The following is a 57,113-nucleotide window of genomic DNA, read 5'->3' as shown; positions in this document are numbered from 1 at the left end:
AGCTCCTCGATGGTCCAGTCGAAGGCCATCGTCGGCACACCGACCGAAGCCAGATGGCGTCCGACGTCGCCCGGATCGGCCGGTGCCGTACCCGTGAGCTCCGGCAGCGAGCCGGGCAGCGCACCCGGCCCGGACGCGGTCGCGGTGGCGTGCGTCAGCCACTTGCCCCCGGCGGTGCGCGATGCCAGGCACAGCCCGGTGCCGTCGCGCACCACCTGGAGTTCCCGCCGGTCGCCGACGATCAGCGGCAGGCGCAGAGACACCTCGGTGAGCGCGGGCAGCGCACCGTCCGGATCCGCGTGGAAGAAGGTGTTGAGCAACACCGCGGCCGGAACGATCTCGGTCCCGTCGATGGTGTGGCTGCCGGGGTAGGGGCGGCACGAATCGTCCAGCAGGGTCCGCCACAGCGTCATCGCGGGGCGTCCGGCGACGCCCGTCGCGGATCCCAGCAGGGCGTGCGATTCGATCTCGTGCTGGAGGCCCGCACCGCTGCCGCCGACCGCGGATTCGTGCCAGTGCGGCTGCCGCTGCCAAGGAACCGCGGGCAGTGCGGCCAGCGTGCCGGCGGGATGCAGGCGTGCCCAGTCGACGGCGATCCCGTTGCAGTGCGCGGTGCCGACAGCCGTGAGCAGCGACGTGGACTCGGGCTGGTTGCGGCGCAGCGTGGAACCGACGAAGGCGTCCGCGATCCCGTGCTCGGCCAGCGTTTCGCCGATCGAATGGGCCACCACGGGGTGCGCGGAGACCTCCAGGAAGGCGCGGTACCCGTCCTCGGCCGCGGCCTGCGTGGCCGCGGCCAGGCGCACCGGGTTGCGCAGGTTGGTCGCCCAGTACTGGCCGGAGCTGTCCGGCGTCGTGCGCGGGTCCGGCAATGCCGTGCTGTACCAGGGAATCAGCGCCGGACCGGGGGAGAGGTCGGCAGCGGCTGCGGCCAGGTCGGCCAGCAGCGGATCCATCTGGGGGCTGTGGAAGGCGACGTCGGAAGCGACCCGCCGCATCGGCACGTCCTCGGCGCCCCAGGACGCCACCAGCTCTTCGATCGGTTCGGGAGCACCGGAGATGACCGTGGAGCCGGGGGACGCCGAGATGGCCGCGGCGACGTCGGTGCGGCCGGCCAGGCGCGCCGTGACCTCGTCGAACGGCAATGCGGCCATTGCCATCGCGCCGGCCCCGGCGACCCGGCGCAGCAGCCGCGAGCGGCGGCAGCTCAGCCGGGCCCCGTTCTGCGGGGTCAGCACCCCGGCGGTCACGGCGGCGGCGATCTCGCCGACGGAGTGCCCGATCACCGCGTCCGGCCGCACCCCGTAGGAGCGCCACACCGCGGCCAGGCCGAGTTGCATCGCGAAGATCATCGTCTGGATGTGGTCGACGCTTTCCAGATCACCGTCGAGCAGCACCTTCCGCGGCGAGAACCCGATCTCCTCGGCGAAGACCGGTTCCAGCTCGTCGATGGCCGCGGCGAAGGCGGGTTCGTCGGCCAGCAGTTCCCGGCCCATCCCGATCCACTGCGAACCGTGCCCGGAGAACACCCACACCAGACCGGTTCCCGGTGCGGCGGCCGATCCGGTGCTGACCGCCGGGGCGGGCTCGCCGCTGGCGACCAGTCGCAGCCCGGCTTCGAGTTCGGCGTGGTCGGCGGCCACGACCGTCGCCCGGTGCTCCAGGTGCGATCGGCGCAACGCCAGCGTGTGCCCGATCGAGTCGAGCGGGGCGGTCTCGGCGGCCACCCGGTCGGCCAATCGTTCGGCGCCTTCGCGCAGCCCGGCCTCCGAAGCCGCCGAAATCGGGTACAGCCGCTGCTCCACGTCCTGCTGCGGCGGGTTCGCCGGGGTCGGTTCCGGGGCCTGCTCCAGCAGCAGGTGGCCGATCGTGCCGCCGTAGCCGAATCCGGATACCCCGGCCCGGCGCGGGCCGTTGCGCTGCGGCCACGGGGTTCGCTCGGTCACCACCCGCAGCCCGCTGCTGGACCAGTCCACCAGCGGGTTTCCGGTGCTGTAGTTCAGGCTCGGCGGGATTTCGGCGTGTGCGAGGGACAGGCTCGCCTTGATCAGCGAAGCGATCCCCGCGCCCGCCTCCAGATGGCCGATGTTGGGTTTGACTGATCCGATGAGGCACGGCTCGGCAGCCGGCCGCCCGCTGCCGTAGACCGCGCTGAGCGCCCCGGCTTCGAGCGGGTCGCCGAGCCTGGTCCCGGTGCCGTGCGCCTCGACGTAGTCGACCGTCTCCGGCGCGATGCCGGCACGCCGGCAGGTCTCGCGCAGCAGCTCCCGTTGGGCGTCGCCGTTGGGCGCCATGATGCCGTTGGTGCGGCCGTCCTGGTTGACCGCGCTGCCGCGGATGACCGCCAGCACCCGGTCGCCGTCGCGTTGTGCGGCGGAAAGCCGTTTGAGCACCACGATTCCGCCGCCCTCGCCCCGGCCGTAGCCGTTGGCCGCGGCGTCGAAGGGCTTGCAGCGGCCGTCCGGCGCGGTCGCGCCGGCGGATTCCAGGGTGAGCGTCAACCCGGGGGAGATGATGAGGTTGATCCCGCCGACCAGGGCGATCTCGCTTTCCCCGGCGCGCAGGCTCTGGCACGCGAGGTGTGCCGCGACCAGCGACGCCGAACAAGCGGTGTCCACCGCGATGCTGGGGCCGTGCAGGTCCAGCGCGTAGGAGATCCGGTTGGCCGCGGCGCACATCGCGCTGCCGATCCCGGTCCACGCCTCGATGCCCGGCAGGTCCTCCAGCATCCGCCGCCCGTAGTCGTCCGACCCGATGCCGACGAACACGCCGGCATCGGTGCCGGCCAGAGAGCGGGGCGGGATGCCGGCGTGCTCCAGCGCCTCCCAGGTCAGTTCCAGCAGGATGCGCTGCTGCGGGTCCATCAGCTCGGCTTCCCGTGGTGTCAGGCCGAAGAACGCCGAGTCGAAGCCCTCTATGTCGGCCAGGAAACCACCGGGAACTCCGGCCCGCCGCACCGCCGAGGCGTGGTCGGGTCCGAGCTCGCGGTAGACCTGCCACCGGTCCTGCGGCATCTCTCCGATGCCGTCGCGACCTTCGGTCAGCATCGCCCAGAACTCGTCGGGCGAATCGGCACCACCGGCGAACCGGCACCCGGCACCGATCACCGCGATCGGCTCGCCGATCTGCGGCTCCTCGTCGTTGACGACCTGGCCTCTACGCACGATCGAATCTCCTTCCGGCGCCGGTCAGCTGCGCCACGGGGTGGGACCGAGGATCTCCACCACCGCGGCGGAGAGGGTGACTCCGGGGCCGACGCCGAGCATGAGCAGGTGGTCGCCCGGGGCCAGCTCTCCGATGGCGAGCAGGTGGTCGAGCGAGACGATCTGGTCGCTGGCGCCCAGGTGACCGACGGTCCGGCCGAAGTCCCAAGTGGACTTCTCCAGGTCCAGGCCGAGCGGCGCCATGCAGCGCTGCTCGACGATCTCCCGGCTGTAGTTCATGTAGGCGACCCTGGTGACGTTGCCGAGCCCGATGCCGGCTTCTTCCAGGACCAGCTCGACGATCCGCAGGGTCTGCTGATGGATCCGCACCAGCGCGGCGGTGCCGGTGCCGTCGGCGATCAACCGGCGCTTGTAGTCGGCGTTGCGCGCGGTGAAGTCCAGCGGACGTCCGACCGTCGGCCCCGGCGGGAACAGCGGTTCGTCGCCCCGGTGCATCTGCTCGGCCTCGGAGACGGCGAGCGAGCGCACGGCGCGCAGCCGGGCGAAGGACGGGTCGGTGCTCAGAAGCACGGCGCTGGCGGCATCTCCGGCGATGTAGCCCGGTCCCATCCGCCAGCGGTCCATCATCGGCGTGCCGAAGTTGTCGGCGGCGACCAGCAGCGCGGTTCCCGCGCGGCCGCCGAGGTAACCGGCGGCGAGCTCCAGCGCGCCGAACATGCCGTTGCAGCCCTGCCGGACCTCGACGGCCAGCACGTCGTCGCCGACCAGGTGGCGTTGCAGGTAGTACTGCGGTTGCCAGCCGTCCGGGCCTTGGTGCCAGGAGTCGCAGTACAGCAGGAGGTCGACGTCCTCAGGCCGTTGGCCGCTGCGCTTGCACGCCTCCTGCGCCGCCCACAGCGCCATTTCGGGTGCCGGCGTGTCGCCGGCGACGGCGGCACCGGCGAGTTCGTGCAGCTCGACTTCCTCGGCCGGGTAGCTGCCCTGCGCGACGGCTTGCTCGACGCCGACCGCCTCGGGCAGGTGCACCCCGATGCCCTTGATGAAAATGCCTGGCGTGCGCACGGCCCGCCTCCGTTCTGGTCAGTTCCCGTCGGCGATGGCTCGCAGCGTCTGGACGAGGCGGTCGAGCAGGCGCTGCGCCTCGGCCCGCCGGAACAGGCCCGGGTGGTAGCCGAGTCGCAGGTGCAGCCGCTGCCCGGGGACGGCGGCCAGCCGCAGCGGGTAGTGCGTGTCGTCCTCGACGTCGAACGCGGCCAGCCGCAGGTCGCCGAGCGTGCTGGTCCACTCGGCGCTGTCGAAGGAGTAGTTGACGAACATGATCGCCGTGTCGAACAGCTCGCCCGCGTGGCCGGATTGCCGCTGGATGTCGGAAAGCCCCAGGTAGTGGTAGGGGATCAGCGCGGCCTGCGCGGCCTGCAACCGGGCCAGCATCGCCGGCAGCGGCTCGTCGGGCCGGCGTCGCACCCGCACCGGGATCGTGTTGGTGAGCAGTCCGACCAGTTTCTCGACACCGGGCAGCTCCGGCGGGCGGCCGGACACCGAAGTGCCGAAGGTGACGTCGTCGCGCCCGGTGAGCTGGGAGAGCAGCAGTGCCCAGGCGCCCTGCAAGAGCGTGTTCGTGGTCAGGCCGTCGGCGTGGCCACGTGCCGTGAGCGCTTCGGTCAGCTCGGCGCTGAGATCGCAGCGCACCTGCTCCTGCGGTCCTTCGGGAACGGCGCTGTCGGCGATCCGGGTGGGGCCGGGGAGGCCTGCCAGCTCTGCCGCCCACGCCTGGCGGGCCGCGTCGTGGTCCTGTTCGGCCAACCAGTCCAGATAGGACGGATACGGCGTGATGTCCGGCAGGCAGGCCTCGTCGCCGTCGTTCGCGTAGAGGGCGAACAGTTCCCGCATCAGGATGGAGGTCGACCAGCCGTCCCACAGGATGTGGTGCGCGGTGAGCACCAACCGGTAGCGGTCGTCCCGGATGCGCAGCAGCAGGAACCGCAGCAGCGGCGGTGTCGCCAGGTCGAATCCGCGGGCGCGTTCCCCGGACGCCAGCCGTTCCGCTTCCGCTTCGCGCTCGCCGCTCGGCAGTTCCCACAGGTCCTGTTGGCTCCACGGCAGGTCGACGGCCGAGCAGACGACCTGCACCGGCTCGGCGAGGGCGTCGTCGTAGTGGAAGGCGACCCGCAGGTTGGGATGGCGGCGCAGCAGCGCCTGGCCCGCGGTGCGCATCCGAGCCGGGTCGAGCGGACCCTCGAAGTCGAAGCGGAGCTGGGAGGCGTAGGCGTCGTGGGAGCTCTCGGCCAGGATGTTGTGGAACAGGAACCCTTCCTGCAAGGGCGACACCGGCAGGACCTCGGTGAGGGACGGATGGGCCGCGGTGAGCACCTCGTGCTGCTCCGGGGTGAGCTCGACCCGGGACCGGCCGATCGCCGCAACCGGTTCAGGCGGCGCCGATTCCCTCGCGACCGGGGCCAGTTTCGCCACGGTCGGGAACTGGAACACCTCGCGGGCGCTGAACTCCAGGCCGGATTCGGCGGCCCGGGAGACCAGCGGGAAGACCATGATGCTGTCGCCGCCGAGGTCGAAGAAGGAGTCGTGCAGCCCGACCTCGTCCACTCCGAGCGCCTCGGCGAACAGCTCGCACAGGACGGCCTCCCGCGTGCCCGGTCGGGGGCGGTCCGATGTGGACGTCGAGAAGTCCGGTGCGGTCAACGCGCGGCGGTCCACCTTGCCGTTGGGCGTGATCGGCAACTCGTCGAGGGGAACCACCGCCGCGGGCACCATGAAGTCGGGCAGGGACCGCGCCACGAACCGGCGCAGTTCGGCCGGTGTCGCGTTCGCGCCGGGCGCCAGCTGCACGTAGGCGATCAGCCGCTTGCGGCCGGGGCGGTCCTCGCGGGCCACGGCCGTCGCGGCGGTGATCGTCGGGTGCTCCGCCAGCGCTGCTTCGACCTCGCCCAGCTCGACGCGGAAGCCGCGGATCTTGACCTGCTCGTCGGCGCGGCCGTGGTACTCCAGGTTGCCGTCCGCCCGCCAGCGCACCAGGTCGCCGGTCCGGTACATCCGCGTTCCCGGCTCGCCGAACGGGCTCGGCAGGAACCGCTCCGCCGTCAGCTCCGGGCGCCGGAGGTAGCCGCGCGCCAGCCCGGCGCCGGCCAGGTACAGCTCGCCCACCGCGTCGGGCGGCACCGGCGAGAGGCTCGAGTCCAGCACGTAGACCTGGGTGTTGCTGATCGGCTTGCCGATCGAGACGGTCTCGGTGCCGCTCAGCGGCGGGCTCGTGGTGCTCGCGACGGCCACCTCGGTGACGCCGTAGACGTTGACCATCCGGGCCTGCGGCGACCAGCGCCGGATGATCTCGGGATCCGGCGTTTCCCCGCCGGTGATCAGCACCTGCAGGTCCGGCACGGCCGTCTCCGGGATCTGCGCCAGCAGCACCGGCGGGATCGCGGCGTGGGTGATGCGCTGGTCGGCGAGCAACTTCGCCAGCGTCTGCCCGGACGTGGTCTGCCCTTCCGGGGCGAGCACGAGCGCGCCACCGCTGGTGAGCACCGGCCAGATGTCGCCGACGGCGACGTCGAAGCTGGGGGAGACGAACTGCAGACCGCGGCTGGTCGGGCCGAGCTCGAACCGATCGGCGTGGTCGACGATGAAGTTGCGCATCGCCCGGTGGGTGACCACCACGCCCTTGGGCGCTCCGGTGGAGCCCGACGTGTAGATCACGTAGGCCGGGCTGTCCGGGTCGATCGGCCGCCGGTCGTATCCGTCCACTTCGGCGGGAATGTCGGAGGTGACCAGGACCTCGGTGTGCGTCTCGGGGAGGCTTCGCGCAGCGTCCGCGACCAGGCAGGCGGGGGCGAGGTCGTCGAGCATGTACTGGATGCGTTCCGGCGGGTAGCCCGGGTCGACTGGCACGTACGCGGCACCCACCCGGAGCACGGCGAGCATCGCTGCGATGAGCTCCGGTGAACGCGGCAGCGCCAGCGCCACGAAGTCCTCCGGGCCGACACCGCGGCCGCTCAGCGCGGTGGCGAGCCGATCCGCCCACGCGTCGAGCGAGCGGTAGGTCCACGTGCGGCCGTCCTCGGCGACGAGCGCGACGGCGTCCGGGGTGCTGGTCGCCTGGCGGTCGAACAGCTCCGGGACGGTTGCCGCCGGCACGTCCCGGGCCGTCGCGTTGCGTTCCACGAGCAACCCGTGCCGCTCCTGCGGGGACAGCAGGTCGATCCGGCCGATCGGCCGGTCCGGCGCGGCCACCACCTCGGCGAGGAACGACGTCAGCCGCGCCCGGTGCGCGAGGAATCCGGGCAGGTCGTGGTACTCGGGGTTGGCCTCGAACACGAGGGTCATGCCGGAGCCGCCGGTCTGCCCGCGGATGCCGAAGGAGAAGTCCACGATCGGTCCTGAGGCCAGGTTGTGCGTGGTGGCCGGGTGCCCGCCGAAGTCCAGCGAGGGGTCGTAGGGCATGAAGTTGACCATCGGCCCCAGGAAGGCGCGCTCGCTGCCCTCCAGTCCCAGGTCCCGGCGGAGGTCCTCGGACCGGTATCGCTCGTGCTTCAGCGCGTTACGGACCTCCTCGGCCACTCGCGGGATGAGCTGCTGGAGGCTCTCGTTGCTCGACACGTCCATGCGCAGCGCAACGGAATTGGTCGCCATGCCCGGAACTCGCCGCGACGCGAGGCTGCGGCGGCCGGCGACCGGCATGCCCAGGATCACGTCACGACGATCGGTGATGCGGTGGGTGTAGGCGGCGACCGCGGCGAGCACGAAGACCTGCCAGGTCGTTCCGGTCGAGGCGGCCGCCTCGTGCAGACGTTCGATGTCGGCCGGGTCGAAGGCGTCGAACCGGCAATGCCGCACCGCCGATCCCGCGGTGTCGACGACCTCACCGCCGAGGCGGATCGGCGACGGCTGGTCGGCGAAGCGCTTCATCCAGTACTCGCGGTCCAGGTCGAAGTCCGGCGACTCCCGATACGCGCGGTCCTCGTCGAACAGCGTGGCCAGCGGGGCGAAACCGGTGTCGCTGTCGCGGCCCGCGGCCAGCGCGGTGTAGATCTCGCCGAGTCGCCTGCCGATCAGCTGCACGCCGTAGCCGTCGATGACGACGTGGTGCATCCGGTAGTAGAAGAAGTAGCGGGATTCGGCGAGTTTGAGCAGTGCGAACGTCGAGATCGGACGGCGGTCGAGTTCGACCGGGCGGGCCAGTTCCGCCTGCATCCACTGCTGCGCCTGCCGTTCCGGTTCGGCCGCGGTGGTGAGGTCGGCGAACGACAGGTCCGCACTCGGCTCGACGAGTTGGCGCAGCTCACCTTCGTCGACCACGGCGGCGACCCGGACGGCATCGGCCTCCGCGCACAGGGCGGCCCACGCCGATTCGAACAGCCCGACGTCGACCGGGCCGCGGATGTCGAGGTACTCCGCGCAGTTGAACTGCAGCCTGGTCGGGTCCAACTGGTGGGCGAACCAAACACCGCGTTGGGCCTCGGACAGCGGAAGCCATGCCTCGCGCCCCTCAAACATTGCAGACTCCATTGTGCACCAACGTCTCCCGAAATCCGCGATTGCTCCCGCCGCTGATCAGAATGGGATCAGCGGCTATAACGCGCCTATAAACCAGCGATCAGGCATATCGGTCCAATTCGGAGAAGAAGTCCGGCACGGTGTGCAGCCGCTCCGATGCGGCCAGCGCGTCGTGGACGTGCTTGCCCACCGCGAGGTCGAGCACCCCGAGGCCGAAGGGGGAGAAGACGATCGGTCGGTCCACCGGGCAGTCGATCCGGCCGTCCAGCAGCGCGGGCATGTCGCCGGCGATGAAGTCCCGATTGCCGGTTCGCTGCTCGGTCAGGTGCAACGACGTGTTGGCCTTCAGGCAGTGCTCGACGTCATCGGTGACGTTGCACGCCGACAGCACCACCTCGGGTGACAGGTCCCGCAGCGAAACGTGCAGGACCAGCGGATTGTGCTGGAACCAGGCCGGATCGGTCACGTGCGGCACGCCCGCGGTGGTGGCGAACACGACCAGGTCGGCGGACCGGATCAGTTCCTCCGGCTTCTCGTGCACGGTGATCGCGCCCGACTCGGTCCGCGCGAGGTACCCCCGGAACGATTCCGCGTACTCCGGAGACCGGTCGTGCACGCCGAGCTCGTCGAACTCGAAACCGTTGGCGCGCAGGTAGGTGTGGATGTAGCGGGCGATCAACCCGGTGCCGAAGAACCCGACCCGGCTTGCCCGCGCCCCGCGCCGCGAGCTGATCGCCACCGCCGCCAGCGCCGCCGAAGCCGCTGTCCGCGCCGCGCTGATGATGGAGCTTTCCAAACAGGCGAAGGGAAAGCCGGTGTCCGGGTCGTTGAGGACCAGCACCGCGGAGGCGCGTGGCAGCCCGGCGGGAACGTTCGCCGGGAAGCTGGAAATCCACTTGATGCCGTGCACGCCGACGTCGCCGCTCGCCGAGGCGGGCAGGGCGATGATCCGCGAGGCCGCGTCCTCCGGGAACCGCAGGAAGTACGAGTCGGGGTTCACCGTCCGCCCTGCGCCGTGCAAGCGGTATGCCTGCTCGACCACGCGGGTCACCTGCCGCTCATCGCCGTGCAGCACCTGGCGCACCTGGCTGCCCGGAACCACGCTGAACGAAGGGGTCTTCGGGCTGTTCACGTCCACATCACCTCGGTCAACTCACGTTCTTTCCACGGCCGGTCGCACGTCGGAGTGCAAGGTGGCCTCGTACTCGGTGAGGCGCAACCGCTCCCCGGCGGTCATTTCGATGCGGGCCGACGCCATCCGCAGGATCGGCGGGCCCATCGCCGAGGTCACGATCGCGATGAGCACGATGATCGTGAACATCTCGGTGGTCAGAACCCCGAGCCGCAGGCCGACCATGGCCACTATCAGCTGGACCACCCCGCGGGCGTTCATGCCCGCACCGATCGCCAGCGCCTCCCACCGGTCGAGCCCGCTGGTCCAGGCGCCGAGGTAGGCACCGGCGAACTTGCCCGCGACAGCGATCAGCAGCAGGACCGCTGCGGTGCCCAGCACGGCCGGGTCCACCAGCGCGGTGAGGTCCATCCGAAGGCCCGCCGTCGCGAAGAACACCGGTGCCAGCACGGCCATGACGAAGGCGCGCAGCGGCGCCAGCCGGGTCAACACCTCCTTGCCCGCGGTGCGGATCAGCATTCCCGCGACCAGCGCCCCGAATACCGCCTCCAGCCCGAGAGCGTGCGTGACCGTGCTCACCAGCACCACCAGCACGACCGCCGCGCCGATGGTCGTGCTCGGTTCCGGGGTTCGGGTCGTCGCGCGCATCGCGGCGCGCACCAGGGGCCGGCCCAGCACCAGTGCGGCGAGCACGAACAGCACGAGGGCACCGATCGACCGGGCCAGTCCGCCCATCTGCAGCCCGGTGGTGGCCATCGCGGTGACCACCGAAAGCCCCAACCAGCCTACGACGTCGTCCACCGTGCCCGAGATGAGCACCAGCTGGCCCACGTTGCGGTGCAGCAGCTTCAGGTCCATCAGGGTCTTGGCGATGACCGGGATCGCGCTGACGCACATCGCGATGCCCAGGAACGTCGCGAACACCGCGCGCTGGGAACCGGGGACCAGCATCGCGTTCGGCAGCAGCAGGCCCGCACCGATGCCGAGGCCGAGCGGGATGATGAACCCGGCGAGGCTGATCCGGACCGCGGTGGCACCGCGTTTCCGGATCAGCCCGAGATCGAGCTGGAGCCCGGTGATCCCGACCAGCAGGATCACCCCCACCTGGCCGAACGCGTCGAGCAGGTGGAACTGCTCGGTCTCCTGCGGGAACAGCCACGCGAACCAGTCCGGGGCCACCGCCCCGAGCAGCGTGGGCCCGAGGACGATGCCGGTCAGCAGCTCGCCGACGATCGGCGGCAGCGACACGAGCGCGGCCAGCCTGCCGAGCAGCACGGCGACCAGCAGCAGCAGGCCTATCTGCAGCAGGAACAGCAGCAGCGAGTGACCGCCGACGGGCGTCACCGGAGCAACTGCGTGCATCGGTTCTCCTCCACACCACGTGATGGCGCGCCTCGGTCCGAGCGCGGTCAGCCGACGGATTTCAGAAAACCGCCGTCCAGGAAGATCAGCGGTGGTCGCAGCTCGTCGGCCACGGCGCAGTCGAGCACCGAGCCGATGATCAGGTCGTGGTCCCCGACCGGGTCGATCCGGTCGAGCCCGCAGCTGAAGTGAGCGACGCAACCGGCGACGACGGGCGCGCCGCCGGCCGCCGGGGTGAATTCCGGGGCGTCGCGGTCGCGGTGGCGGTCGGCGTAGCGGCGCGCGCAGTCGCCCTGCGCTTCGTTCAGCACGCTGATCCCGAAGACCCCGACCTCTTCGACGAGCTGGCGCATCCGGCCTTCGCGCTGCACCGAGATCCCGACCAACGCGGGGCGAAGGGACAGCGTCACGAACGAGTTGGCGGTCAACGCGTGCGTGCCGCTGGCGTGCGACACCGCGGCGATCGTGACACCGGTGGCGAACCGGCGGGCCGTGCGCCGAAGCGAATCCGCGAGTTCGTGCTCCTGGGTCTGAATGCTCATGGCTTCCCGCGCCTCCGAGCTAGGGGAGCACCGCCGATCGCGCTCAGTCCGACATCGCCACCAGGACCCGGCGCGGCCCGGTGAAGGGTCGCCTGCCGTGTCCCACCAGGACGTTGTCGATGAGCAGCAGATCGCCGGTGTACCAGTCGACATCCACTGCGGACTCCAGACCGCGGTCGCGGATCTGGGTGATGTGCTCGGCGGGGATCGGGCTGCCGTCGGCGAAGGTCACCGACTGCGGCAGGTCCTCCTCCGGCATGATCTGGTACAGCGCGGCGGCCGTCTCGTCCCCGAGCCCGGCGGCGTGCCACTGGTCGGCCTGGTTGAACCAGACCTCGGCGCCGGTGATCGGGTGCCGTGCGGTGGCGGGCCGGACCTGGCTGACCCGCAGCGAGTCCTGCGCGGTCCACTCCCAGCTCGCCCCGGTGCCGTCCAGGAAGGACTCGACCTCCGCGCGGCTGTCGGTTTCGAAGGTGTCCTGCCAGCTCTTGCCCAGGCCTCGGCCGCCGTGCAGGTTCTGCCGGTAGCACACGCCGCCGGCGAACGCCTCGCGGACTTCCGGATCCAGCGCGGCCAACCAGCGCACGCCGTCCACGACCGGGGTGGCGCCACCGGTTTCCGGCTGCTGGTCGCAGAAGAACGCCAGCCGGGCGGGCCATTGATGGGCGTAGGACATCTCGTTGTGCATCGAGATGGTGAATTCCGGGGGATATTCGGTCGAGGTGTAGACGTTCTTGCCGACCTTGGTCCGCGGCGAGTTGCCGTGCACGTAAGCCAACCTGTTGGGCAGGAGCAGGTCGAGCACCTCGTCGAGCTCTGCCGGCGTGACGTGGAAACCCCGGAAGACCACCGCCTTCTCGCGGGCGAGCAGCCCGGTGAGGTCGCCGATGCCGCGCAGGTGGTCGACCAGCCCGTGCGGGGTGGCCCCGGCACCGACGCTGCTCGGACTTACCTCCAGCGGCGCCCAGTTCTGCCGATCGGCCATCGGGATTCTCCTTCCGTGCGGACGTGGCACAGACCATCGCCGGGCGGCCTATATTTCTTCGGTACATGGCCTATCGCCGATGGCGGAAAGCCGTTTTATAGCCGAAATATCGGCGCCGTCGAAACACTCTGCTCGCGAAGCCCCGGTCCGCGCGCGATCGCGCACGGCTTCGCCGCACCAGCCGGTGACCGGACGAGAGTGGGTTCACACCGTGGCAGCTGTCATCTCCAGTCCGCTGGAATTCAACGTCGAGGACATCTACGTCGACCTGCAGCACGTCGTCGGCCGTCGGCTGCTCCTCAAGTGCGAGGGCTTCAACTTCGCAGGTTCGGTCAAGCTCAAGGCCGCGGTCGAGATGGTGGACGCGCTGGAGCGGGACGGTCGATTGCGCCCCGGCGGCGCGTTGATCGAGTCTTCGTCGGGCAACATGGGCGTGGCCCTGAGCATGGTGGCGGCGCACCGCGGCTACCGGTTCGTCTGCGTGACGGACGTGCGCTGCAACCGCGCGGCCCGGCGGTGGATGGAGGCGCTGGGCAGCGAGGTGCACGTGATCAGCGAGCCGGACCGGGAGGGTGGATTCCTGGCCGCACGCCTCGCCCACGTCCGCGAGCTGCTGCGGGCCAATCCCGGCTACGTCTGGCTGAACCAGTACGCAAACCCGGGGAACTGGCGGGGGCACTACCGCACCACGGGGCCCGAGATCGCCAAGGCATTCCCGGACCTCGACGTGCTGTTCGTCGGAGCCGGCACGACGGGAACGCTGATGGGTTGCGCCCGCTACTTCCGGGAGAACCAACCCGGGGTGACCGTGGTCGCGGTCGACAGCGTCGGTTCGGTGACCTTCGGCGCACCGGCCGGGCAGCGGCTCATCCCCGGCCTGGGCACGGGCGTCCGCCCGCAGATCCTGGAAGAGTCCTATGTGGACGATGTGGTCCACGTGTCGGAGTGCGATACGATCGCCATGTGCCGCAGGATGGTCCGCTGCGGATTCCTCTTCGGCGGCTCGACCGGCACGGTGGTCTGCGGCGCCCTCGAGTGGCTGCGCGCGAACCGAGCCGGTGACGAGCTCACAGCCCTGGCGATCGCCCCGGACATGGGGGTCAACTACCTGGACACCGTCTACGACGGGAAATGGGTGGAGCGCAGCTTCGGCACGGCCCCCACCGATCCGAGCGCAGACCACTAACCCCGGCGCCTGTGTTCTGGGAGGACCAGGGCGTATAGGCCTTGCAGGCGGATCGTGTCGATGCTCGGGAAGCCGCAGGCGATGAGACCGGTGGCTTGTGCGGGCAGGAACTCGCGCCAGGTCGGGCCGCTGCGGCGCAGGGTCGGATCGAAGCCCACTACCCGCGACAACTGAGTCGCGAACCATGAACATCACGAACTGCTGTCGGGGTACTAGGGTGTTGACCGCAGCGGTGTCCTAGATGTGCCATCTCATGACATTGGTTCCTCGCTGTCAGGCTTGGCGGGCGCGGGACGCGAGCCGATCGGCGAGCGCGATGACGAGGTCGCGTAGTTCATTGGGGCGCTCGATGACGAACGGCCGGTCGAGTGAGGCGAGTGCCGGAGGCAACCAGTCGAGCTGCTCCGCACGTAGCTCGACGCGCAGCCAGCGCTCGGTCGCCCGGTCCTCGCCTGCCTCGGGCTCGTGCTCCGCCAGGCTCGCGACGCTGGCGGGAAGGTGGGCGCGGATCTGCTCAACTGTCCCGTGGATCCGCAAGGTCACCTCATGCCGGTACTCCGCCGTGGCGAACCCTGACAACACGCGCTGTGCCGGACCGGGACCCACGGGCGCTTCGAATGAGCCGGGCAGGGTCCGCGCGTCTGCGATGCGATCGAGCCGGAAGGTTCGGTCCTCGCCGATCTCGGGGTCCTTGCCCGTGACGTACCACCGGCCCGAATGGGCGACGATCCCGTACGCGTGCAGCGTGCGTTCGCTGCGCCGTCCGCCGCGGTCGGTGTAGCGGATCGAGATCGGTCGGCGGTGGCGCACCGCATCGGCGATGGTGAGCAGGACCCCAGCGTCCGGGGTGTCGAACTCGCCGGGCTGATCCGTGAAGGCGAGAGCCCCCAGGAGTGTGTCGAGCCGGCGGGCGATGTGCTTGGGCAGCACCCGCCGGATCTTCGCCGATGCCGTCTCGCTTGCCGTGTGCTCCGTCGTCGTCAACCCTGCTCGGCGGCCGGCGACCAGGCCGAGCAGCACGGCCAGCGCCTCGTCGTCGCTGAACATGAGCGGAGGCAAGCGGTACCCAGGGGCGAGCCGGTACCCGCCGTAGCGGCCGCGCACCGATTCCACGGGCACGTCAAGGTCGATCAGCTGGTCCACATACCGCCGCACGGTGCGCCCTTCGACGCCGAGCCGGTCGGCGAGTTCGGCCACAGTCCGGGTGCCGCCGGACTGCAGCAACTCCAGGAGTGTCAGCACGCGGCCAGTGGGTCGAGGCATGTTCACAGCCTACGTGAATACAGGACCGATTCTGTCCACTATTTCTCCTAGCCTGCGAAGTGCACGAATCAAACACGCCCGAGGAGATCACCATGGACTTCGTCTCGATCCGCATCATCACCAGCGACGTAGCGCGCCTCGTCGAGTTCTACGAGCGAGCCACCGGGGTGCCGGCGATGTGGGCCACCGAGGACTTCGCCGAACTAAAGACCCCCAACGCCACCCTCGCGATCGCCAGCACCCGCACCGTCCCGCTGTTCGCCCCGGACTCTGCCCGCCCGGCGGACAACCACAGCGTGATCAGCGAGTTCCTCGTCGACGACGTGGACCGCGTTCACCAGAACCTGACCGGCTTCGTCACCGACTTCGTCACCGAGCCCACCACGATGCCCTGGGGCAACCGGTCGCTGCTGTTCCGCGACCCCGACGGCAACCTCGTCAACTTCTTCACCCCCGTCACCCCGGCGGCTATCGAAAAGTTCGCACGTTGACGCCACGCACAACCGCTCACGCGGGAGCCTTGAGATTCCAGGGCTCCCGCTGAACGCGGCCACCGAGTCCAGGAGCACCAACAGCAGGGGACACCGGAACGCACCGCTGACCCCCGAGGGACGTCTGCGGTTGTGTCTACGGACGAACTACTGCAACCACGAGCGGCCGCACACCGCCCTGGGGGGAAGCCGTCGATCAGCCGGACGTCCGGCGGCGACTACCGTGTCACCCTCGACCAGCCGCCGGAACCGCTCCGACGCGAACGGCGGGCACAGCTGGGGAGCGTAGATCAAGGCCGCGACGTCGGCCCGATGGTTCATCTGCATCCGCAGGGTTCCCGGTGTGGTGGCGGCGCATCATGCGGCGAAGCCGTCGAGGAAGATGGACATGCAGTCCCGGGCGAGGTCCTCGCTGGTGTAGGCGTCGTCCGGGTGCCGCCACTTGATCGACAGCCACACGGCGTCGCGGATGAAGCGGTGGAAGACCTTCGAAGGGATGTCGCCGCGGAACACCCCGGCCCGCTTGCCGTCGTCGATGGTTTCCAGCCAGATCTGCTGCACTTCGTCGGCCAGCTTCTTGGTGTGCTGGTACTCGGGTAGGTCGCGGAGGTTCGCCAGCTCGTTCTGGTAGACGATGGTGGCGTGCGGGCTTTCCTCGGCGGTGCGAAGCGATACCTCGACGATGGCGCGTAACCGGGCGCGTGCGTCGAGCCGGCGGGGTGCGGCCGAGTCGTAGCGGGTTTTCAGCTCCTCCAGATAGCTGGTGATCACCTCCCGCACGATCGCGTCTTTCGACGGGAAGTAGTGGTACAGCGCGCCGGACTGCACTCCGACCTGGGATGCGATCGCGCGCACGGTGGTCGCCGCGACGCCCTTGTCGGCGAACAGCTCGGCAGCGGCGCGCCACGTACCACCGCGACCCGCTGGGGCAGGTGTTCGAGCTGCTGGACAGCGCTCTCGCCGCGAACCTGGCCGACCAGCTGGACCGAAGTGGACATCTCGGATGAGCGTGTGTGATCGATCGAGAATCGCATGGCCGCAACGAATTTTCCATCCGGTCACCGAGCGGTGCCGAGTGCATCGCGGTGGCGAACGTGGTCCTGCCGACCGGGGTGGACACCGCACAAGGGCATTCCAGGGTCCTGCCCGGATTGCTGGAAGGGCGGCCGGACCTCGGGCCGGTGTTCATGAACAGCCTCCCGGTCGAGCGCATCGAATCCGCCGACGTCAGCAACGTCCTGCTGTTCCTCGCCTCGGACGACGCCCGCTACGTGACCGGGATCGCGATGCCCGTCGACGCCGGTTCCACCATCCGCTGAGTCAGATTTCCCCACGAGTAGAGGAGAAAAGCCCATGAGCCCACGTGTTGTCTACGCCCGCAGCGTGCACGACGACGCCGAGATCAACGCATGCATCGAGGTTCTGCGTGGCGGGCCGTTCGGCCTGAAGATCGGCAAGAACGTCGCCGAGATGGAACGGACCGTCGCCGACCTGTACGGCAAGCGGCTGGGCGTGATGTGCAACTCCGGCTCATCTGCGATCTACCTGGCGCTCGAACTGCTCGACCTGCCCAAAGGCGCGGAGGTGATCACCTCTCCGCTGACCTTCTCCACCGACGTCGCGCCCATCGTCCGCGGTGGCTGGGTCCCGGTGTTCGCCGACGTCGCGCCGGACACCTACAACGTGGACGCCACCAATATCGAGGCGCTGATCACCGAGAAGACCCGGGCCATCCTGATCCCCAACCTCGCGGGGAATGCACCGGACTGGGACGTGATCCGGGATGTCGCCGACCGCCACGGGCTGAAGGTGATCGAGGACTCCTGCGACTGCATCGGCACGACGCTGCGCGGCACCAAGACCGGCAGCCGCTCGGACATCACGGTCACCAGCTTCGCGATGGCGCACATCGTCACCTGCGCCGGCAACGGCGGCATGGTGTGCCTGGACGACGAAGCGTTGCGGGACAAGGCGTTGATGCTGCGGCGGTGGGGGCGGCGCTCGGAACCGCACCTGTTCGGCTCCGCCAAGACCGGGCGGGTGTTCCGCGAGGACCTCGACGGCGTGGCCTACGACAACGACTTCATCTTCGACGTGCTGCCCTGGAACTTCGAACCGTCCGAGCTCGGTGCCGCGTTCGGGCTGCAGCAGCTGAAGAAGCTCGGCGCGAACTTCGAACGCCGCGCGGAGATCTTCGACGCCTTCAACGCGGCCTTCGGCAGCTACCCGACGCTGTTCTCGCTGCCCCGCCAGCAGGAGGGCTTCCACACCGCGTGGCTGTGCTACCCGGTGCTGGTCCGGCCCGACGCCGGGTTCGCGCGCAGCGACCTGCAGGAGTCCCTCGAAGTGGCGGGCATCGACACGCGCACGGTGTGGAGCGGGAACATCACCCGGCACCCGATGATGCGGGGCGTCGAACACCGGCTCCCGGCCGACGGGCTGCCCAACGCCGACGCCGTGTTCGAGCGCGGCATGTCGCTGGGGATGAGCCACGGCACCACGACGGAGGAACTCGACCACGTGGTGGCCAGCATCCACGCCTTCGCGTCGCGCTTCGCGCCTGCGGCCGGCTCGTTGGGCTGACCCCGGAGGCGATGACGTTGCCGAGGAAACCCGTGAAGACCGCGCTCTACGCGCCGCCGATCGGGCGTGATGTGAACGCGTGGCGGGAGCAGCTGCGCCGCCTGGACGACAGCGGGCTGACCGCCGTGTCGGTGTCCGACCACTTCCTGGTGGGCCGCCAGGATCCCATCGCCGCGCTGGCCGCCATCGCGACGAGCACCCGGCGGCTGCGGGTCATGGCGCTGGTCCTGTGCAACGACTACCGGCACCCGGTGATCACCCACCACGCGGCGGCCACCATCGACGTGCTCTCCGGTGGGCGGCTGGACCTCGGCCTCGGGGCCGGTTACCTGGCCGCCGAGTACGCGGCGGCCGGGTTGCCCTACGACGAACCGGGACAGCGGGTCGACCGGCTCGCGGAGTCGGTCGAGGTCATCAAGGCGCTGTTCACCGACCAGCCGGTGCACCACGAAGCGAGGCCTACGCGGTGACCGGCCTGACCGGTTCCCCGGCACCGGTGCAAACCCCGCACCCGCCGCTGCTGATCGGCGGCGGCGGGAAGCGGATGCTCACCATGGCCGGCGAACGCGCGCAGATCGCCGGGATCCACTCGAACCTCCGGCACGGCTCCGCCTACAACGCGGCGGTCATCGAGGACATGCTGCCGGACCGGATGTCGCGGAAGATCGCGTGGGTCCGGGAGGCGGCGGAGCGCGCCGGACGCGACCCGGACCAACTGGACTACCTCTCGATCACGTGGACCTGCCGGGTGGTGGACAGCCCGCGGCAGACAGACGCGGCACTCGCCGAGGTGTGCCGGGCCTACGGGGTCGATCCGGCGGTCGGCCGGCGGTCGACGGGCCTGCTGGTCGGCACCGCGGAGCAGTGCGCCGAGCAACTCCAGCACCGCCGGGAGGAACTCGGGCTGAACTACGTCGACTTCGGGGCCGCCGACGCCGGCGAAGTCGCCCCGCTGGTCGCGGCGCTGGCCGCGCTGGACTGAAAGCCCCGCCATCCGAAAGACCCTTTGACAACGGAGTCAAGATGTCCGAAACAGTCGCGCCAAGACCCGATTCCGCGGTGCTGCGCAAGGTGGCCGTCGAGATTCGTTCCCGACGACCCCGCTTTCGTCTGCGACGTTCACGCCGCGGAAAGCCCTGGGACACCAGGAGGTTTCGCGCGATCGTTCGCGTTCTGCGGGTGGTCTGACTGCGGGTTGTGGGAGAATCGCGGGAATCGCCGCACTGGGGGCCAGATGTCAGCGGAACAGCCGAAACCCGGCTTCGAGATCAAACCCGACCACGTCATCGCGTTCGGGCGTGGCATCGTCACGCTGATCCTGCCGTGGCTGGCCGCGAGGTTCGTGTTCAAACCCAGGATCAGCACGCTGCCGAAGGACCGGCTGCTGGACCGGCTCGCGTTCTGGCGATCGGTGGCCGGGCTGCTGGTGGTGGTGACGGCGAGCATGGCGTGGCGGGAACCGTTCGACGTGGTCGGTGAAACCTTCAGCAAGGCGTTCATGACCGCGTGGTACGCGGCGCTGGCGCTGCCGCTGTCGTTCCTCGTAATGCTTGGCATGACCCGCTCGGGCTACCGCGCCGAGCTATTGCGCGGCGGCCTACGACTGTTAGGACGGGTCGTGCTCGGCGCGGGTGCCATCACGCTGCCCATCGCTCCGCTCGCCTTGCTCGACGGTGAGGAGGTTCCCATCAACACGGTCGGCAAGTTGTTGGTCTTCATCCTCGTGGTGCTGTTCATAGTCTGCTGGTACGCGCCGTTCTGGGTGTGCACGATCTACTGGGCCGCGCGCACCAGCTTCTGGACCAGCGAAATCCACCCGCTGCTCGCACCGGTCGCCTCGTCATTCCTGGTGCTGCTGATCACCGGTAGGGAGATCGTCAATCCCGACACCAAGAGCCTGCCCGTGCCGCTGTGGTTCGCGCTGAACATCTGCGGCGTGCTCTCGACGCTGACGCTGGCCGTCGTCGAGTACCGGCACGCAAGAGCCAACGGGTTCCGCTTCCGCTACGGCCCGCGCCCGGTGCCCGCACCGCAACCCCACCCCCAGGGGGCGACGCGGTAGCGCTCAGACCGTCTTCGCGGAGCCGGCCAGCTGTACGTGCCGAGAAATACTTCCGTACAGGTCAACAGCTTTCGGCATGTGACCGATCACTGTCCGACATGATCAGGTCTTGTACTGGTCCGCTTTGCCTACCTCACTGTTGCCCAACTGGCACCTGGCGGTTCTCCAAGGCGTAGCCAGTAGATGGCCTGAGTTGCTTCCGGAACGCGTCAGGCGCCACCCAGCGAGAAACAGCGGCCAAAGACGATCAGCGGCGAGGCCCAGGGGAATTGGGCGTCGGCAGTCGGCGCCCAATTCCCGCACAGGAGTCCGGCAGGGCTCGCCGGAGCTGGTGCGGATGGAGGCGTGCAAGCGGCCCCAGACGGCGCGCTCGGGGTGGTTCAGCCGATCAGGTCGGCCCAGGAGCGCTTGGCGAACGTGGTCTGGCTGCCGAAGGGGTCGACCCAGTCGTCGCCGTGCCGGACGGCGACCAGCCAGGCGCGGTCATTCTGGCGGTCGCGCATCCGGATCGAGCCGGTGGTCTCCGTGTTGGAAATCCACGCGTCATCGCGACTCACGATGTCCATACGCAGCGCGAACCGGAGCTGGTCGCCGTAGATCACGGCATTCTGGACAGTGCGCATGGGCATCGAGCCGGTACCCCTGGCGATGTAGAAGTTTTGGCCCTTGCGCTGCACCGGCCGACTCCACGACTCGCTGCCCAAACGGCACAGCAGCGGCGTGCCTAGCAAGGCGGGCACGTCGAGAAAGACCTTATCGGTGTCGAACTTGAACTGAAGGATCTCGGACTTGCCGACCGTGTTCTTGGGAGAGAAATCCGTGTTCTCCCACAGACCGACCGGGTAGAACCAGTCCTTGTCCTCCTTGCACCAGTAGAGCAGGAACGGCTGGCCGCCGCCCAGCGTCCCCGTCGCATTATTCTTGCCTCTGTATTTGAGAAGCGGGCCGCGAGTCCCGGCCTCGTCGTCCCCGGCCTCACGCCGGGCGGTGTCGTCGGTGGCCATAGACTTCTCCCCCCAGATCACTGTCGGACAACGGCAATCAGTGCCGGTCAGTGCTTCCCCCGAATGGGTACCCAAGTAACGGCGGCAGAATCACAGCTCCAACGCCCGCCCACTACGTCCTTTGCCCATGCCGGTCACGGATCCAGAGCAGACCGAGCCCCTCAGCATACGTCGACACGACCGGCTGGGTGGCATCCTCCACGAGTACCACCGCGCAGCATGACCTGCACGGATACGATTTTCGGCAAGTGCAGCGTTCAAGGAGTTCTTCGGCCTGAATGTGCCGTTCACGCGAGCGCGGTGGCGGGGTCGGTGTAGGTGAGGTTGTGTGCCTGCGCCACCGGCTCGTTCACCAAGGCGCCGCCCAGCGTGCTCAGGCCCTTGGCCAGCGCGTCGTCCTGACGGGCCGCAGCGCGGATGCCTTGGCTGGCGACATTGATCAGGTAGGGCAGGGTCGCCGACGTCAGGGCCAGGGTCGAGGTGCGGGCCACTGCGCCGGGGATGTTGGCCACGCAGTAGTGGATCACTCCGTCGACCACATAGGTCGGGTCGGAGTGGGTGGTCACGCGGCTGGTCTCGAAGCAGCCACCCTGATCGATGGCGATGTCCACGACGACACTGCCGGGACGCATCCTGGCGATCATTTCCCGGGTGACCACCTTGGGGGCCTTGGCCCCTGGTACCAGCACTGCGCCGATGACCACGTCGGACTCCGCGATGTACTCCGTCAGCCGGGCCCGGTTGGGTACCACCAGGTCGAGTCTGCCTCCGAAGATGTCGGCCAAGTAGGCCAGCCGGGAGGGATTGGTGTCCAGCACCCGCACCATGGCCCGCATCCCGGCGGCGATCTTGGCCGCCTCGGTGCCGGACACCCCGCCGCCGATGATCAGTACCTTCGCCGCCGGGGTCCCGGGCACACCGCCGAGCAACAGGCCGGCTCCACCGGATGGGCTCTCCAAGTGATGCGCTGCAGCCTGCACCGCCATTCGACCAGCGACCTCGCTCATCGGAGTCAGCAGCGGCAGCTTCTGGTCCGCGGTTTGCACCGTCTCGTAGGCGATGGAGTCGATCTTGCGCTCGATCAGGAACTCGGTGAGCGGCTTGTCTGCGGCCAAGTGCAGGTAGGTGAACAGCTGCTGGCCCTCGCGGAAGCGGTGGTACTCGGCAGGGATCGGCTCCTTGACCTTCACGATCAGGTCGGCGCCGGTGAACACCTCGTCTGCGTTGGGCAGGATCGTGGCTCCGGCCGCGGCGAACTCCGCGTCGGTGAATCGCGAACCGGCGCCAGCGTTCGTCTCTACCAGTACTTCGTGTCCATGGTGGACGAGTTCGGCGACCCCGTCGGGTTGAACTGACACCCGGTTCTCGTTGTCCTTGATTTCCTTCGGCACCCCAACGACAAGTTTCGACACCTGCATACCCCTTTCTGGGTTTGATCGTTCACGTCATCAACGTGGTGGTGAGGACGTCGAAGGACGTGATGGCATGGATATCGCCTCGGCCATCCCCTCCCGGGCTTCGCGTGCACTGTGCCGCGATGCGGGATGAGGCGGTCGGCGACAACCGGCGGGGCGGCCTCGTCAGGTCTGGTCCACCGTATAGCGGACGCCGGTGAACCGCCTCCGCCAGGCCGTGACCTCTGGTGCCACGCGCTCGGGCTCGACCGCCTGGTCCCGCCCTCGCGCAGGCATATCGGTGGGCGTCATTCCTCGTCGCATCAGCTCAGGTGTGCCGGTGCGCAGTGAGTTCATGTCTCCGTCGACCGTGGTGTCGGGCAGACCGATCCCGCAGGCCAGCAGGTTCGCCCGACGCGGCCGCTTCGCAGCGTGCTGGCCACCGCCCCAGCACTGGGCACCAGCGTGAACTGTTGCGAGCGGGTGAGCCTGGGGGCGCCGCAAAATAGCGGCGACCCAGCCCGTGCAGATCCTCGGCCAGCCGACCCGCCGTCTCGACCATGGCCGCGGCGTAGGCCCGGCCCGCGACCTTCCAGGACAGCATGGTCACGGAGAGCGCGGCGTTCTGGCGACGTCGAAGACGTGACCAAAATGGCCCAAGCCCTCCGGCATCACGCCTGGAACCCACTCTGACCCGTCACGCTACTACTCATCAGCTGAAACCCGATTTCGCCGGGACCGTGGCGAGTAGCGTCCTGAGTTGAGTGACTAGGGCATGCGGTTCGGGCGGGTATGCTGACTTGGATATCGAGAGAACCTCCATGTTTGCTGCTTGCGTAAAGGAAATTCGATCGCAGGAAGTTTCGAGTGTGAGGCAGTGTTGTGGATCGACGCCGAGTCGCGACGCGGCGAGCGCATACATGTCGAGGCAGGGCCTGGCGTCCGGTATCTCATCCGCATGTACCGTTGCTGTCAAGTATTGACCCCACTCGAACGCCGATACCGCGGCCTCGACGAATCGTCTTGGTGCGGAAGACACCAGTGCAACCGGTAATTGACCTGCGGCCAAGGACATGAGGTCGGTCGAACCGTTACGCAGGCACAGGCTTCCGCTGGTAAGTGCTTTGATCGCGTAGTCCGTGCACCATTCCTCTACCTCAGTGGGGTCCAGGCCTCTGGACAGTGCGGCGAGGCATTCCAGCCATTTCCTGGAGCCCTGGAATTCTACGGAATCGTCGGGTATTCGACGGTGTCCCCGCAGGGTGAGGAGGACATGCCAGATTTCTTTCCAGATGCTCCTGATGTTGATGAGCACATCATCATCGAGGTTGAAGATGATCCCAGTAATCGGGGGCGTTGAAATTTTCTGGACCTGCCGTATTTTCGGGGATTGTTTCATGGGCAATATCCTGCAACTGTCCGCGGCCTGTCTTTCTGGAGTCCGGGGCGTAGGAGGTCTTCCAGGCTGAAAGCGCCGCTGCTGGCCTGTGGACAGCAATGACAAAGTGGAACCACTTGCGTCGGATGTTAACGTCGAATTTTTTTCGGCCACGTGCGTGTTGCAGACCACCATGAGCCACCGGTGACGAGGTGTCATTGTTCCGCCGACACCGTTTGAGCGGAGCTGCTTGTGTCCGCGCCCCTCTTCCGCACAACGCGCCACACGCGATCTCAATCACCACAGCGTCAACCACCATCGGCTGGCTGCGCTGACCCGCCGGCAAGCTGATCAAGTGCCGGTTCCGTGCGACGGTGATCAGGTCTGCGACCAGGTCGGCATGCTCGCGGCGAGGTCGGTGATCGCACGGCACCAGCGCGCGCTGACGTCGGGCACGTCCTCGATCTCGTTGATGGCCGGAGCGGAATTCGATGAACACCGGGCTCACGTTATTGATCTTGAAAGTGGCCCGCCGTGCTCTTCTGGCCCTGGCCGTATTGCCTTTCGTCGAGGTCCGCACTGCGCCGTACGGCGGCTTGTCAGCGAGCCGAACCTGAGCCATCGTGTTCATTCTCGTTCGAATTGGGGTGATTCTGTGCACTACCGAACAACGATGCTGCTAGTGACCACCCTCCTGCTGACCATGAACGGCACCGCGGGGGCCGCGGACGATCCCGCACCCGCTCCGCCGATGGGCTGGAATTCCTGGAACAAGTTCGGCTGCGACATCAACGAGCAGTTGATCATTGAGACCGCCGACGCGATGGTCGCCTCCGGCATGAAGGACGCCGGGTACCAGTACGTCAACATCGACGACTGCTGGATGGCGCCGGAGCGCGGCGCGGACGGACGCCTGCAACCCGACCCCGTGCGCTTTCCAGCCGGCATCAAGGCGGTCGCCGACCACGTCCACGCCAAGGGCCTGAAGCTGGGCATCTACTCCTCTGCGGGAACCAAGACCTGCCAGGGCCTGCCCGCCAGCCTCGATCACGAGGAGGTTGACGCCCGGACCTTCGCCGACTGGGGCGTGGACTACCTCAAGTACGACAACTGCAACAACGAGGGCCGTCCGGCCGTCGAGCGCTACCAGAAGATGGGCGAGGCGCTGCGCGCGACCGGCCGCCCCATCGTCTACAGCATCTGCGAATGGGGCGAGAACGACCCGTGGGAGTGGGGTCGCGAGGTCGGCGGCCACCTGTGGCGCACGACCGGCGACATCAGTGACTCCTGGAACAGCATGACCGGATTGCTCGACCAGCAGGTCGGCATCGAGCAGCACTCCGGTCCGAATGGCTGGAATGACCCGGACATGCTCGAAGTCGGCAACGGCGGCATGACCGACGCCGAGTACCGCGCGCACTTCTCCCTCTGGGCGCTGCTGAACGCGCCGCTGCTCGCGGGCAACGACTTGCGCACCATGGATCAATCCACAAAGGACATCATGCTCAACCCCGAGCTGATCGCGATCAACCAGGACTGGGGCGGGAAACAGGGCTACCGGGTCCGCGACGACGGTGAAACCGAGGTGTGGGCCAAGCCCGTCTCGGACGGATCGGTGGCCGTCGTGCTGTTCAACCGCACTGGCGAAGACCAGGACATCCAGGCGAAGGCGGGCGAGGTCGGACTGCCCGATGCCGCCGGCTACCGGTCGCGGGACCTGTGGACGGGCGTTGAAACCAGCATCGGCGGCGAGATCCGGGCGTCGGTCCCGTCGCACGGCGCAGTGGCGTACCGGGTGTGGCCGAACCCGGGGGAGAAGTCGTGACCAGAACGCCCATCCTCGTTCTCACCCGCACTGCCGCCGCAGACGTCTGGTGCGGTCGTTCGGACGCGTCGTGACGTCCACCCGCCGCAGCCTTGCCCGCGGTCGAACCGCTGAGCTCGAACCAGAACCGGTCCGAACCCTGAACCGCCGGCTCGTACTCCTTGAGATTCAGCAGGCCTCGACGTGCTCGCCGGAGACTTCGACGTGTAGCGGCTCGGGGAACTCCTCGGCATAGGAGCACACCGCGAAGTGCGCTGCAGGCCGACCTTTGTTGGCCAGTGGCAACGCGATCACGCCATCGGCAACCGAGCCCGACGCCGCGGGCCGGTCCGGCAACGCCCGCGGTCCCCCTGCCGTGTTCCTGCAACGGAAGTCGCTGCTTCTCCGGTGGCTTCGGGTGCCAGCGGTCGACGGGCTCGGGAACCGGGCTCGGCTTCTCCGCGCGCGGCGGCTCGCCGGTGTTCTCGAAGTCGAACACCGGCACCAGGTCGCCGGCGGCTGTCCAGCGCACTCGGAGCCGCCGCAGCGATTGCTCATTCCTTCGCGCGGTGGGGCTCGTTGTCGAGTTCGTCGGGAGTGTCGTTCGATGTGGCGTGGCTGCGGCGGGTCGCGAGGAGCGCCCAGCCGAGCCCAGCCAGCAACAGCAGCACGACTCCGACCACCACCAGCTGGTCGGAGATGAGCGCCGATACGTGCTGTACCCAGGTTTGCGCGGCGAACTGCGCGTCGATGCCGACGATCCCACCGAGGGATCCGGTGCCGTCGGTGGCGAGGAACAGCGCGCCGAGTGTGATGAAGACCAGCCCGGAGAGCAGCGTGGTGCTGTGCACGCGGAGCGGGCCGAGCTTCAGCTCCCGGCCGCGCAGCCACCGGCGTCGCCCGAGGTCGAAGCGGTCCCACAGAGCGGCGATCAGGAACAACGGCACCGCCATGCCCAGTGCGTAGATGGCCAGCAGCAGCCCGCCGTAGGCGGGGTTGGCTCCAGTCATGGCGATCGTCAGCACGCTGCCGAGCAGAGGACCGGCGCAGAATCCGGCCAGTCCGTACACAGTGCCCAGCAGGTACACCGACAGCGCCGAGGAGATCTTGATCCGCCCGCTGAGCCGTTGCGCCGCCGTGGAGCCGAAGCCGAGCCCGAAGATCTGCCCAGCGCCGAGCACGATCATGATCGATCCGCCGATCAGCACGACGAGGTCGCGGTGCTCGTTGAGCACCGCACCGATCGAGCCCGCGGCCGCGCCCATCGGCACCAGGGTGGTGGTCAGGCCCAGGTAGAAGATGCCGGTGCGCAGCAGCAGTCGCACCCGGTCGGCGAATGCGTAGGCGAAGAACGCCGGCACGAGAAGTGCGGAGCACGGGCTGAGCAGTGACAGCACGCCGCCGAGGAACGCGCCGAAGTAGCCGATGGTCACGGCTTGGTCCGTTCCGCTTCGATCACCGTGACGAACTGCTCCAGTGGCTGGGCGCCGAGCACCGCCTGCTCGTTGATGAGGAAGGACGGGGTGCTGGACGCCCCGAGCGCCTGTCCTTCGGCCAGGTCGGTCTGGATCGCCTGCATGATCGCCGGGTCGTTGCGGTCGGCGTTGAACTTCGCGAGGTCCGGCACGCCCGCTTCGCGGGCCACCTGCTGGATGACTTCTTCCGGGAACGACGGCTTGTGACCGTTGTTGCCCCGCGCGTAGGCGGCGTTGTGGAACTCCCAGAACCGGCCCTGGCGGGCGGCGGCCCGGGCTGCCTTGGCGACCTCCACGGACTCCGTGCCGAAGATCGGGAAGTCGCGCCATTCGATGCGCAGCACCCCCGGGGTGACGTACCGCTTGATCAGCTCCGGCTCGACGTCGGCGGTGAACTTCGAGCAGAACGGGCAGCGGAAGTCCTCGTACTTGATCAGCACCACCGGTGCGTCGGTGCGCCCCATCGCGAACGGGTCACCGGGCTGGCGCCGCTGCAGGGTTTTCAACACCGCGGCGATGTCGTCCTCCTGGGTCGCGGCGGGTTGTTGCGCCGACTCCGGGGACGGCCTGCCGCCGAACGCGCCCCATGCCAGCGCCGCCACGGCGACCACGACCAACGCGGCGAACCCCCACCGGAACGCCGGTGAGCCCTTCGAAGCCACCACAACCACCTCTCTTCTACCAAACTTAGTAGCATTTCTATTGTGCATAGTAGAATCACGGCGTCGGCGCCTTCTCGGTGCCCCGGGCAAGACGATCGAGGTCTTGGTGCGCGGTTGGACAGCCCGGCACTTATCCCACGTACTACAACCTGGTTCTGCTCGCCCTGGGCCGGGCTGCGCTCGGCGCGGGGCTGCCGGCTGCCTGCGGCAGGGCGCCTATGACCTACCCTGCCGACCGGAAGGGGGAGTTCCGATGCGCAGCCTGGGGCCACTCGAGTCGGCCGTGATGAACCTGCTGTGGGAAGCGGCGGATCCGATGAGCGTGCGGGAGGTGCTGGACGGACTCCGCGACCGCGGCCTCGCCTACACGACGGTGGCCACCGTGCTGGAGAACCTCCACCGCAAGCAGTGGGTCGACCGCGACCGGCTCGGCCGGGTCTGGTTCTACCGCCCCCGCCTGCAGGCCAGCGAGCATGCCGCGCTGCTGATGCGGGAAGCGCTCGCGGCCAGCAACAGCCCGCGCGCGACGTTCCTCAGGTTCGTCGACGAGATCAGCGACGAGGAAGCCGCGATGCTGCGGGAACTGCTCGCCGAGACGCCGGAGGACCGATGACACCGCTGCTCATCGGGCTGTTCGCCTACACCGCAGCGCTGGCCGCATGGGGACCCCGCCTGATGCGAGCCTGTCGACGCTGGCAATCCGCGGCGCCCAGACTCGGGCTCGTCCTCTGGGCCACGCTGGCCACCTCGTGGGTCGTATCGATGATCAGCGCGGGTCTCGCCGCGATGGCACAACTCTCCGGCGGCCTCGGTCTCGCCGGTTTGCTGCACGCCTGCCTGCGCGCGCTGCTGGCGATCATCGGGGTGCGCGACCTTGCCGACGCGCCCGCTGCCATCGCACTGCTCGGTTCCGTCCTGGTGATAGTGCGGCTGTTCGCCGTTGCCGCACACCATGCCCGGCAGACCCGGCGGCACCGCAAGCTGCACCGGCATGCCCTGCTCTCGTCCTCGGGCACGATTGTCCGCAATGGAATTCGGGTTGCCGTCGTGGAAACCGAGCAGCTTGCTGCGTACTGCGTTCCCGGGCGAGGCTCTACCGTCGTACTCACCACAGGCGCACTGCGCCGGCTCGTGCCGGCCGAACGAGATGCTGTTCTCGCGCACGAGATCGCTCACCTGCGCGGGAAGCACCACCTCGTGCTGGGCTGGGCGGCGATCCTCGCGCGCGCCTTTCCCTTCGTGCCGCTGCTGAAGGCGGCTTCGCAGGAGATCGCCCGTCTCGCCGAGTGGATCGCTGACGATCAGGCGGGCCGCCGACACGGGAATCGAGCGGTGGCCCGCGCGCTGACCGTGATGGCCACGAGCAACCGGAAATCCACCATCCGCGTGCCGAAAACAGCTCTCGCGGCGGTGGGTTCCGGCGTTCCGGAACGGGTCAGGCGCCTAGTCCAGCCCCGGGCGGCAGTGCGCTCGGCATGCTGGCGGATCGTCGCTGCGCTCACCTTGCCGTTGCTTGCGCTCGTTGTGGCGGCGGCTGTGCTCGTCCCATGTGCCACCGCCGACCCGACACCCATCTGCGCCGGACGCGCGAGCGTCACGGACTCCGCGTACTGACGACGCCTTGGTGGGACAGGCGGGTTTGCCTTGTGATCTGCGGACGTAGGAACAGGTGGTGCTGATGGCGCCCCGGCCAGCCGGTCGAGGTTTCCGCGTGAACCAGGAGGAGCGCTGTGTCACACCAGCTCGAACCAGGCTGGTGCGACACAGCGCGACTGTGACGCCTGGGGGTACCGCTTGTTCAGGCGGCGTCGTTGCTGGGCATGCTGGCGTATTCCTCGATGCGGGTGATGAGGTCGTCTTCGAAGCGGAAGTACACGGCGGCGTCGACCCGGAAGAGCGCTCCGTCCTTCATGACCACGTTCACGACGTGCTGCTGGAGGACTTCGTCGGGCTGGGAGAACTGCCGGGTGATGTCGTAGCGCATCGACTGGATGGGCCCGATCTGGGCTTCCATGCCTGAGATGTTCTCCTGGATCGTCGAGTCGCCCTTTCCGTCGTTGTGCCAGACGGTGGCCTTTTCGGAGCACATCGCTTGCGCATCGGCCCATTCCCGGTTCTCCAGGTGGCGGAGGTAGGTGATTGCCTTGTCTTTGAGGTCCTGGCTCATGGCGTTGCTTCCTTCGGTGCGTGGTGTGACCTGTCGGGAATCGGGGGCGCTCAGTTCTTGGCGTAGACGAGAGCGCGTTCTCCTGCCTCGACTCGCATGGGCAGGTGGTTGCCGGGAGGCGAGAGAGGACAGGTGAACACGGCCGGGGCCAGGTGGTGGTGCGAGAGCGTTGCCTGGTTGAAGTCGACCGTCAGGGTGCTGCCGGGGGCCAGGAGGGGCAGGACCAGCCAGCGGCCGATTTCGGGTGTCTCCGTTCCGTTGGTCTCGTCGGTGAAGACCACGAGTCGCTGGCCCGGCATGTCTTCGAGTACGGACAGCACGTATTCAGTGCCGTTGATGGAGACGGCGAGGTCGACGGGCGCGAAGATGGCTTCCGTGCTGCGGGGAGTCGTCAGGCGGCCCACGTCGATCCGGCGACCCTCCGGAGCTGCTCGGTATTCGCCTTCGAAGACCCAGGCCGGGTCGTAGGGGTAGGTGTCGATCCCGCTGAGGCCAGACCGGGCGAGAGCCTCGTGGTCCATGACGACCACGCCATAGAACCCGCCCGCGCCTCCCGCAAAGCCCACGCGTCCCCCGGAGAATTCAAGAGCGCTGCCGGAAGGCACTTCGGCCGTTCCGTTCACCGCCTCGCCGTTGACCGTCACGCTGTCGGCGGCAGCGGCCGACATCGTCAAGGCGCCCGCCTCGGTGATGCGCCACTGCCCGGGAACGCCCGGGATGACGTGGGCATCCCAGCCGGTCACCCTGCCGTTGGCGACAACCTTCGCCTTGCCGTTCGGGCCGGCGATCTCGTCCCACCTGGCCTTGCGCCACGCCTCGTAGTCGGCGGGCACGCTGCTCGCTGTCTGCTGGTGCGAGGGAACGTGATCCGGATCCATGAGATGTCCTTTCTTTCTTCCTGCCGTGGCGTGAACGCTGTCCGCCTGAGATCAACCTACGTCTGCCATGCGTCTTAAGCACAATTCCTTGCTTATGGAGCAAAGAGTTGGGCTTGGGGCTGCCCGTCGGGCAATCACGACGCTGTCTTGGCGCGGCTGTGGGGTGGAATTCAGACGCGGCGTGCGGCCCACGCGGTGCGTTCGGTGCGCACTGCGAGGTCGTTGCGGCGCAGGATGCTGTGCGGGCTGCCCGTGTCTAGCAGCTGATCCAGCGCAGTGAGGTCCTCGGCCGTGAGCACACCGGCTACGGCGTCGCGCATGCGTCGCAGGCCGCTGAGCGCGTATCGGCCGACCGCCATGGAGCGGGAGTGTTCGATGTCGACGGTGATCGTCCGTTCGCCTTCGAGAGTGAATCCGGCGGCGGTCAGCTTGGCGCCCCAGTCGGCCCCCCGGTGGGGTACGTGCTCGGCGTGGCGACGGTCGCTCGCGGCGTGGCAGCGCTTCTCCAGGCCAGGGTGGTCCTCGGGGGCGTCATCGGGCAGGAACCGGGGAAAGCTGGCGAGTTCGACGACGGCGAACAGTCCGCCAGGGGCGAGCGTGTCGCGCACCTGGCGCAGGGTGCGGTCGGGATCGGCCATGTGGTGCAGGGATGCCGAAGCCCACACCAGGTCGGGCTCGCCGAGTTTCGGCCACGTCGAGTCGAGGTCGGCCTGGACCGTGCGCACGCGGTCGGCCACCCCGTGCCCGTGGGCCTTTTCCCGCAGGCGACGCAGATGGTCGGCCGACGAGTCGACGGCGGTGACATGCGCCTCGGGGAAACGGGCGAGCAGCGCGAATGTCCCAACGCCGGTTCCGCACCCCAGGTCCACGATCTGGCGGGGGCTCGCCGCGAGGGGCAGCCACGCGGTGATGGACGCGGTGTGCTCGGCGAGGACCTCCGCGTCGAGCTCCAGGATTTCCGCCTGGTCGTCCACGTCGTTCCGGTGTCCGTGTCCGTGTTCGTGATGGTGGCCCGGGGGGCCGTCATGGTCCTGCGCAGTGGGCGTCATGACGGCGACAGTAGGCCGCTCATGCGCTAGATGCACGGAGTCTTGCCCGTGAGGCAAGACGATGGCTGCTCGAGTTGCTGACCACGCAAGTGACCACAGAGACCCGGGGCGTCAGCCGGTCGTCATGATCGGTCCGCGTCCGGCCGGGCCTTCTTGTCGGTGTGGTGCCCGCGGCGGGCCTCGCGGTCGAAGATGCCCAGGATCTCGCACGGCCCGCCTGCGGTGCCGATCGCGTGAGGGAGCATGGTCGGGAACTCGGCGGCCTGGTTGGTCTCCACGCGGAAGCGGCGGTGGCCCAGCATCAGGACGGCTGTGCCGGAGAGGACGACGAGCCACTCTCGGCCCGGGTGTGCGCGCATGCTGGCTGGGTTGTCCGGTGGCGGGCTCGTCATGCGCTGGCGCATGACGGTCATCCCGGGCTCCGCTTTGATCGGCCACCGCATCAAGCCGTGGGTGCCATCGATCATCGGATTGGCGATCACGTCGTCGGTGTCCGTCTCGACCAGCTGGTCAAGAGAGGTGTCCAGGGCCCGGGCCAGGGTGACGAGCTGGTCCAGGGCGAGGCGGCGCTGGCCGTTCTCGATCCGGCTGAGCGACGACGGACTCAGCCGGGCACGGGTGGCCAACTCCTCCAGCGACCAGCCCTGCGCCACCCGCAGAGCGCGGATGCGTTTGCGTACCAGGCCGTCCAACTCGCCATCGTCTTGCGTCATGGGCACGATCTTATGCCGAAGCCGCAACCCGTGCTTACCGTCGAGGTGCAGCCCCACGCACGTGAAGAAGGAGCCACCGCCATGCCTGAGACCAGGACGGACCCACTACCGGCGGAAACCGTCGACGCCGTGGTGATCGGCGGTGGCGCCGCGGGCTTGAACGGCGCGCTGATGCTGGCCCGCTCACGCCGCTCGGTCGTCGTGATCGACAGCGGGACGCCCCGAAACGCCCCGGCCGAGGGGGTGCACAGCCTGCTCGGCCTGGACGGCACACCGCCCGCAGAGCTGCTGCGCCGAGGCAGGGAGGAGGTGCGCCGCTACGGCGGGCAGCTTGTGGCCGGAGAGGTGGTCTCCGCCGCGCCGGCCGTGCCTTCGGCCGACGGAGATCCGCGCTTCGCCATCACCCTGGCCGACGGCAGCCTCGTGCAGGCGCGCCGGGTGCTGGTCGCCACCGGACTGCGCGACGTGCTCCCCGACATCCCCGGCCTGGCCCCGCACTGGGGCCGCGGCGTGGTCCACTGCCCGTATTGCCACGGATGGGAGGTCCGCGACGAACCGATCGGTGTGCTGGCCGTGGGCCCGGGCTCGGTTCACCACGCGCTGTTGTTCCGTCAGCTGACCGAGGACCTGGTGTACTTCACCCGCGGCATCGATCTGGATGAGGACACCCGCGCGCGGTTCGCCGCCCGTGGCATTCGCGTCATCGACACCCCGGTCGCCGAGGTCCAGTCCGACGGGAACGGCATCACCGGCGTGCTGCTGACCGACGGGCACGTCGTGTCGCGCCGTGTCCTCGCCGTCGTCACCACGACGCTAGCTCGCGCGGACGGGCTCGACGGCCTGCGGTTGCCGATGGAGGACCTGCCAGGCGGCATGGGCCGCCGCTTCGTCACCGGCATGGCGGGGACCACCGAAGTGCCGGGGGTGTGGGTGGCGGGCAACGCCACCGACCTGACCGCACAGGTCGGTGCCTCCGCCGCGACCGGAGCCCTCGCCGGCGCCCACCTGAACGCCCACCTCGCCGCCGCGGACACCAACGCGGCTCTCGCTGCCGCGTCCAGCGTCACTCACGCCTGAAGCGCCGCGCCGCACGGCGACTCCATACGCCCAAGAACCCGGCACCCACCTCTGCACACGACACTGGGACCTCCGAGACCGTCGCCTCATGACACCTCGCCACAAAGCCAGCACCCACCCGCCGCAGACACAGCGATTCACCACCGGAGGTGCCACGAACGCGTCGGGCGAGACGGTGCCCGATGTCTCCTGTCGCGAGGCGTTCGAGTGCAACCTGCGCTACTCGACCACGCGGGTCGCAGGCGGCGGCGATGTCGGCCTGAAGCCCTCCGGACAGATGATCGGTGGTCAAGCCTCGCCACCGAACTAGACCGGGAAGTTCGATTGGGGCGCAAGAAAAAGCCGGGTGCCGAGTGTCCAGTCGTGACACCCGGCACCCGGCTTGCTCCCCTGGTTGCGGACGAGGTTCTCAGTCCGCGATCTTGGACGGGTGCATCGCCAGCGGCGTGACCTCGATGTTCATGTACGGGAACAGCGGTAGCCCTGACAGCAGTGCATGCAGTTCGTCGTGGTCGGCGACGTCGAGGATCGAGAAGTTGGCGTATTCGCCGGCGATGCGCCACAGGTGTGGCCATCTTCCTTCTCGTTGCAGCTTCTGGCTGTACTCCTTCTCGCGCGCGATGATGTCACCGCGCTCCGCCGGGGCCAGGTCCGGTGGCAGGTGTACGTCCATGCGGACGTGGTAGAGCATCAGTCACTCCAAAATGGACAGTCGTCAGGCCTGCTCCGGATCGAGGATGAAGCCGTACTCGACAGTTCCCCCGCTCCCGTCGGACGCGGGCTGCGGCGACAGCATGAGCTCCGGCTTGACCGCCGAGGCGATGTCGTCGTCGTTGTGCTCGTCGCCGGGGAAGTACAGCTGGGCGGTCAGCAGTTCGTGACCGGGGGCGGACACCTTGACGTGCAGGTGAGCCGGGCGCCAGGCGTGCCAGCCGGCGGCGGCGATCAGCTTGCCGCAGGCGCCGTCGGTGGGGATCTGGTACGGCGCTGGGCGGACCGTGCGGATCTCGAACTTGCCGTCGGCGTCGGTGGTGAAGGTCGCGCGCAGGTTCCACTCCGGGAGGCCGGGCGCGAACTGGGAGTAGAAGCCGTCGGCGTCGGCGTGCCACAGTTCGACCTTGGCGCCCGCCAGGGCTGAGCCGTCGGTGGAGGTCACCTGCCCGGTCCAGGTGAGCGGCGTGCCGGGCTCGTTCTCCCGCATCGGCACGGATCCACGGGCGCCCTGCTCAGGGGCGTCCGGGACGTAGTACGGGCCTTCGATGGTGCCCTTGTTGCCCTGCCGGTGTTCGGTGGCGACCTCCTCGATCACGTGCTCGACCCAGACGTCCAGGAACAGCGGCCACTCACCGCCCTCGCCGACGCTGATCAGCCACGCCTTGAGCGCGTTGTACTCGTCGTAGGTGACCTTGTGGCGGCGGATCGTGCCGTACACGGCTTCCAGCACCTCGCGGGCCAGCAGGCTGACGCGCTCCTTGGGCGTCCCGGCCACGCCGGCGAGCTTGTCGCTCTTGAACCGTTCGGTCGCGTTCGCGCCAGAGGCAGCGGCGGTAGCCGTCTCGTGGGTGGCGGTCATGAATCCTCCTTGATTCGCGGTGGGGTCAGCGGTCCAGGCGATAGCGCTGGAGCTTCTCGGGATCGATCTCGGCGCCGAGGCCGGCGCCGGGGCGGACGGTCAGCTCGCCGTCGGCGATGCACAGCGGCTCGGTGAGCAGGTCGTCGCTCATGTCGAGGAAGTTCGACAGCTCGCCCGGCCTGCGCGACGTCAGCTCGTAGGCCGCGCCGAAGGCGACCGTGCACAGGGAGCCGAGCTGACCGTCGATCTGGTTGCCCATCACCACTTCCAGGCCGAGCCCCTCGGCGAGGTGGTGGGTGCGCTGCGACCGGGTGAAGCCGGTTCGCGCGGTCTTGATGCTCACCGCGGTGGCGGAGCCGCCGAGGATCTCGCGGGTGACGTCGGCGGGCGTGACGGCGGACTCGTCGGCGATGAAAGGCACATCCAACTGTGAGACGAGCCAACGGCGGCCGAGCACATCGTCGGCAGGGCAGAGCTCCTCGGCGAACAGCAGCCCGAGGTCGGCCATCTCCTTCATGGCGTGGGCGGATTCGGCGGCGGTCCATCCGCGGTTGCCGTCCACGTACAGGTCGATGCCTTCGCCCAAGCCCTCGCGCAGGGCGCGCACGACGGCGGTGTCCAGCGACACCGGGCGGCGGCCTACCTTGACCTTGAACGTGGTGATGCCGTGGGTGTCGCGCATCCGTTCGGCTTCGGCGACCATCGCGGCCGGTTCGTCGAAACCGAGCATGTGCGACACGCGCATGCGGTCGGTGTACCCGCCGAGCAGTTCGGTGACCGAGACGTCGAGGGTGCGCCCGAGCGCATCCCAGATCGCCATGTCGATCGCTGACTTGGCGGTCGGGTTGCCGACGGTCCGGGCGAGTCGGGTGTGGACGGTTTCTCGGTCGAGCAGGCTCAGGCCGACGACCTGCGCGGCGAAGATCGTGTCGATTGCAGCGACGATCCCGGCCTGGGTCTCGCCGTAGGTGAACGGCCGGGGCGGGGCCTCGGCGACGCCGACGATCCCGTCGTCGGTGTGCACCCGCACGAGGACGTGCTCGGCGACGTGCACCTCGCCGGAGGCGAACCGCAGCGGCTTGCGGTAGGGGATGGCGAACGGGATCGCCTCGACCTGCGTGATCTTCATCGGTTGACCTCTGCCGTTGGTCTGGTGGGCGGGAAGACGTCCTCGAGTGCTGCGAGGGCTCCTGCGACGAGCGGGGACTGGGTCTCGCGGTGCCAGGCCAGGGCGAGCTCGACCGTTGCCGCGCCGGCGAGGTCGCGGAACACGACGCCGGCCAGTGGAAGAGACCGGGCCGAGGCGGGTACCACGCCGACGCCCAGGCCACCGGCGACCAACGCGAGCAGTGCCGCGGTACCGGGAGCTTCGTGCTGCTGCTGTGGGGTGAACCCGGCCTCTCGGCAGCTGCGCGCGACCGCCTCGTGCACGACGGAGTTGCGTCCGGTGTAGGTCACGAGCGGCTCGGCTCGCAGGTCCGTCATCGCCACGACAGGCTCGACGGCCAGCCGGTGGTCGGCCGGGACCGCGAGGATCAGCGGCTCGACCTCGATCACCCGGAAGTCGATGTCGTCACCGGTCACTGGCGGGCGCAGCACCCCGATGCCGAGAGTTCCGCTGCGCAAGTGCTCGCACTGATCGGCGGTGAGCAGGTCGGCGCGGACCTCCAGCTCCACGTGCGGCACCCGCTGGGCGAGCGCCCGGGCCAGGTGCGGCAGGTGGGAGAACGCGGCCGTGCCGGTGAATCCGACCCGGAGCAGGCCGAGCTTGCCCTCGCCGATGCGCTGGACCCCGCGCACCCCGTCCTTCAGGGTCGCCAGCACTCGCTGGGCCTCGGCCAGGAAGAACTCGCCGGCCGGCGTCACCCGGACCTGTCGCGTCGTCCGGGCCAGCAGGGTGACGCCCAGCTCCTTCTCCAGCTGCCGGATGGCGTGCGACAGCGCCGGCTGGGCGACGTGCAGCTGCTCGGCCGCCCGGGCGAAGTGGCACGTCTCGGCGACAGTGACGAAGTAGCGCAGGTGCCGAAGCTCCATGAGATGCCTCCTCCCGTGTCCCTGTCACCGATCTCCTCACGGTAGGAAGCGAACTCATCGAGGACAAAGACCTGATTTCGAATGATTAATAAACAGCGACTATCAATCGCACCCTAGGTCAGGTCTAGGCACTTGTCCGGTGTGACCGGCGACACGAGATGCCATCGTTCTTGGTCATGCCACGGCGGCACGGACCGCCGGAGGCCGGTCAAAGCCGATCCGCGCCGCTGGAGGACCCATGAGCGAGATGCTGGAGCACGTATCCGCGGTCGTCGCCGACGCCGTCGTCGAGGACCCCGAGACGGGCGTGTACCGCGCCAACCGGCGGATCTTCACCGACGAGGAGATCTTCGAGCTCGAGATGAAGCACATCTTCGAGGGGAACTGGATCTATCTCGCTCACGAAAGCCAGCTCCCGAACCCGGGGGACTACTTCACCACCTACATCGGCCGCCAGCCGGTGGTGATCACCCGCGGAAAGGACGGCGAGCTGCACTGCCTGATCAACGCCTGCGCGCACCGCGGCGCGATGATCTGCCGCCGCAAGACCGACAACCGGATCACGCTGACCTGCCCGTTCCACGGATGGACGTTCCGCAACGACGGCAAGCTGCTCAAGGTCAAGGACCCCGACGGGGCCGGCTACCCGGACTCCTTCGACACCGGTGGTTCCCACGACATGACGAAGGTCGCGCGCTTCGACTCCTACCGCGGCTTCCTGTTCGGCAGCCTCAACCCCGACGTCCTCCCGCTGGCCGAGCACCTCGGTGACACCACGAAGATCATCGACATGCTCGTCGACCAGTCTCCAGACGGCCTGGAAGTGCTGCACGGCGCGTCGACCTACACCTACGACGGCAACTGGAAGGTGCAGGCGGAGAACGGCGCCGACGGCTACCACGTCACCGCCACGCACTGGAACTACGCGGCCACCACGGCGCGCAGGAACACCGGGGAGTCCAAGAACAGCACCAAGACTCTCGACGCCGGCAGCTGGGGCAAGTCCGGCGGTGGGTACTGGTCGTTCCCGCACGGGCATCTGTGCCTGTGGACTTGGGCCGGCAATCCCCAGGACCGCCCGCTGTGGCCGCGCATGGACGAGCTGAAGGAGAAGTTCGGCGACGCCAAGGGCGAGTTCATGGTTCGCGGTTCCCGCAACCTCTGCCTCTACCCCAACGTGTACCTGATGGACCAGTTCTCCACCCAGATCCGGCACTTCCGGCCGATCGCGCCGGACAAGACCGAAGTCACCATCTACTGCATCGCGCCCAAGGGTGAAAGCGCCGATGCCCGGGCGTGGCGGATTCGCCAGTACGAGGACTTCTTCAACGCATCCGGCATGGCTACCCCGGACGACCTGGAGGAGTTCCGCTCCTGCCAGCTCACCTTCCGTGCGACGGCCGCGCCGTGGAACGACATGAGCCGCGGCGCGCAGCACTGGCTCACCGGCCCCGATGAGGTCGCCGAAGCCCTCGACATGAAGGGCGTCATCTCCGCGGGCAGGAAGAACGAGGACGAGGGCCTCTACCCCGTCCAGCACGGCTACTGGCGGGAAGCCATGCAGGCCGCCATCGATGCCGAACGAGACAAGACGGCGGGAAGCGACGCCAAGTCCATGTCGACCGCCACCGCGTGAGGAGAATCCGGATGACTGTCACCGCCGACACCACCGAGACGAGTGCCTCCGGCGCTGGAACCGGCAAGACGATCACGCAGCAGGACATCGAGCAGTTCCTCTACCGCGAGGCTCGCTACCTCGACGACCGCGAGTTCGAGAAGTGGCTGGAGTGCTACGCCGCCGACGTCGTCTACTGGATGCCCTCCTGGGGAGACGACGATCTGCTCTCCTCGGACCCGCAGACATCGATCTCGTTGATCTACTACCCGAACAAGGGCGGACTGGAGGACCGCGTCTTCCGCATCCGCACCGAGCGCTCCAGCGCGACCTCGATCCCGGAACCGCGCACCAGCCACAACATCAGCAATGTCGAACTGATCGAGCGCCGTGGCGACCTGGTGGACGTGCGGTTCAACTGGCACACCATGTACTTCCGGTACAAGACCGTGGACCCGTACTACGGGACGTCCTTCTACACCATCGACTTCTCCGGGCCCGCGCCGCTGATCCGCCGCAAGACCGTGGTGCTGAAGAACGACTACATCCACCACGTCGTCGACATCTACCACATCTGAGCGGAGAACGGCCATGACCCACAAGGTCGCGCTGTCCTTCGAGGACGGTGTTACGAGGTTCATCAGCTGCGCGGAGGACCAGACCGTCGCCGACGCGTCCTACCGGCAGCGCATCAACATCCCGCTCGATTGCCGCGACGGCGCCTGCGGCACCTGCAAGGCGTTCTGCGAATCCGGCGACTACGACGGCGGCGCCTACATCGACGACGCGCTCACCCAGGATGAAGCCGCCTGCGGCTACGTGCTGCCGTGCAGCATGAAGCCGAAGTCCGATCTGGTGCTGCGAATCGCGAGCACGTCGGCGGTCGCGAAGACGCAGGCGGCGACCTACCCGGCCACACTGACCGCGCTCGAACGGCTTTCTCCCACCACTGTGGCCGTCACCCTGGAAACACCGGAGCGCGACAAGCTCGCGTTCTTGCCCGGGCAGTACGTCAACATCGCCGTGCCCGGCACCGACGAATCGCGGTCCTACTCGTTCAGCAACGGCCCCGACGACAAGCACTTGACCTTCCTGGTCAAGCTCACGCCCGGGGGCGTGATGTCGGACTACCTGACCGAACGGGCGAAGCAGGGCGACGCGCTTACCTTCACCGGGCCACACGGCAGTTTCTTCCTCCGCGAGACCGAACGGCCCGTACTGCTGCTCGCCGGCGGCACCGGGCTAGCACCGATCCTGTCGATCCTGCGGACCATGCGAGCCACGGGATCGAACCGGCCGGCGCACCTGATCTACGGTGTCACGACCGACGACGACCTCGTCGAAACCGAGACCTTGCGTGATCTTGCCCGGCAGCTCGACAACTTCACCTGGGACTACTGCGCCGCCGACCCGGACAGCAAGGCGCCCAACAAGGGGTACGTCACCACGCTCATCCGCGACCAGCACTTGCACGACGGCGATGTCGCGGTCTACCTCTGCGGTCCGCCGCCGATGGTCGAAGCCGTGCGCAAGCACTTCACCGAAGACGGGTTCGAGCCGACCGGGTTCTACTACGAGAAGTTCGCCCTCGCGGCCAGCACCAGCGTGCCGCCCCGGGCCGAAGGGGTGGCAGCGCCCGAGCTGGACGCCACACCGGGGGACACCGAATCCGAACCGGTTCCGGACGTCGAACCAGGACCTGCGATCGCCCTGGCCACGCTCGGGTCGGATGGCCGCACCGGGGCGAGCCGCACCGTCGCCGGGCAGACCCTCTTCCCGATGGCTACCATCCCACCGCTCAACGCAGGCTCGGCACATCCGGCCGAGCAGGAGAGCGCCACCGCGCGAGCGATCGCCGGCCAGCCGATCTGGCCCGGCACCGGTAGCGGCACCCGGGAACTCGACCCCGGTGAACCGCTGATCGCGGATGCCGCGGCCCGATCGATCGCGGGCCAGGAAGTCCTCCCCGCCCGAGACGACATCGCACCGCTGACCGAACCTGCACCCACGCCTTCTCCAGGCCGCTACGAGATCGGCGAAGAGCACCCGTCGGTGCACGAGTCGGACGCCGTTTTCGAGGCCCGTCAGGCCCTGGAACTCGGCGCACTGGAGATCACCCTGGGCCGGCTCAGCTCCCAGCAGCTCGCCGGCTACCGGCTGCTGGCGGAATCGACCGTGCCCTACGTCGACGGGGACCGGTTTCTCGATGCCGCCGCCTACACCGAAACCAACGCCGCGTTCCACGAGTACCTGTTCACCCTCACCGGCAACGAGCATCTCCTGCAGGCCTACCGCGCGCTCGGCATCAAGGGCCACATGGAGACGACCCTGCGCAACGCAACCTGGTGCCATCCGCGCTGCACCCAGGACCACCTCGACATCGTCACCGCCTTCGAGGCCGGCGACCGCACCACGGCCCGGCGGCTGATCGCCGAGCACGCCGACCGGTCGAAGGTCACGACACGACGGGCGATGGCCGAGGCGGATGCCGCGAAACGACCCCGCTTCGTCACTCCGGGACGGTTCGAGGGCAAGGTCGTCATCGTCACCGGCGCCGCCCAGGGCATCGGCGAGCACGCCGCCCGCAGGATCGCGGCCGAAGGCGGTTCGCTCGTGCTGGCCGATCGCTCGGACCTCGTCGAAGATCTGGCCGGGGAACTGGCGGGCGAGGCGCTGCCAGTGCTCGCTGATCTGGAGACCTGGGAGGGCGCGCAGACCGTGGCCGAGGCGGCGCTCGCGCGGTTCGGGCGGATCGACGTGCTGATCAACAACGTCGGCGGGGCGATCTGGTTCAAGCCGTTCACCGAGTTCTCCCCCGACGAGATCGAGGCCGAGATCCGGCGCTCGCTGATGACGACCCTGTTCTCGTGCCGCGCCGCGCTGCCGTCGATGACGGCCCAGGGCCACGGCGTGATCGTCAATGTGTCGTCAGCGGCGACGCGCGGCATCCACCGCATCCCGTACTCGGCGGCCAAGGGCGGCATCAACGCCATCACCGCCTCGCTCGCGTTCGAGTGCGCCGATGCGGGGATCCGGGTAGTCGCAGCCGCACCCGGCGGCACCGACGCGCCGCCGCGGCGCATCTCCCGCGGTGGCTCGGCGCTGGAGACCGAGCAGGAACGGGCCTGGTTCCAGGCCCACATCGACCAGACCGTGAGCACGTCGCTGATGAAGCGCTACGGCACGCTCGACGAACAGGCCGCGGCGATCGCCTTCCTCGCCTCCGGGGAGGCGTCCTACATCACCGGCACCGTCCTGCCGGTCGCGGGCGGCGACCTCGGTTGACGCCGGCCTGGCCGGGGTCGATGACGCGCCCCGTCCTGCGCCGCAGTTGTGCGGCTTCGCGCCGCCGGGCTGCCCTGGCCGGGGCCGCCCCTCCTGTCCCCACCCAACACTGCCGGGAGTCCCTCATGTCCGAAACCGACGCAATGACGCGCCGGCGCCAGCGCACCGTGTCCTGGGTGGTCGCACTGTCGACCATCGTGCTCGTATTCGACGGATACGACCTCGTCGTGTACGGCACCGTGTTGCCCACCCTGCTCGCCGACCCGGCCCAGCTCGGGCCGATCACGCCCGGCCAGGCGGGCGCACTCGGCAGCTACGCACTCATCGGGGTCCTCGTGGGGGCACTGGCCGCGGGCAGTCTCGGTGACTGGATCGGCCGCCGCAGGATCATGCTGATCAACCTCGCCTGGTTCTCGATCGGGATGGGTGCGACCGCGCTGACCCAGAATGTCACCGCCTTCGGCATTGGCCGGTTCTTCACCGGCATCGGGGTCGGCGCGCTGGTGGCGACAGTCGGGGCGCTGGTGGCGGAGTTCGCCCCGCCGGGACGGCGGAACAGGCTCAACGCCATCGTCTACAGCGGAGTACCCGCCGGTGGCGTGCTGGCCGCCCTGCTCGCCCTCGTGCTGGCCGACGCGGTCGGCTGGCGCGGGCTGTTCTGGATCGGGGCGCTGCCGATCGTGCTCGTGCTTCCGCTGGCCGTGGTGAAGCTGCCGGAATCACCGAAGTGGCTCGCCTCCCGCGGTCGGGTCGAGCAGGCGAAGGTGCTCGCCGAGCGCACCGGAATCGCGCTGCCCGCCGAGCCGGTGAAGCCGGCCGGGACCACCCGCGTGGGGTTCCCGGCGCTGACTACGAGGGAGTTGGCGTGGCCGACGGCGCTGCTGGGCTTGATGAGCTTCGCAGGGCTGCTGCTGACCTACGGGCTCAACACATGGCTACCGCAGATCATGGCCAATAACGGCTACGACAAGAGCTACTCGCTGATGTTCCTGTTCGTGCTCAACCTCGGCGCCATCGTGGGCGGCATGTTCGCGTCGTTGTGGGCCGACCGGGCCGGGGCCAAGCGCGTGGTCGCCACGACGTTCGTCCTCGCTGCGTGCACTCTCGCGCTGCTGCCGCTGCGCCTCCCACTGGGCGCGCTGCTACTAGCGGTCGCAGTGGCCGGCATCGGCACGATCGGCACGCAGGTGCTCGTCTACGGTCTGGCGTCGAACTATTACCCCACCAGGGCGCGCGCAGCCGGTGTCGCGTGGTGTGCGGGCTTCGGCAGGATCGGCGGCATCGTTGGCCCGGTGGTCGGCGGTCTGCTCGTCGGCGCGGGCCTCGGTGGCACCACGACGTTCTACCTGTTCGCCGCTATCGCGGCCGCCGCGGCGGTGGTGACGGTGCTGGTGCCCCGTTCACGCCACGGCGAGGAGGACCTGCCCGTGGCTGCACCAGCGGCTGGCAGTCCTCATCCCGCTTAGGCTGGTCATATGGTCCACACCCGTCCGCCGCTGATCGCCCGCGATACTGCGCTCGCCGACGCACTGGCGCGGGACGGCTCAGCTTTGACCTTCGAGCAGGCGAGGGCCCGGTTCCAGGCCCGCATCGATTAGCCATTTGAGTCGTCGCTGGTCGAGCGATGCGGCTCGCTAGACGAGCAGGCGGGGGCCATCACGTTCCTCGCCTCCGACGAGGCGTCGTATGTGACCGGGACTGTCTTGCCCGTGGCCGGGGCGATCTCAGTTGGCCAGGAACCAACGACGAGGTGGACGTGACGAGAGCAGCAGAGTCGCTGATCGGGCTAGCAGAGCTCGTGGCAGGTCTGGAGCAGCGCCTCCGGGCCGGCCACAACCGCTTCGTCCTGCTCGCCGGCCCGCCCGGGATCGGCAAGTCGGCGGTCGCCGAACATCTCCTGCGGCGTCACGAGGGGCCGCGCCGTCAGGTCACGGCGGCTGCGTGGGAGTCCCACTGTTCGTATGCCCTGCTGTCTCAAGCGTTCCCCGGCTTGGCGACGTCCACCCCGCTCGACACGGCGGAGAAGCTCGTCGAACAACTCGTCCCGGCCACGCTGCTCGTTGTCGACGACGCGCACTTCGCCGACGTGGAATCGCTGCAGACCCTGGCGTCGACCTTGCGCCATCACCCCGAGGCGCGGCTCCAGGTCCTGGCCACCGCCACTACCGGTGACCGCCGCACCGACGCCGAAGTGCTCGACTTGCTGCCGCGGATCGCGACCGACAAGCCCCGGATTCCGCCGCTGGACGCCAGGCAGATCAGCGAGCTGGCCGCGTCTTACGGTGTCGCGCTGCACCCGTGGATGGCCGAGCGGCTGCTGCGCCACACTTCCGGCCGCCCGAAACCGGTCGTCGAGCTGCTCGCGGAGCTACCTCGGGCCACCTGGTCCCAGTTCGACCCGACCCTGCCCGCCCCGGCCGCCGTCGACGCCCGCGTCCGGCAAGCACTCGCGGAGTGTTCGTCGCCGGTTCGGCGATTCGCCGAGGCGACCGCCGTCCTGGGCACCGACACGCCGGTGCGAGACGTGATGGCCTTGGCAGAGCTCGATGTCGACCCGTTGCTCCTGTTGGACGAGGCATCCGAAGCCGGCCTCGTCCAGCTCGCCCGGCGTGGACTCACCCAGGTCAGCCCACCGGACCCCATGGTGCGGGCCGCCGTGCTGACCAGCCTCGGACCAGCGCGGTGCGCCGGCCTGCAGCGTCGCGCCGCGGAGTTGGTCGACGACCCCGTCCGGTCGCTGCGACTGCTGGTCGCCGCCAGTCCGGTCCCCGATGCGGAGGTCGCCGGGCGGTTGGACGACCTCGCCCGCGAACGAGCCGCCGAAGGAGCTTGGGGTACCGCTGCCACTTTGCTCAGCGACGCCGGCCGGCTCACGGATGACCCGCAGCAGCAGCAATCCCGGATCACCTGGGCCGTCGACGCCCTGATCGGCGCGGGCGACGTCTTCCGAGCGGCGGCGTTGGTCCCGGAAGTCGAGAGCCTCCGCGAGACCCCGCTGCGGGACGCTGTCCTCGGCTACCTCGCCGTGGTCCGCGGCCGCGCCGCAGAGGCCGGGACCCGGCTCCGCCGTGCCTGGGACATCGTCAGCACCGATCGCGAACCGGAGACCGCGGCGCTCGTCTGCCAGCGCTACGTCCTCGACGCGCTCGCCCGCTACGACGGCAGCGACCTCGTGCGGTGGGCCGACCGCGCGATCGAACTGGCTGGTGCGGACACGCCCCCCGCTGTTGAAGCCGCGGCCATCCGCGGTCTCGGACTCGCCGGCACCGGACGCGCGAAGCTAGCTCGCCGCGACTACGAGCACCTGACCGGGCGTCTGCGGCACGGCGCCCAGGCCCAGCGCGCGATGCTGGCCCGTGGCTGGCTGAACCTGATCACCGACCGGGTCGACGACGCCCGCATCGACCTCGAAAGCTCGGTCCCCACCACCTATCTCGGCGGGTCCGCGCGGATCTCCCTGTGGGCGCGTGCGTGGCTGGCGCGGACGCAGTTTCTCACCGGAGAGTGCGACGCAGCGCTCACGACTGTCCGCGAGGCCCTGGAACTGCAGGAGAGCACCGGAATTCTGCTGACCGGCCCGCTGCTGCTGTGGACGGCAGCGGCGGTGCATGCGCTGCGCGGTGACTGGGACGCTGCCGAGAGCGTGCTCCTGCAGTGCGCCACCGGCGCGAGCGACTACCAGATCATGCGGATCCCGAGCCAGCTCGCGCGAGCCCACGTCGCCGAGGCCCGCGCCGACTCCGCCGGCGTGCTGCGGGCGCTGTACCCGCTCACCCGTCCCGCTCCGTCCTCCAGCGCCGACGAGCCCGGCCACTGGCCCTGGCACGACATGTACGCCCATGCCCTGGTCCTGCTCGGCCGGTTCGACGAAGCCGACGACTTCCTCGCGCCCCACGAAAAGCTGGCCGCCAAACGCGGACACACCTCCGCCCGCGCCCGCCTCGCCGCCGCCCGCGGTCGTCTCCACGGCGCGCGGAGCGACGTCATCGCCGCAACAGCCTCGTTCGACGAAGCCCTCGAGCTGATCGGCACGCTGCCCCTGCGCTACGACCAAGCCCGCATCAACTTCAGCTACGGCCAGACGTTGCGCCGCCTCGGCCGCCGCGCGCGAGCCGACGTCGCGCTCACCACGGCCCGCGACGGCTTCGCCGCGATGGGGGCGACGACCTACGTCGAACGCTGCGACCGGGAGCTGAAAGCAGGGGGCGTCCACCTCATGCGCTCGGACTCGAAGTTGACTCCCCAGGAGGACGCGGTCACGCGGCTCGTCGCACGAGGAATGTCCAACAAGGAGGTTGCGGCTGAGCTGTTCCTGTCCAGCAAAACAGTTCAGTACCACCTGACGCGCATCTACGCGAAGCTCGGCATCCGCTCCCGAACCGAGCTCGCCGCCCGGCACCACTCCGTTCCCGAAGGGCCCCACCCGGAGGGCTGACATGAGCGTCATCGACAACGCCGTCGACCACCAACGCCCGCTGTGGCCGGAGGTCGCCCTTGTCGCGATGTCCAAACAGGACACGCTTGTGCTGCGGCTCCCGGTGGGGGTAGCAAGCACCGCCGATGTGGCTGGTTCCGAAGCCCCTGATTTCACGGCCGTTCGAGAGGAAGCTGAGCGCATGCGCATCGACCGGCTCGACCCCTCGTGCTCACAACGGCCGACCTGGAAGCCGCGATCGACTTCTACGCCCGCGTGCTGGGCGTGGCGGTGACGACCTTCCGCGAGGTGCGGAAACCACTGGCTCTCGGTGCCAGCAAGATCAACCTGGACCGCGTCGGCCACGGGTCAGCCGTGGTGGCAACGCGCTTCATCAAGGGTTCGCTGCCGTCTGGGCCGCCTCGATGATGTCGTGCAGTAGTGCGTTTGTCCGCTGAAGGTCCTCGACTGTCATGCCGAACTTGTTGAGCATCGCCGCGGGCACCTGGAGCGCTTTGCGTTTGAGGGACCGACCGGCCGGGGTCAGGGTTATTTGCAAAGTGCGTTGATCGTGAGAGGGGCGGACGCGTTCGAGCAAGCCGAGGTGTTCTAGCCGCTTGACCAAGGGGGACAGGGTTCCCGGGTCAAGGTGCAGCAGTTCGCTGAGGTCTTTGATGCCGACCTCGCCGTGTTGCCAGAGCGCAAGCATCACCAGGTACTGCGGGTGGGTCAGCCCAAGGGGCTCCAGCACTGGCTTGTAGGCGGCGACCACGCTGCGCGAAGCGACCGCGAGCGCAAAGCAGACCTGTTCTTCAAGTGCAAGCGGATCGCGCGTGGGGGAAGGCACGTCCGCAGTATACCCAACGATTGGTGCACCAAGCATCCATGGCGACTGCTCGCGAGGCAGTCGTCTCGCATTGCGGAACGACGCCGTGTCCGCGGAGGGGAGCGGCTACGATCGACTTTGCTTGGTGCACCAACTGTTGGTGTGCATTCAATTGTCGCGGGAGCGAGCATGAGCAGAGACAACGTTCTGGTCGACGCGGACTGGGCCCAGAAGAACCTCGATACCGAGGGGGTCGTGTTCCTCGAGGTCGACGAGGACGCCGATGCCTACCACGTCGATCACCTTCGCGGAGCGGTAGGGCTGGACTGGCGCAAGGATCTGCAGGCGCCAGTGGGACGCGACTTTATCGACAAGGCTGGTTTCGAGAGGCTGCTGTCTGCCAAGGGAATCGCCAACGACGACACGGTCGTGCTCTACGGGGGCAACAACAACTGGTTCGCGGCCTACGCGTACTGGTACTTCAAGGTCTACGGCCATCGCGATGTCCGTCTGCTCGACGGTGGCCGCAAGAAGTGGGAGCTCGATGGTCGTGAGCTGAGCACTGAGCCGGTCTTCCGCCCACGCACTCGGTATGTGGCGCAAGACGCCGACAATTCGCTGCGCGCGTTCCGCGACGAGGTGGTGGCCTCGATCGGAGTCAAGACGATCGTGGACGTGCGTTCGGCGCCGGAATTCGCCGGCGAGCTCCTCGCGCCTCCGGCCTTTCCCCAGGAGCAGTCGCAGGTGCCCGGGCATGTCCCGACGGCCAAGAACATCCCGTGGGCGAAGACCGCGGCTGAGGACGGCACGTTCCTGCCTGATGCGGAACTGCGCAAGCTCTACGACGACGCTGGCGTACGCCTGGATGACACGCCAACGATCGTGTACTGCCGCATCGGCGAGCGCAGCGCGCACAGCTGGTTCGTCCTGCACGAGTTGCTCGACCAGAAGGATGTGAAGAACTACGACGGCTCGTGGGTCGAGTACGGCTCGCTCGTCGGTGTGCCCGTAGAACTCTGAGCAGCCTCGGCCCGGACCCGGTGGGCGCATCCGGGCCGGGCCGAACTGGACACCGTGCAGAAGAGCGTCGTTGTTCGAAGCTTTCGCCGAAGCCGGGTTCGTGGCACGGAGGCGGTCGCAACCGGGATCCAGGTGATCTACGACGGGCGACGGCAGGTTCGAAGCTGACCCGCAGCACCGCGCCGATTGCGCTGCGGAACGAGCTGGCCGCGCAGTTCATCGTGCAGTGCCGCCCGATGCTTCGCGCTTCGTGGTCTTGCGCACTATGCCTTGCCTTGCTGCTGGTTTGACCCCAATGATTAGTGTGCTAAACATTGGTGCACACTTCGTGGTCGCGGTGTGAGAGGGCGTGATCTCGAATGCGGAGCCGGGGTCACGTTCTTGGCCGCCTGGCCGCTTCGGCCCGCACCAACCGCCAGATGTTCGGAGACGGATGTGACTGACATAGCCCAACGACCGACCGCGGCGCGTCCTCTGCCGAGGCGCGCGCAAGCGAAGGGGACGGCCGTGGCGCGGATGTTCCGCACCACGGACCACAAGCAGATCGGCATCCTCTACCTGGTCACGTCGATGGCGTTCTTCCTGGTCGGCGGCCTGATGGCGATGCTGATCCGTGGCGAGTTGGCCGTTCCGGGGATGCAGTTCCTGTCGCAGGAGCAGTACAACCAGCTGTTCACCATGCACGGCACGGTCATGCTGCTGCTGTACGCGACGCCGGTGGTGTTCGGCTTCGCGAACTACATCCTGCCGCTGCAGATCGGTTCCCCGGACGTGGCGTTCCCGCGGTTGAACGCTCTCGGATATTGGTTGTTCACCTTCGGCAGCTTGGTCGTGTTGTCGGGGTTCTTCATGCCTGGCGGGGCAGCGGACTTCGGGTGGTTCGCCTACACCCCGTTGTCGGACGCGATCCATTCGCCGGGCCACGGCGCAGACGTGTGGATCGCCGGTCTGGTGGTATCCGGTCTTGGCACGATCCTCGGTGCGGTCAACATGATCACGACGGTGGTCTGCCTGCGCGCGCCCGGCATGACGATGTTCCGGATGCCGATCTTCTCCTGGAACATCCTGGTCACCAGCGTGCTGATCCTGATGGCGTTCCCGATCCTGACCGCCGCGCTGCTCGGTCTGCTGGCCGACCGGCAACTGGGTGCGCACGTGTTCGACCCGGCCAACGGCGGCGTGATCCTCTGGCAGCACCTGTTCTGGTTCTTCGGCCACCCCGAGGTCTACATCGTCGCGCTGCCGTTCTTCGGCATCGTCTCGGAGATCTTCCCGGTGTTCAGCCGCAAGCCGCTGTTCGGCTACACCGGTCTGGTGCTGGCCACGCTGGGCATCGCGACCTTGTCCGCGGTCGTGTGGGCGCACCACATGTACGCCACCGGCGCGGTGCTGCTGCCGTTCTTCGCGTTCACCACCTTCCTGATCGCGGTCCCGACCGGCATCAAGTTCTTCAACTGGATCGGCACCATGTGGAAGGGGCAGCTGACCTTCGAGACGCCGATGATCTTCAGCGTCGGCTTCCTCGTCACCTTCCTCTTCGGCGGCCTGACCGGTGTCCTGCTGGCCGCCCCGCCGGTGAACTTCCACGTCTCGGACACCTACTTCGTGGTGGCCCACTTCCACTACGTGCTCTACGGCACGATCGTGTTCGCCACCTTCGCCGGCATCTACTTCTGGTTCCCCAAGATCACGGGCCGGATGATGGACGAGCGACTGGGCAAGCTGCACTTCTGGCTGACCTTCATCGGTTTCCACGGCACGTTCCTGGTGCAGCACTGGCTGGGCAACGAGGGCATGCCGCGTCGATACGCCGACTACCTGGAATCTGATGGGTTCACCGCGCTGAACACGATCTCGACGATCGGCGCGTTCATCCTGGGCGCATCGATGCTGCCGTTCCTCTACAACGTGTTCAAGAGTTACCGCTACGGCGAGGTCGTCACGGTCGACGACCCGTGGGGTTTCGGCAACTCCCTGGAGTGGGCGACGTCCTGCCCGCCGCCGCGGCACAACTTCACCGAGCTGCCCCGGATCCGTTCCGAGCGCCCGGCCTTCGAGCTGCACTACCCGCACATCTCCGAGCGCATGCGTAGAGAAGCGCACATCGGACTCACCGGCAAGACCCTCGCACACGGCAACGATTCGGCACGGCCCGCCGAGGCCTCCGGTGAGCTCGATCCGGCCGAGAAATGATCACGGACCGCATGCCGTCGTTCGAAGTGCTCATGCTGGCGATCGAGCGGACTCGTTGCTAGTGGCGCAAAGCGCGTGTCGCAGAAGCCCGTGCTTTCGGATGCCACATGCCGAAGCCGAGACCGCGTGAAGGAGGGACAAACGCGGGTGGGAGGAGCGAGCGTGATCGAAAATGGAGAGGACGAAGGGAACCTCTACGCGGCGATCGGGGGTGAAGCGACCTTCCACCGAATAGTCGCACGGTTCTACCGGGAGGTAGCTCAAGACGAGCTTCTCCGGCCGATGTATCCCGATGCCGACATGGCCGGTGCGGAGGACCGGCAGCGACTGTTCCTCATGCAGTACTGGGGAGGGCCCCGAACTTACTCGGAAACGCGCGGACATCCCCGGCTGCGCTGGCGGCATGCGAGGTTCGTCATCGGCCCCGCCGAACGGGATGCCTGGGTGAGGTGCATGCGCACAGCGGTCACGCCGAGCGGCTCGCAGAACCGCATCTGAGCCGGTTACTGCGCTATCTGGAAACTGCTGCTCAAAGCCTGGTGAATGCCGAAGAAAAGCAGACCGACGGCACCGTGTGATCGTTCGGCGGAGTGACTCGGTGCTACGCGGCATCTCGCGGTCACACCACGACTTCGTGCTCACGTCGTATCTTGCCCTTCGCCGCGGCGCAAGCCGACATCGCTGACGTGGAAACGGTTTTGGCGGCGGGACCCGTCCCGCCGCCAGACCATGATGTTGTACAAGCGGGTGCAGTACGTACTCAAGCTGGTCCTCATCTGCCGCGCCGCCGCGTTGTGTTCACTGGAGGAACGTGGCGCGGATGCCCCGTCCTTTTGGGCGGGGAGGAAGCGCGTCAATTCTGCGCCTGGGGTGGCCACTCAGCCGGTGGGTCGGGCTTGCCGAGCTTGAATTACACGCTGCGCGGGTTCCGGGTCAAGGATTCTCGCCTGCACCTGGCGGGCGGCATCGTGGCTGCTGTGGTGTGGTCCCGAGAGCTTCCCGCCGCGCCTTCCTGGGTGCGGGTGTACCGCGATGCGCTGGGCCACTGGTACGCGAGCTTCGTGGTCGAAACCCGGGTCCAGCCGTTCCCGGAAACAGGCCGTGTGATCGGTATCGACTGGGGAGTGAAGGAAACCGCCACCTTCACATCCGACGATCACGATCTCCCCCACGCCCAGCATGGTAAGAACGCGGCGGCGAAACTTGCCCGGTATCAGCGCATGATGGCCCGACGCCGCGCACCGCGCGGGAAGGCCCAGACCAAGGGCTACCGCAAGGCACAACGCCAAGCGGCCAAGGCACACAAGAAGATCGCCCGGCAACGCCAGGACACCGCCCGCATGTGGGCTAAGCGCGTGGTAGCCGATCATGATGCGATCGCCGTTGCGGACTTCCGCCCGAAGTTCCTGGCCAAAACCACGATGGCTCGCAAAGCCGCCGATGCGGCGATTACGGCCACGAAGAACGAACTGATCATGATGGGGCGCAAGCACGGCCGACAGGTCGTGTTGGTGGACCCGAAGAACACGACCAAAGAGTGCGCCAAGTGCGGAGCGAGAACCAAGCACGCCTTGCCGCTGTCCGAACGTACCTACACCTGCACCGCATGCGGCCACGCGTCTCCGAGGGATAAGAACTCGGCGCATGTGATGCTCGTCCGGGCTGGGCTGTACCCGGCTGGTGATGAGAGCGGAAGACCTCCCGGCTCGCAGAGCCGGGAGGCAGCTTGAGCCAGAAATCCCCACCATGCCGTGTCGGGCGCCGAGATCAAGAATCTCCGCCCTTCACGACGGGGAGCAGTCAATGCCTCAGCAAGGTTCTGTCGGACAATGACTCGGGACGGGTCAGCGATGCCCGATCTCGATCTTCGAGCGTGGTGAGCACGGCTGGTCTTCCCCATCGCTGGAATATCAAGGCAGACCGTCGATGAGTGACTGGACAGTTGAGCGTTCGCCAGTGAAGAACGGGGTCTCCTCGCGAACGTGGCGCCTGGCATCGGTGGCGCGGAAGACGCGCATCAGGTCGACCAGGCGGACTGGGTCGTCTGCCTCGAGGGCGAGGATCCACTCGTAATCACCGAGGCCAAATGCGGCGACCGTGTTGGAAAGCACGTCTGAGAAGTCATGCGCCGCCCGTCCGTGGTTGGCGAGCATGTCCTTGCGTTCATCAGCCGGCAGCAGGTACCACTCGTAGGAACGGACGAACGGATAGACAGCAAGGAATTGGCCCGGAGTTGTGCCGTGAAGGTATGCGGGGATGTGACTGGTGTTGAACTCCGCAGGCCGATGCACGCCCGCAGTGCTCCACACGGGGATGCTGCTTCTGCCCCACGCAGTCCGGCGCAGCCCGGAGTACGCGTTCTGGAGCGCGGAGATGGTCGGGGCATGCCACCATACGAGCCAGTCTGCGTCTGCGCGGAGGCCGGATAGCCGGTACAAGCCGCGTACAGTGACGGAGCTGCTGGGGAGTCCGGCGAAGTATTCTTCAGCTTCTTCCGCAATCGGACGCTTAGCAGACGACGCTCCTGGAACGGCTTTGAACACGGACCACATCGTGTATTCGATTCGGTCGGCGAGGTTGGTGACCATAGTAGTGCTCTCTCGGGTAGGTCAGGGGACGACGGTTGGCTTGAGCAGGACGAAAGCTTCGAGGGAGATCGCGAACACGTATCGAACGGCGACAGAGCGTGCACCGCTGAGAGGTGTGCGTCGCCGTGGTGAATTCGCCCTCGGCGCGCAGGATCTCTTCCTAGCTCGGCTAGTCGAGCATGTAGTACCCGGGCGGCAGCGGGATGTGTCCAGGAGGAGAAGGTGCTTCATTGCTGGGCGCCAGACGACTGCGGAGACATCCGGTCGCCTGCCGAGTGACGCCAACTGCTGGCAGCGTCTACTAGCCGCTCGTTGTCGGCCTGGACCGAGATGGTCGCCCTTACGCCGTCGGGTGGGAACGAGCGCACGATGACGCCCTCGCGTCGGCAGTGCTCGGCGAATGCGTCGGCATGCACACCGAGCGGGAGCCAGAGGAAGTTCGCTTCTGAATCCTGCACCGGCAGCCCGAGTCTGCGCAGACGCTCTGCAACCCATCGTCGGCCCGCAGCGACACCTGCAACACGCTTGTCCATCTCATCGACAGCATGCAGGGACGCAATCGCCGCCGCTTGGGCCACGGTGCTGACGTTGAAGGGTGATCGGATGGCTCGCACTGCGTGGAGAAGCTCCGGTGCGCCGATCGCGTAGCCCACCCGCAACCCTGCAAGGCCGTACGCCTTGGAGAAGGTGCGCAACATGACGACGTTCCGCCATCCGGCGCGGTACCAATCGATCGCGTGCGGAGTCACGCCAGTTGCAAACTCCGCGTACGCCTCATCGACCACGACAGGGACCGACTTGGGTACGGCTTCCAAGAACGCCGTCAACTCATCGTCGGTAATCACGGCGCCGGTCGGGTTGTTCGGGCTGCACAGGAACGCGACGCCGACCTGGTCCGCGCTCGCGCAAGCGGCGGCGAGGACTGGCAGATCGAGGCGGCCGTCTGGGGTGTTCGGCACCGTGATCGCGCGAGCATGGGAGGTCTGCGCGTAGAGGCGATATGCCTCGAACGAGCGCCAACCAAACGCGACCGCGTCGCCGGGCTCGCAGGTCGCCTGAACGAGCTCCTGGCACAGCAAACTGGAACCGCAGCCGATGATCACCTCATCAGGGGAGACGGCCCACCGCTCGGCCAGGGCGGTACGCAACGCGGTCGCATGGTTGTCCGGGTAACGATTCGCCTCGGCGCTTGCCGCGGAGATGGCCTCGAGGACACCCGGCAGCGGGGGATGACCAGATTCGTTGCTCGATAACTTGATGGCTCCCGGCACGGCCTCACCGGCACGATAACCGCCGCGTGCGGCCAGATCTGGCCGCACGCGCACCCGCTCACCGAGGCCATGTTCCTCGGGCCGTGTCATGGGCCACCTCCCGGATAGTTTGCGCACTAATCATTAGTGTACTCGATAACTTGGATCGGAAGTGCTGCGGCCATCGGATCCGTCCGCTCGCTCGGCAGTGATCAAGTCCGCGGCGGTGGTCGAGGTGATCCACCTCTCCCAATGTCCACATCGGATTCTCTGCGGAGCGCATCATCGAGGTGGCCTCGGCCGAGGACGGCACGATTACCTGGTCTCACCGCGGTCAGAAGCCTCGTACGCCGGCTCTGGTCATGGCTCAGCAAGGGCTTGAGAGAGCCGATCCCGCTGGCGGACGTGCGCAGCCCGATGTCGGTACTGCGCAGTGATCGGTCGCTCGCCCTGACCCTCTTGCTCTCGTTGGGCTTGTAGTGCTCGTCATCCCGATGGCCTTCAACGGGCTGACAGCGCTCGGGGCCTCGCACCGAGTGATTCTGGCCGGTATCGCGGTCTCATCGCAGCGGAGATGGTCGATCCCGACGATCCGGGGGCCAGCGAAACCAGGTCGGTGGCGCGTCCCAGGGGCGCACTCAGCCGGGGCGCATGGGCGGTTCTCGCCGTATCCCGGCGGTCCCCAACTGGTCGGTGCCGTCGGTCCGCCCGGCCGAGCGTTTCGCCAGTTCGAGGGAGGCCTTCTGCGCAGCGCATGGTCAGGCAGAAATCGGGTCAGTAGTTGAACGACACGATCGCGTCGCGCGAGCAGAAGTCTGGGAGGGCGTTGCGGTCGACGCACACGTGAATCGCGGCGCGTGCTGCGGTCGCTTCATGCCTCAGCCTGCGGGACAGGGGCCCGCTGGCGTGAGTGTTGGTTCGGGCGGACTCGCTGCTGCCCGCGCTTTCCCACTTGCCCTCTACGAGGAAGAAGAACTCCACCCTTACGAACGTGGGCATGCCATCGTCGCGCAGGTCACGCCAATTGGCGCCGACTGTCGCGTAGACACCCCCGTTGTTGGCGAAGTCTCCGTCTGCGGAGCCGATGGCCGTTTGGCCGCTCTTGGCGTAGATCGGCCCCCACAGCTTGCCGGCCGCATTGGCAGCAGGTGTCACCACCGTCGGCGCGAGCAGTGACGCGGCGACCATCGCGGACGCCGTGAGAACGCTCGGGAAACCAACTCGTGCCATGGTCCCTCCCAGATCGGCAAGGCGCATCGTCTGAATGCGTGAGCGGAGTCTGGCACGGACTCGGCTTGGCCGTGACGCGAATCAACCCGTTTAACCCGGTCGGACATCGAGTCGATTGTTGCCGGACCGGATATCTCCAGTGGCTGTCAGATGTCGCTCGCACGACGAACCGGCGAGCGGGCCGAGAGATCGCCGGGCCCCTTCCCGGTCACAAGCTGCGCGCCTCGCGGGCGGGTTCGAGTCGTTGGGCGAGGGATCCGCCCGCGAAGGCATCGAGGTGGCCCGCTGCAGCGTCGGGCGGCTGATGCGTCGGCCAGGCATCACCGGCGCCGTGCGGGGCAAACCCAAACGGACCACGATCCCGGCGAAAGACGGTGTGCGGGCCGGTGATCTGGTCAACCGGGACTTCGCCACTCAGCGGCCGAATGCCCTGTGGGCACGGATTTCACGTATGTTCCGACGTGGGCCGGCATCGTGCATGTCGCGTTCGTCCTGGACGTATTCTCCCGCCGGATCGTGGGCTGGAAAGCCGACACCAGCCGGGACACCTCGCTGGTGCCGGACGCACTGGAGATGGCGTTGTGGACGCGTGATCACACTGGGCACCCGGTCGGATCGGGCCTGGTACAGCATTCCGATGCCGGGAGTCGATATACGTCTATTGCGTTCACCAATCGCCTTGTGCAGCAAGGGATTGACGCCTCGATCGGCACGGTCGGCGACGCCTACGACAGCGCTCTGATGGAGTCGGCGACCGGGCTGTACAAGACCGAACTGATCAAGCCCGGCGGTCCGTGGCGCACCCTCGGCGACGTCGAGTTCACCACCCTGGAATACGTTGACTGGTATAGCAATCAGCGACTGCACGGCGAAATCGGACACCTCCCGAGTGCGAAGCCATCTGCTTCCGTCAACACCGCCTGGTCCCGGCAATGGCACTCAACTAATCGGAGCCGAGGGAACTGGGCAGTCCAAGCGCACCTGGGGTGGGCCTCTGCGCGCGAGTTCGTGGAGTTTGCGCAGGACGTCGCCGGTTGGTGACTTCTTGAATCCTGCGGGCAGGTCGAAGTACTGGATGGCGGTGTCGGTGCCGATGAGATGTTCGAGGAGGGCGGCTCGGGACGACCGTAGGGCGTCTAGGACCGTGCGGATGGCCAAGCTGTGGAGACAGCAGCGTCGTGCGAGGTTGGGATATGTGTGACTCATGGG

51 protein-coding genes and 1 pseudogene (1 of these 52 only partly in view) are annotated in these 57,113 nt (G+C 68.1%); 24 read left to right on the top strand and 28 right to left on the bottom strand.

What is annotated here, in order from left to right; translation table 11 throughout:
- The 7 genes from BLW84_RS26655 to BLW84_RS26625 form a co-directional block, all read right to left on the bottom strand.
- Window positions 1–3,164, bottom strand: partial view of a type I polyketide synthase gene (locus BLW84_RS26655; protein WP_245761395.1) — the 5' portion only. It extends 1,966 nt beyond the left edge of the window; the window shows 3,164 of its 5,130 coding nt (coding positions 1–3,164); its start codon is at window positions 3,162–3,164; its stop codon lies beyond the left edge, outside the window.
- A gap of 24 nt (window positions 3,165–3,188) precedes the next feature.
- The gene (locus BLW84_RS26650) at window positions 3,189–4,226 is read right to left on the bottom strand and encodes a ketoacyl-ACP synthase III family protein (protein ID WP_093270416.1); all 1,038 of its coding nucleotides are present in this window, start codon (window positions 4,224–4,226) and stop codon (window positions 3,189–3,191) included.
- Between the two features lie 18 nt (window positions 4,227–4,244).
- Entirely contained in the window at window positions 4,245–8,669 is a 4,425-nt protein-coding gene (locus BLW84_RS26645; protein ID WP_177226703.1) for a non-ribosomal peptide synthetase, read from the bottom strand.
- A gap of 100 nt (window positions 8,670–8,769) precedes the next feature.
- Window positions 8,770–9,801, bottom strand: a complete 1,032-nt coding sequence (gene sbnB / locus BLW84_RS26640; protein ID WP_093270445.1) for a 2,3-diaminopropionate biosynthesis protein SbnB — start codon at window positions 9,799–9,801, stop codon at window positions 8,770–8,772.
- A gap of 21 nt (window positions 9,802–9,822) precedes the next feature.
- A complete protein-coding gene (locus BLW84_RS26635) occupies window positions 9,823–11,163 on the bottom strand; it encodes a cation:proton antiporter (protein ID WP_093270411.1) in 1,341 nt (446 codons plus the stop codon).
- Between the two features lie 47 nt (window positions 11,164–11,210).
- Entirely contained in the window at window positions 11,211–11,705 is a 495-nt protein-coding gene (locus BLW84_RS26630; protein ID WP_177226702.1) for a flavin reductase family protein, read from the bottom strand.
- Between the two features lie 43 nt (window positions 11,706–11,748).
- Complete coding sequence (locus BLW84_RS26625; RefSeq protein WP_093270406.1) at window positions 11,749–12,690, bottom strand: TauD/TfdA family dioxygenase; 942 nt, start codon at window positions 12,688–12,690, stop codon at window positions 11,749–11,751.
- 211 nt (window positions 12,691–12,901) lie between these two features.
- Between BLW84_RS26625 and sbnA the strand changes: the two genes are divergently transcribed.
- Complete coding sequence (sbnA, locus tag BLW84_RS26620; protein WP_245761394.1) at window positions 12,902–13,876, top strand: 2,3-diaminopropionate biosynthesis protein SbnA; 975 nt, start codon at window positions 12,902–12,904, stop codon at window positions 13,874–13,876.
- 273 nt (window positions 13,877–14,149) lie between these two features.
- On the opposite strand, the gene BLW84_RS26610 is transcribed toward sbnA, so the two are convergent.
- The gene (locus BLW84_RS26610) at window positions 14,150–15,139 is read right to left on the bottom strand and encodes a helix-turn-helix transcriptional regulator (protein WP_093270442.1); all 990 of its coding nucleotides are present in this window, start codon (window positions 15,137–15,139) and stop codon (window positions 14,150–14,152) included.
- Window positions 15,140–15,231: 92 nt separating this feature from the next.
- On the opposite strand from BLW84_RS26610, the gene BLW84_RS26605 reads away from it, so the two are divergent.
- A complete protein-coding gene (locus BLW84_RS26605; RefSeq protein WP_093270400.1) occupies window positions 15,232–15,630 on the top strand; it encodes a VOC family protein in 399 nt (132 codons plus the stop codon).
- 357 nt (window positions 15,631–15,987) lie between these two features.
- Here the strand turns inward: BLW84_RS26605 and BLW84_RS26595 are convergent, their stop codons facing one another.
- Entirely contained in the window at window positions 15,988–16,692 is a 705-nt protein-coding gene (locus BLW84_RS26595; protein WP_218157477.1) for a TetR/AcrR family transcriptional regulator, read from the bottom strand.
- Window positions 16,693–16,715: 23 nt separating this feature from the next.
- On the opposite strand from BLW84_RS26595, the gene BLW84_RS26590 reads away from it, so the two are divergent.
- From BLW84_RS26590 to BLW84_RS26570, 5 genes are all read left to right on the top strand, one after another.
- The gene (locus tag BLW84_RS26590; protein WP_281247449.1) at window positions 16,716–16,949 is read left to right on the top strand and encodes an SDR family oxidoreductase; all 234 of its coding nucleotides are present in this window, start codon (window positions 16,716–16,718) and stop codon (window positions 16,947–16,949) included.
- A 34-nt stretch (window positions 16,950–16,983) separates the two neighbouring features.
- Window positions 16,984–18,213, top strand: a complete 1,230-nt coding sequence (locus BLW84_RS26585; RefSeq protein WP_093270395.1) for a DegT/DnrJ/EryC1/StrS family aminotransferase — start codon at window positions 16,984–16,986, stop codon at window positions 18,211–18,213.
- Window positions 18,214–18,245: 32 nt separating this feature from the next.
- Window positions 18,246–18,683: an LLM class flavin-dependent oxidoreductase gene (locus BLW84_RS47700; protein ID WP_177226701.1), complete on the top strand. Its 438-nt coding sequence runs from the start codon at window positions 18,246–18,248 to the stop codon at window positions 18,681–18,683.
- Window positions 18,680–19,195 (top strand): LLM class flavin-dependent oxidoreductase, encoded by a 516-nt coding sequence (locus BLW84_RS47695; protein ID WP_093270388.1) that lies wholly within the window; start codon window positions 18,680–18,682, stop codon window positions 19,193–19,195. The genes BLW84_RS47700 and BLW84_RS47695 overlap by 4 nt, the downstream gene beginning before the upstream one ends.
- Window positions 19,196–19,447: 252 nt before the next feature.
- Window positions 19,448–20,275, top strand: coding sequence for a hypothetical protein (locus tag BLW84_RS26570; protein ID WP_093270386.1), 828 nt, complete (start codon window positions 19,448–19,450; stop codon window positions 20,273–20,275).
- A 380-nt stretch (window positions 20,276–20,655) separates the two neighbouring features.
- On the opposite strand, the gene BLW84_RS26565 is transcribed toward BLW84_RS26570, so the two are convergent.
- The 4 genes from BLW84_RS26565 to BLW84_RS47690 form a co-directional block, all read right to left on the bottom strand.
- Window positions 20,656–21,279 (bottom strand): hypothetical protein, encoded by a 624-nt coding sequence (locus BLW84_RS26565; protein ID WP_093270383.1) that lies wholly within the window; start codon window positions 21,277–21,279, stop codon window positions 20,656–20,658.
- Window positions 21,280–21,566: 287 nt separating this feature from the next.
- A complete protein-coding gene (gene ald / locus BLW84_RS26555) occupies window positions 21,567–22,697 on the bottom strand; it encodes an alanine dehydrogenase (protein ID WP_093270381.1) in 1,131 nt (376 codons plus the stop codon).
- 688 nt (window positions 22,698–23,385) lie between these two features.
- Window positions 23,386–24,072 carry an HAD family hydrolase gene (locus BLW84_RS26550; protein WP_177226700.1) on the bottom strand — a complete coding sequence of 229 codons (687 nt, stop codon included), beginning with the start codon at window positions 24,070–24,072 and terminating at the stop codon, window positions 23,386–23,388.
- Entirely contained in the window at window positions 23,993–24,673 is a 681-nt protein-coding gene (locus tag BLW84_RS47690) for a hypothetical protein (protein WP_177226699.1), read from the bottom strand. The genes BLW84_RS26550 and BLW84_RS47690 overlap by 80 nt, the downstream gene beginning before the upstream one ends.
- 51 nt (window positions 24,674–24,724) lie before the next feature.
- Between BLW84_RS47690 and BLW84_RS26545 the strand changes: the two genes are divergently transcribed.
- Window positions 24,725–25,876, top strand: coding sequence for a glycoside hydrolase family 27 protein (locus tag BLW84_RS26545; RefSeq protein WP_245761392.1), 1,152 nt, complete (start codon window positions 24,725–24,727; stop codon window positions 25,874–25,876).
- Between the two features lie 168 nt (window positions 25,877–26,044).
- On the opposite strand, the gene BLW84_RS49975 is transcribed toward BLW84_RS26545, so the two are convergent.
- The 3 genes from BLW84_RS49975 to BLW84_RS26535 all read right to left on the bottom strand — a co-directional run bounded on the left by BLW84_RS49975 (window position 26,045) and on the right by BLW84_RS26535 (window position 27,992).
- The gene (locus BLW84_RS49975; protein WP_281247448.1) at window positions 26,045–26,170 is read right to left on the bottom strand and encodes a hypothetical protein; all 126 of its coding nucleotides are present in this window, start codon (window positions 26,168–26,170) and stop codon (window positions 26,045–26,047) included.
- A 239-nt stretch (window positions 26,171–26,409) separates the two neighbouring features.
- Window positions 26,410–27,288 carry a cytochrome c biogenesis CcdA family protein gene (locus BLW84_RS26540; RefSeq protein WP_093270374.1) on the bottom strand — a complete coding sequence of 293 codons (879 nt, stop codon included), beginning with the start codon at window positions 27,286–27,288 and terminating at the stop codon, window positions 26,410–26,412.
- A complete protein-coding gene (locus BLW84_RS26535; protein WP_245761391.1) occupies window positions 27,285–27,992 on the bottom strand; it encodes a DsbA family protein in 708 nt (235 codons plus the stop codon). The genes BLW84_RS26540 and BLW84_RS26535 overlap by 4 nt, the downstream gene beginning before the upstream one ends.
- Window positions 27,993–28,245: 253 nt before the next feature.
- Between BLW84_RS26535 and BLW84_RS26530 the strand changes: the two genes are divergently transcribed.
- Window positions 28,246–28,605: a BlaI/MecI/CopY family transcriptional regulator gene (locus BLW84_RS26530; protein ID WP_093270368.1), complete on the top strand. Its 360-nt coding sequence runs from the start codon at window positions 28,246–28,248 to the stop codon at window positions 28,603–28,605.
- Complete coding sequence (locus BLW84_RS26525; RefSeq protein WP_093270365.1) at window positions 28,602–29,606, top strand: M56 family metallopeptidase; 1,005 nt, start codon at window positions 28,602–28,604, stop codon at window positions 29,604–29,606. Before BLW84_RS26530 ends, BLW84_RS26525 begins: the two co-directional genes overlap by 4 nt.
- Before the next feature lie 184 nt (window positions 29,607–29,790).
- On the opposite strand, the gene BLW84_RS26520 is transcribed toward BLW84_RS26525, so the two are convergent.
- The 4 genes from BLW84_RS26520 to BLW84_RS26505 all read right to left on the bottom strand — a co-directional run bounded on the left by BLW84_RS26520 (window position 29,791) and on the right by BLW84_RS26505 (window position 32,799).
- Window positions 29,791–30,159: a nuclear transport factor 2 family protein gene (locus tag BLW84_RS26520; RefSeq protein ID WP_093270362.1), complete on the bottom strand. Its 369-nt coding sequence runs from the start codon at window positions 30,157–30,159 to the stop codon at window positions 29,791–29,793.
- Window positions 30,160–30,209: 50 nt separating this feature from the next.
- Window positions 30,210–31,037 (bottom strand): DUF1684 domain-containing protein, encoded by an 828-nt coding sequence (locus tag BLW84_RS26515; protein WP_093270359.1) that lies wholly within the window; start codon window positions 31,035–31,037, stop codon window positions 30,210–30,212.
- A gap of 170 nt (window positions 31,038–31,207) precedes the next feature.
- Window positions 31,208–32,086 (bottom strand): class I SAM-dependent methyltransferase, encoded by an 879-nt coding sequence (locus BLW84_RS26510; protein ID WP_093270356.1) that lies wholly within the window; start codon window positions 32,084–32,086, stop codon window positions 31,208–31,210.
- A gap of 122 nt (window positions 32,087–32,208) precedes the next feature.
- Window positions 32,209–32,799 carry a helix-turn-helix transcriptional regulator gene (locus tag BLW84_RS26505; protein ID WP_177226698.1) on the bottom strand — a complete coding sequence of 197 codons (591 nt, stop codon included), beginning with the start codon at window positions 32,797–32,799 and terminating at the stop codon, window positions 32,209–32,211.
- A gap of 81 nt (window positions 32,800–32,880) precedes the next feature.
- On the opposite strand from BLW84_RS26505, the gene BLW84_RS26500 reads away from it, so the two are divergent.
- Window positions 32,881–33,876, top strand: a complete 996-nt coding sequence (locus BLW84_RS26500; protein WP_093270354.1) for an NAD(P)/FAD-dependent oxidoreductase — start codon at window positions 32,881–32,883, stop codon at window positions 33,874–33,876.
- Window positions 33,877–34,285: 409 nt separating this feature from the next.
- Here BLW84_RS26500 and catC read toward each other — a convergent pair whose 3' ends face one another.
- Genes catC through BLW84_RS26475 form a run of 4 tightly spaced genes read right to left on the bottom strand, consistent with a single transcriptional unit; the run spans window position 34,286 to window position 37,483 of the window.
- Window positions 34,286–34,567, bottom strand: a complete 282-nt coding sequence (gene catC, locus BLW84_RS26490; protein ID WP_093270348.1) for a muconolactone Delta-isomerase — start codon at window positions 34,565–34,567, stop codon at window positions 34,286–34,288.
- Between the two features lie 24 nt (window positions 34,568–34,591).
- Entirely contained in the window at window positions 34,592–35,449 is an 858-nt protein-coding gene (catA, locus tag BLW84_RS26485; protein WP_093270345.1) for a catechol 1,2-dioxygenase, read from the bottom strand.
- A 25-nt stretch (window positions 35,450–35,474) separates the two neighbouring features.
- On the bottom strand, window positions 35,475–36,578 hold the full coding sequence (locus tag BLW84_RS26480; protein WP_093270343.1) for a mandelate racemase/muconate lactonizing enzyme family protein: 1,104 nt from the start codon (window positions 36,576–36,578) through the stop codon (window positions 35,475–35,477).
- Window positions 36,575–37,483, bottom strand: coding sequence for a LysR substrate-binding domain-containing protein (locus BLW84_RS26475; RefSeq protein ID WP_093270341.1), 909 nt, complete (start codon window positions 37,481–37,483; stop codon window positions 36,575–36,577). The genes BLW84_RS26480 and BLW84_RS26475 overlap by 4 nt, the downstream gene beginning before the upstream one ends.
- 238 nt (window positions 37,484–37,721) lie before the next feature.
- Between BLW84_RS26475 and benA the strand changes: the two genes are divergently transcribed.
- From benA to BLW84_RS46505, 8 genes are all read left to right on the top strand, one after another.
- Window positions 37,722–39,119, top strand: a complete 1,398-nt coding sequence (gene benA / locus BLW84_RS26470; protein WP_093270339.1) for a benzoate 1,2-dioxygenase large subunit — start codon at window positions 37,722–37,724, stop codon at window positions 39,117–39,119.
- An 11-nt stretch (window positions 39,120–39,130) separates the two neighbouring features.
- The gene (benB, locus tag BLW84_RS26465; protein ID WP_093270337.1) at window positions 39,131–39,676 is read left to right on the top strand and encodes a benzoate 1,2-dioxygenase small subunit; all 546 of its coding nucleotides are present in this window, start codon (window positions 39,131–39,133) and stop codon (window positions 39,674–39,676) included.
- Window positions 39,677–39,689: 13 nt separating this feature from the next.
- A complete protein-coding gene (benC, locus tag BLW84_RS26460) occupies window positions 39,690–42,383 on the top strand; it encodes a benzoate 1,2-dioxygenase electron transfer component BenC (RefSeq protein WP_093270334.1) in 2,694 nt (897 codons plus the stop codon).
- A gap of 125 nt (window positions 42,384–42,508) precedes the next feature.
- Window positions 42,509–43,849, top strand: coding sequence for an MFS transporter (locus BLW84_RS26455; protein WP_093270331.1), 1,341 nt, complete (start codon window positions 42,509–42,511; stop codon window positions 43,847–43,849).
- A 9-nt stretch (window positions 43,850–43,858) separates the two neighbouring features.
- Window positions 43,859–43,981: a hypothetical protein gene (locus BLW84_RS49970; protein WP_281247447.1), complete on the top strand. Its 123-nt coding sequence runs from the start codon at window positions 43,859–43,861 to the stop codon at window positions 43,979–43,981.
- Between the two features lie 15 nt (window positions 43,982–43,996).
- A complete protein-coding gene (locus BLW84_RS50170) occupies window positions 43,997–44,143 on the top strand; it encodes an SDR family oxidoreductase (protein ID WP_342743178.1) in 147 nt (48 codons plus the stop codon).
- Complete coding sequence (locus BLW84_RS26450; RefSeq protein WP_177226692.1) at window positions 44,140–46,818, top strand: helix-turn-helix transcriptional regulator; 2,679 nt, start codon at window positions 44,140–44,142, stop codon at window positions 46,816–46,818. Before BLW84_RS50170 ends, BLW84_RS26450 begins: the two co-directional genes overlap by 4 nt.
- Window position 46,819: 1 nt before the next feature.
- Window positions 46,820–47,092 carry a hypothetical protein gene (locus BLW84_RS46505; RefSeq protein ID WP_143061109.1) on the top strand — a complete coding sequence of 91 codons (273 nt, stop codon included), beginning with the start codon at window positions 46,820–46,822 and terminating at the stop codon, window positions 47,090–47,092.
- Between the two features lie 99 nt (window positions 47,093–47,191).
- Here BLW84_RS46505 and BLW84_RS26440 read toward each other — a convergent pair whose 3' ends face one another.
- Window positions 47,192–47,644: a MarR family winged helix-turn-helix transcriptional regulator gene (locus BLW84_RS26440; protein ID WP_245761390.1), complete on the bottom strand. Its 453-nt coding sequence runs from the start codon at window positions 47,642–47,644 to the stop codon at window positions 47,192–47,194.
- A gap of 168 nt (window positions 47,645–47,812) precedes the next feature.
- Here BLW84_RS26440 and BLW84_RS26435 point away from each other — a divergent pair, with 168 nt between their 5' ends.
- From BLW84_RS26435 to BLW84_RS26420, 4 genes and pseudogenes are all read left to right on the top strand, one after another.
- Window positions 47,813–48,643 carry a sulfurtransferase gene (locus BLW84_RS26435; RefSeq protein ID WP_093270321.1) on the top strand — a complete coding sequence of 277 codons (831 nt, stop codon included), beginning with the start codon at window positions 47,813–47,815 and terminating at the stop codon, window positions 48,641–48,643.
- Between the two features lie 516 nt (window positions 48,644–49,159).
- Window positions 49,160–50,836, top strand: coding sequence for an aa3-type cytochrome oxidase subunit I (ctaD, locus tag BLW84_RS26430; RefSeq protein WP_425441759.1), 1,677 nt, complete (start codon window positions 49,160–49,162; stop codon window positions 50,834–50,836).
- Window positions 50,837–51,001: 165 nt separating this feature from the next.
- Window positions 51,002–51,414: pseudogene (locus tag BLW84_RS26425) on the top strand (globin domain-containing protein).
- A 327-nt stretch (window positions 51,415–51,741) separates the two neighbouring features.
- On the top strand, window positions 51,742–52,566 hold the full coding sequence (locus BLW84_RS26420; protein WP_218157476.1) for an RNA-guided endonuclease InsQ/TnpB family protein: 825 nt from the start codon (window positions 51,742–51,744) through the stop codon (window positions 52,564–52,566).
- A 180-nt stretch (window positions 52,567–52,746) separates the two neighbouring features.
- Here the strand turns inward: BLW84_RS26420 and hemQ are convergent, their stop codons facing one another.
- The 3 genes from hemQ to BLW84_RS26405 form a co-directional block, all read right to left on the bottom strand.
- The gene (gene hemQ / locus BLW84_RS26415; protein ID WP_093270315.1) at window positions 52,747–53,424 is read right to left on the bottom strand and encodes a hydrogen peroxide-dependent heme synthase; all 678 of its coding nucleotides are present in this window, start codon (window positions 53,422–53,424) and stop codon (window positions 52,747–52,749) included.
- A gap of 227 nt (window positions 53,425–53,651) precedes the next feature.
- Window positions 53,652–54,785, bottom strand: coding sequence for a histidinol-phosphate transaminase (gene hisC / locus BLW84_RS26410; RefSeq protein WP_093270312.1), 1,134 nt, complete (start codon window positions 54,783–54,785; stop codon window positions 53,652–53,654).
- A 663-nt stretch (window positions 54,786–55,448) separates the two neighbouring features.
- Window positions 55,449–55,904 carry a hypothetical protein gene (locus tag BLW84_RS26405; protein WP_143061108.1) on the bottom strand — a complete coding sequence of 152 codons (456 nt, stop codon included), beginning with the start codon at window positions 55,902–55,904 and terminating at the stop codon, window positions 55,449–55,451.
- Between the two features lie 432 nt (window positions 55,905–56,336).
- Between BLW84_RS26405 and BLW84_RS26400 the strand changes: the two genes are divergently transcribed.
- Entirely contained in the window at window positions 56,337–56,945 is a 609-nt protein-coding gene (locus BLW84_RS26400) for a DDE-type integrase/transposase/recombinase (protein WP_093270306.1), read from the top strand.
- Window positions 56,946–57,113 lie beyond the last annotated feature (168 nt).

The sequence above is a fragment of the Saccharopolyspora shandongensis genome, assembly GCF_900106995.1.
Taxonomy (GTDB): domain Bacteria; phylum Actinomycetota; class Actinomycetes; order Mycobacteriales; family Pseudonocardiaceae; genus Saccharopolyspora; species Saccharopolyspora shandongensis.
Note: the sequence above shows the minus strand (reverse complement) of the source record. Positions and strands in the feature narration are given on the sequence as shown.

Excerpts from the sequence above, each read along its gene's own strand:
- BLW84_RS26645 (WP_177226703.1), bottom strand. The coding sequence starts at position 8,669 with ATGTTTGAGGGGCGCGAGGCATGGCTTCCGCTGTCCGAGGCCCAACGC.
- BLW84_RS26635 (WP_093270411.1), bottom strand. The coding sequence starts at position 11,163 with ATGCACGCAGTTGCTCCGGTGACGCCCGTCGGCGGTCACTCGCTGCTG.
- BLW84_RS26630 (WP_177226702.1), bottom strand. The coding sequence starts at position 11,705 with ATGAGCATTCAGACCCAGGAGCACGAACTCGCGGATTCGCTTCGGCGC.
- BLW84_RS26625 (WP_093270406.1), bottom strand. The coding sequence starts at position 12,690 with ATGGCCGATCGGCAGAACTGGGCGCCGCTGGAGGTAAGTCCGAGCAGC.
- BLW84_RS26610 (WP_093270442.1), bottom strand. The coding sequence starts at position 15,139 with ATGCCTCGACCCACTGGCCGCGTGCTGACACTCCTGGAGTTGCTGCAG.
- BLW84_RS26605 (WP_093270400.1), top strand. The coding sequence starts at position 15,232 with ATGGACTTCGTCTCGATCCGCATCATCACCAGCGACGTAGCGCGCCTC.
- BLW84_RS26585 (WP_093270395.1), top strand. The coding sequence starts at position 16,984 with ATGAGCCCACGTGTTGTCTACGCCCGCAGCGTGCACGACGACGCCGAG.
- BLW84_RS26570 (WP_093270386.1), top strand. The coding sequence starts at position 19,448 with ATGTCAGCGGAACAGCCGAAACCCGGCTTCGAGATCAAACCCGACCAC.
- BLW84_RS26565 (WP_093270383.1), bottom strand. The coding sequence starts at position 21,279 with ATGGCCACCGACGACACCGCCCGGCGTGAGGCCGGGGACGACGAGGCC.
- ald (WP_093270381.1), bottom strand. The coding sequence starts at position 22,697 with ATGCAGGTGTCGAAACTTGTCGTTGGGGTGCCGAAGGAAATCAAGGAC.
- BLW84_RS26550 (WP_177226700.1), bottom strand. The coding sequence starts at position 24,072 with ATGAAACAATCCCCGAAAATACGGCAGGTCCAGAAAATTTCAACGCCC.
- BLW84_RS47690 (WP_177226699.1), bottom strand. The coding sequence starts at position 24,673 with ATGGCTCAGGTTCGGCTCGCTGACAAGCCGCCGTACGGCGCAGTGCGG.
- BLW84_RS26545 (WP_245761392.1), top strand. The coding sequence starts at position 24,725 with ATGCTGCTAGTGACCACCCTCCTGCTGACCATGAACGGCACCGCGGGG.
- BLW84_RS26530 (WP_093270368.1), top strand. The coding sequence starts at position 28,246 with ATGCGCAGCCTGGGGCCACTCGAGTCGGCCGTGATGAACCTGCTGTGG.
- BLW84_RS26525 (WP_093270365.1), top strand. The coding sequence starts at position 28,602 with ATGACACCGCTGCTCATCGGGCTGTTCGCCTACACCGCAGCGCTGGCC.
- BLW84_RS26520 (WP_093270362.1), bottom strand. The coding sequence starts at position 30,159 with ATGAGCCAGGACCTCAAAGACAAGGCAATCACCTACCTCCGCCACCTG.
- BLW84_RS26515 (WP_093270359.1), bottom strand. The coding sequence starts at position 31,037 with ATGGATCCGGATCACGTTCCCTCGCACCAGCAGACAGCGAGCAGCGTG.
- BLW84_RS26510 (WP_093270356.1), bottom strand. The coding sequence starts at position 32,086 with ATGACGCCCACTGCGCAGGACCATGACGGCCCCCCGGGCCACCATCAC.
- BLW84_RS26505 (WP_177226698.1), bottom strand. The coding sequence starts at position 32,799 with ATGACGCAAGACGATGGCGAGTTGGACGGCCTGGTACGCAAACGCATC.
- BLW84_RS26500 (WP_093270354.1), top strand. The coding sequence starts at position 32,881 with ATGCCTGAGACCAGGACGGACCCACTACCGGCGGAAACCGTCGACGCC.
- catC (WP_093270348.1), bottom strand. The coding sequence starts at position 34,567 with ATGCTCTACCACGTCCGCATGGACGTACACCTGCCACCGGACCTGGCC.
- catA (WP_093270345.1), bottom strand. The coding sequence starts at position 35,449 with ATGACCGCCACCCACGAGACGGCTACCGCCGCTGCCTCTGGCGCGAAC.
- BLW84_RS26480 (WP_093270343.1), bottom strand. The coding sequence starts at position 36,578 with ATGAAGATCACGCAGGTCGAGGCGATCCCGTTCGCCATCCCCTACCGC.
- BLW84_RS26475 (WP_093270341.1), bottom strand. The coding sequence starts at position 37,483 with ATGGAGCTTCGGCACCTGCGCTACTTCGTCACTGTCGCCGAGACGTGC.
- benA (WP_093270339.1), top strand. The coding sequence starts at position 37,722 with ATGAGCGAGATGCTGGAGCACGTATCCGCGGTCGTCGCCGACGCCGTC.
- benB (WP_093270337.1), top strand. The coding sequence starts at position 39,131 with ATGACTGTCACCGCCGACACCACCGAGACGAGTGCCTCCGGCGCTGGA.
- benC (WP_093270334.1), top strand. The coding sequence starts at position 39,690 with ATGACCCACAAGGTCGCGCTGTCCTTCGAGGACGGTGTTACGAGGTTC.
- BLW84_RS26455 (WP_093270331.1), top strand. The coding sequence starts at position 42,509 with ATGTCCGAAACCGACGCAATGACGCGCCGGCGCCAGCGCACCGTGTCC.
- BLW84_RS49970 (WP_281247447.1), top strand. The coding sequence starts at position 43,859 with ATGGTCCACACCCGTCCGCCGCTGATCGCCCGCGATACTGCGCTCGCC.
- BLW84_RS46505 (WP_143061109.1), top strand. The coding sequence starts at position 46,820 with ATGAGCGTCATCGACAACGCCGTCGACCACCAACGCCCGCTGTGGCCG.
- BLW84_RS26435 (WP_093270321.1), top strand. The coding sequence starts at position 47,813 with ATGAGCAGAGACAACGTTCTGGTCGACGCGGACTGGGCCCAGAAGAAC.
- ctaD (WP_425441759.1), top strand. The coding sequence starts at position 49,160 with ATGTTCCGCACCACGGACCACAAGCAGATCGGCATCCTCTACCTGGTC.
- hemQ (WP_093270315.1), bottom strand. The coding sequence starts at position 53,424 with ATGGTCACCAACCTCGCCGACCGAATCGAATACACGATGTGGTCCGTG.
- hisC (WP_093270312.1), bottom strand. The coding sequence starts at position 54,785 with ATGACACGGCCCGAGGAACATGGCCTCGGTGAGCGGGTGCGCGTGCGG.
- BLW84_RS26405 (WP_143061108.1), bottom strand. The coding sequence starts at position 55,904 with ATGGCACGAGTTGGTTTCCCGAGCGTTCTCACGGCGTCCGCGATGGTC.